Consider the following 57,671-nt stretch of genomic DNA (forward strand, 5'->3'; position numbering starts at 1 on the left):
CACTGGCACTGGCACTGGCACTGGCACTGGCACTGGCACTGGCACGCCGTCCGTCGGGGGCACGTCAAGCGCAAGCCCGGTAGGTGAGGTTACTGCCCAGCAGGTCTCTAAACCTGCTGCCACACCCCAGACAATTACGCCCTCCGCCCCCGGTGGCACTCTTGGGGCTGGTGAGATCATGGTTGCACTGATTGAAACCATTGTTGATCGGCTGGCCGATATTCTGGAAAGTGTGGGGGCACTGCTGGATACCCTTTCCCAGGATATTTTTCGCAAACAGCGGAGTGAACTGCCCCGGCACAACATTGCCGCATGGCAAAGGAACCTTTTGCAGCGTGTCGGCAGTTCGGGGGATTTATGCTCCCGTATGCGTGACACATTGCTGGGGCTGGAGCGACTGACCATCTTTCTGGGGGAAAGCAAGAAAGATGGTGCTGCACCATCATCCGGCTTTCCGCTGACCACACGCCGTTTTGAAGCTGGCGTCACAACGCTGCCGACCGAAAACGCGCCCTATGCCCTGTCTGGTGCATTAAGGGCGCGCATGACAACCGCTAATCGAGACCTTTCCTCGCTGACTGACTATGTAGCGCAGGCCGCAGCCAAAGTTGAATTTCTTCTTGATGCTACGCTGGGTTTTATCAGCATTGAGCAGAACGGCATGATGAAGGTTCTAACCGTTGTCAGCTTTATTGGCGTTGCCCCGACCCTGATTGCTGGCGTGTATGGAATGAACTTCAAGGACATTCCAGAGTTAGGGTGGCGGTATGGCTACTGGTATTCTCTGGCGTTAATGACAGCTTCTGTGGTGCTTCCATTAGTATGGTTCTGGCGCAAAGGCTGGCTGGGAGGCATTAAATGACTTTTCTACCATCACGCGGCGCAGTGTTCTCAGCCCCCACACGCAAAGCAAGATCCAGACGGGCTGTGGTAAACGTGCTGGCAGCTACGGTGCTGGCTATTGCGCCCGGTATCAGTCTGGCCGCCTCCGCCCATGTTGCTGGGCCGGACCCCCAAGCAGTTTACAACCGTATGGCGGCCGAACCGCTGCGCTACGCGGGCCTGTCCTCACACCAAAATAATCGTATTCTTCTTGGCCTGCATCAGACTGCCAATGGCGGCCTTGAAGGGGAAATGATGCGGCTTGATTCCGCCATGCGCCCCTTGGTGACTGGCCATGTTACCGGGCACATCAGCACACCAGACATGATACAGACGTCACGCTGCACGCTGTCTGTGGCCCTGCCTCACCGCACGTTAACGCTTGATGGGCCGTGCTCTGCCACGCAGATTTCAGGCGCTTTGACCAACCGCCCGCACCCGACGCAACTATGGTCTCAGGTTTCGCGCTTTATCTCGCCCGATACATCTGTTTCGCAATATTGGTTGACCAACGCCGCTTGGCAGGCCGCAACCACCCCGCCCCCAACACCCTAAAAACGATCCTTACACGCGTGTTGTAACATCTTCAGGTTGACGAACCGGCCTGATACCGGTATCGTCCCGGCCCAGACACTGGCTGACTTCACCTGCCCAGTGGCCCTCCTTCATAAGTCAGGACTCATCCTGCGTCGGCGTCACCGACGTAACGTATTTCCGTTACGCTAAGGCGCATGCCAGATGTGGGGTATTTTCCCGGTCCAGACATTTTCCCATCTGAACTACTGCCAGTCAGGGCATTCCTAAATGCATCTTGCGGAACTCAAGGCCAAATCACCGGCCGATCTTTTGGCCTGCGCCGAAGACCTGAATATCGAAAACGCATCCTCCCTGCGCAAGCAGGACATGATGTTCGCCATCCTGAAAACTCTGGCCGATAATGACCAGGCAATCTACGGCGATGGCACGCTCGAGATCCTGCATGACGGGTTCGGTTATCTCCGTTCCCCTGAATCAAATTACCTTCCCGGCCCGGATGATATTTACATCTCCCCCACACAGGTACGTCGCTTCGGCCTGCGTACGGGGGACACGGTTGAAGGGCAGATTCGCGCCCCACGAGATGGCGAACGCTATTTCTCACTTCTGAAAATTAACAGCATCAATTTTGAACCGCCGGAGGCCGTGCGCCACCGCATCAATTTTGACAACCTGACACCACTTTATCCTGAACGTCGCCTTCAGATGGAAGTGGAAAGTCAGGCACCTGCGGTCAGTGAAACCAAAGGCAAAAAGGGCACCAAAAGCACGCAGGATTTCACACCGCGTGTTATTGATCTGGTGTCGCCCATTGGTATGGGCCAGCGCGCCCTGATTGTGGCACCGCCCCGTACCGGTAAGACTGTCATGCTGCAAAGCATTGCGTCTTCCATCAGTGCCAATCACCCGGAATGCTTTCTGATCGTTCTGCTGATTGACGAACGCCCTGAAGAAGTGACCGACATGGCCCGCTCCGTGCGCGGTGAAGTCATTTCCTCGACGTTCGATGAACCCGCCCACCGCCACGTTCAGGTGACGGAAATGGTGCTGGAAAAAGCAAAACGTCTTGTTGAACACAAACGCGACGTAGTCATTCTGCTGGATTCCATCACCCGTCTGGCCCGTGCTTACAACACCGTTGTGCCGTCATCAGGCAAAGTGTTGACGGGTGGTGTGGATGCAAACGCCCTTCAGCGCCCCAAGCGCTTCTTCGGTGCGGCCCGTAATATTGAAGAAGGTGGGTCTCTGACCATCATTGCAACGGCGCTGATTGATACCGGCAGCCGTATGGATGAAGTGATCTTTGAAGAATTCAAAGGCACGGGTAACTCTGAACTCATCCTTGATCGCAAGCTGGCTGACAAGCGTACCTTCCCCGCGATTGATATTACCAAGAGCGGCACGCGTAAGGAAGAAATGCTGGTTGACCGTGCCACCCTGTCTAAAATGTGGGTGCTGCGTCGTATTCTGGCCCCGATGGGCAGCATGGATGCCATGGACTTCCTGCTGGATAAGCTTAAATACAGCAAATCCAACCATGACTTCTTTGAAGCCATGAACAATTAAAGAAGGAGCGGACCTCGGTTCTCTCCTTCCACGCTTCCCTTGATGGGGGCGTAACTTCAGGCGGTCTTCGGGCCGCCTTTTTTCTGTATGGTCAGAACGATACTGCCATCAGCCCCTTCCTGCTCCGACACAATCAGATGGCCAAGCCCTGTGACAGACCGGCTGACATTTTTACGGGGTTCCTCCCCCTTTAACCGAACAGCCAGCAAACTACCTGGGGCCAACCCATCAAGCGCCAATCTGGTTCGCACAAATGTCATGGGGCATTTTTCATGCGTGATATCCAGCATCACCACACTGGGGCCGCCCCCTATTGATGCCGGAAAAACATCACTTTCCATCACTTTCATACTCCCTACGTTCCTGCACGCTGGCAGGATATAGTGTTTCCAAAAAGTATAAAAACCGTCACTGCCGCGTAAAATTGGACAAACCCCTTCATTTTCGGCTACCTGATACACAACGAATGCAGGTGGTAAATAAGCAGGATTTGCGCCCTTGAAGTCTCAGTCGGCAGAAGAATCGCGGATCGCGCAGCTCTGTGTAGAACATGGCCTGAAAATGACCGGACAGCGTCGCGTTATCGCACGGGTTCTGTCAGACGCAGATGATCATCCGGATGTTGAAGAACTCTATCGTCGGGCTTCGGCGCTGGATTCCCGTATTTCCGTAGCAACCGTTTATCGTACGGTTCGGCTGCTGGAAGAAAAAGGGATTCTGGAACGCCGGGATTTTGGCGGTGGGCGCGCACGGTATGAAGCCACAGAAGGCGGCCGTCACCATTATCATCTGATTGATGTTGATAACGGTAAAGTGATTGAGTTTGAAGACCCCGAGCATGAAGAACTCATGCGGCGTGTGGCCGAACGGCTGGGGTTTGACTTTGTCTCCATGCGGCTTGAACTGTTTGGCAAAAAACGCCCGCAGTCACAAAAAGCCGCCAAGCCCGCGACGCGTAGCAGCAAGAAGGGATCTGCTGAATGAGTGCTGCCAAGCAGGCCCCTAACGGCTCTCTCTCAACGCTTGATCTTGAGCGCACAGGCTTTCCGGAACTGCGCGGCGGCAATCTAAGCGTTCGCATTGCGACCACAGATGATGAACGCGATGCCGCACAAGCGCTCCGCTACCGCGTTTTTTATGAAGAAATGGACGCGCACCCCACACCTGACATGCTGCGTCTGAAGCGTGACTTTGACGAATTTGATGCCGTGGCAGACCATCTTCTGGTTATTGATAACGCCATTGCCTCAGACGCACGTGGAATTGTCGGGACCTATCGGCTGGTTCAAAGCGACGCGGCAGAGAAAATCGGGCGTTTCTATTCCTCCAGTGAATATGATATCTCGCCCCTGACCGAATTCCCGGGACGTCTGCTGGAAGTCGGGCGCGCCTGTGTGGATAAGGATTACCGTGGGCGCACCGCAATGCAGCTTCTGTGGCGCGGCATTGCATCCTATATTTTCCTTCATCGGATTGACGTACTGTTTGGCTGCGCAAGTCTGCCCGGCACCAACCCCGATAATCTGGCCGATGAACTAACCTATCTTTACCATAACCATCTTGCTCCACCGGCCCTGCGCGTCAAAGCTCTGCCGGAACGACGGATTGAAATGCTGCGTGTTGACCCGCACGCCCTTGATTACCGCAAGTGCCTTGCAGGGCTCCCTCCCCTTATCAAAGGCTACCTGCGTCTTGGTGGATATGTCGGGGACGGCGCAGTTATTGATCCGCAGTTTAATACGACGGACGTGGCGGTTCTGGTCAAAAGCGAACTGATGGCTGATAAATATTATCGCCATTACGAACGCCGTCTGCGTGATGCGCTGGACTGACGGTTACTGTCAGTCCAACAGTCCCTGATCCTTATTTCTTATATAGCATCGGCCTGACCCGGTTGTGAAACGTCCCGCTTTCCCCCGTATTCTGGCAGGCCGCTGGCGCAAACCGAGCCGACAAAGCATACGTCATACGCTTGTTATGCTCGGTATTGGTGCCATTACGGCTCTTGCGTTGCCTCCCGTGCATTTTCTGCCCGTTCTATTGCTGACATTTCCCCTGCTGGGCCGGGTTCTGAACCGGACGTCATCTTGGAAAGAGGCTGCGTGGGCTGGCGGATTATTTGGGTTTGGGCTGTATGCCGCTAGCCTATATTGGCTGGTAAATGCCGTCATGATCCGGGCTGAAGAGTTCTGGTGGTTTGTCCCCTTCCCTTCCCTCGGTTGCGCCCTGATTCTGGCCCCTATGACGGCGGCTCCAGCGGCCTTAAGCCTGCTGGCTCGGCGGGGTGTCGCCCGTCTTGTCTTTTTTGCCGGGGCATGGACGCTGTTTGATATGGGGCGCGTGTTCCTGTTTAGCGGCTTCCCGTGGAATCCTCTTGGAAGTGCCCTTGCCATCCCTGGACAGGCTGGAGACGTGCTGCTTCAACCCGCAGCCTGGATTGGTGTAGATGGCCTCACCCTGTTTCTGGTTCTGGGCAGCCTTCTCTGCGGCGCAGCAATGCAGGATATCTGGCGCGCCAGAACAGGGAAAACATCGCTGGTTTTTACCTCGCCTCGCATGAGGTGGTCGGTAATCGGGGGAACGGGCCTTCTGGGCGCCAGCCTATTGATAGCCAGTCTGTCACGCCTCCATACGGTTCACCCTGTTGGTGAAAATGGGCCGATTGCCGTTATGGTTCAGGGCAATGTGCCTGAAACAGAAAAGGTTGGTCACCAGAACCCGCGTGATATTTTCCTACGCTATCTGCGCCTGACCTCAGATGGTGTCAGACAAGCGCAACGGATCCGACAGTCTGACCCACTCTATGCAAATAGCCCCATTGTTTTCCTGTGGCCTGAAACCTCTTTTCCCGGGTACGACCTGTTGCAAGATAGCCCCCGTGCCCGCCAGCTTATTATGGCGTGGACTGACGGGGCGGAAGCCGGTCTGATTGGTGCCTTACGGCAGGATGACTCTAATCGCTATCGTAATTCCGTTTTGGCATTGGCACCTGGCGGCGGCATAGAAGCTATCTATGATAAGGCACGTCTTGTGCCATTTGGTGAATATCAACCCTCCTACATCCCGCTGCAGATTGTACCACAGGGCGGCATGGCCGCAGGCCCCGGCCCGCAGACATGGCATTTGCCCAATGTACCCGATGTAGGACCACTGATCTGTTATGAAGTGATTTTTTCAGGCGACGTTGTCGATGAAAAAGACAGACCCCGTTGGCTGGCGAACGTCACAAATGATGGTTGGTTTGGTGACAGCGCCGGGCCAAGGCAGCATCTTTCGTCTGTAAGACTTCGTGCTATTGAAGAAGGGCTTCCCGTCGCACGTGCCGCCAATACCGGGATTTCCATTGCCTATGATGGTTTTGGTCACGAATTGAAACGTCTGGGCTGGGGAAAGGCAGGGGTCATTGTAACGCCACTACCCGCCCCGCTTCCTCAACCTTTTTTTGCCAGATTTGGCAGAATTCTGCCATTTTCCCTTTGTATCGTTTCGATGCTATCAGGTTTGATGCTACAAAGACGCAAGTCTGAAAATCCATCAAATTCTTAATGAAGTCTTTATAAAAACTTAATGATGGCTTTATACGTTTGTCTGTTCATATGTGAGAAGCAGCGTGACAGAGCCTCAAAACAAACAGGAACCAACCATTTCCTCTTCCTCTCATGCCTCCCTAAAGGATGTCCTTATCGGACAGCGCATCCGCCTAAGACGTACGTCTGTCGGGCTCTCCCAAGAAAAATTGGGTGAGGCAGTAGGCATTACATTTCAGCAGATACAAAAATACGAACGGGGCACCAACCGTGTTGGAGCCTCGCGACTACATGATATTGCAACTGCTCTGGCTGTGCCGATTACCTTCTTTTTTTATGATGGCGACACCCTACCTTTTTCAGCTTCGCAAGACCACAAGGACGCAGACAGGTTTCAGCTTTCCGAAAAACGAAAAACGTTTGCAGGCCCGCAGTCACCTGCTCCGCAGCCAAAGCTGACGCAGGAAGAGGCTGATTTCCTGAAACGGGAAGAAACATTGGAACTTTTGCGGGCGTATTACGCCATTTCAGACGCCAGCGCCCGCAAAAATATGCTGGATTTTTTGAAATCCATGACTGCGGAAAACACGCAGAAAGGCCAGTAAGGCCAAAAATCTAAAAGAGCGTATGATCACATACGCTCTCATTTTTACTCTTTAAAAATTATCATCGCCCCAGTCACCGCCAAAATCGCCGCCGGTGTCCTGGCTGCCCCAATCGTTTCCGCCAGCGTCAAAATTTGGGTCAGCCGTTGTGCCCTGACCAGCAAACGGGTCTGCTGCATCACCATAGTTATTAATAATGGTTTCGTTCTGTGGTGCGCCTGCGCCCCAACCCCCATCACCAGCACCTGCCGCTCCGTGATGATCACTAAACAGGCTGGTCAGAGCATTTGCTGCCAACATACCGCCAGCAACGCCTGTCGCAGTTGTCAGCGCAGAGCCCAGAAAGCCAGTGCCACCGCGCTGAAACATACCGGGCTGCATACCGTACGGCATAGGTTGCGGCTGATATTGTGGCGGCATGGACGCGGTGCCGGGGTTTCCACCCCAACCGGGTGGGGTTTGCTGCGTCTGCTGCGGGCGCTGACCACCGCCAAACAGCCCCCCAAAAAAACCGCCTGAAGCAGGTTTCTGCTGTTGGGCCTGTTGCAGTTGCTGCTGCGCCTGCTGAAGCTGGAACTGAAGCTGCTGAATACGGTTTTGCGCTTCAACCAGTGCGGCTTCCTGCACAACCGCCATTTGCGTAATGCGGTAGCGGGCTTCCGGATAGTGCTGAAACTGCTGCGCGATGAAATTGTCTGCTTCAGGATCAATCGCTGGCAGATTCGGACGCGTGCTGGGCACACTGCCAAACCCGCCCTGCGCGGCACCCCCAACACGTGCGACAAATTTGGAAATAAGGTCGCGTTCTTCGTTGTTCATCACATACCTTCCTGCCTGACTGAGGCCATTACCAGACTAATGTAACAGTACACAGGGTGCCACGTCACTCTGTCCAAGATGTGGCGCGCCAACGCATCACTTACAAGGGGCCACATGGCGGGAGTTTGTCTCGTTCTCTTCCTGTATGGCACGCACATCTGTATGGTGTGCGCCAACAGGTGCCCGGTAGCGTTTGCCGCTGGGTGCAAAAATTGTCAGACCCATTTCTGTTCCCTTTACGGAGTTTCATCCTGACCATGGACCCGGCGTCTTCCCGCCCTACCGAGCGGCCTCTTTCCTTTCAGGATCTGATCCTGACCCTCCATCAGTTCTGGTCCCGTCAGGGATGCGCCATTCTTCAGCCCTATGATCAGGAAATTGGAGCAGGCACCCTTTCTCCCCACACCACCTTGAGGGCCTTGGGCAGCACACCGTGGAAAGCCGCCTACGTGCAGCCGTGCCGTCGCCCGTCAGATGGTCGGTATGGTGAAAACCCCAACCGTCTTCAACATTATTACCAATATCAGGTTCTGCTAAAACCCACACCGGAAGAAAGCCAGAAACTTCTATTGGATAGCTACCGCGCGATTGGCATCGACCCGGACAAACACGACATCCGCTTTGTAGAAGATGACTGGGAAAACCCGACAATCGGGGCCTGGGGTCTGGGGTGGGAAGTCTGGTGTGACGGCATGGAAGTCACGCAGTTTACGTACTTTCAGCAGGTCGGCGGCATACCGGTTGTTCTGCCGTCTACAGAACTGACCTATGGGCTTGAACGTCTGGCCATGTATGTGCAGGGCGTCGAAAATGTGTACGACCTTGATTATAATGGTGCAGGCCTGACCTACGGCGATGTGTTTCTGCGCGCCGAGCAGGATTATTCGCGCCATAATTTTGAACTGGCCGATACTGACCTGCTGTTCAAACATTTTGCTGATGCAGAAAAAGAAAGCGTGGCACTGGCAGAAGCCGGTGTCGCCCAGCCTGCATATGACCAGTGCCTGAAAGCCAGCCACCTGTTTAACCTGCTTGATGCCCGCGGCGTCATCAGCGTAAGCGAACGTGCGTCCTACATTGGCCGCGTGCGAACGTTAGCAAAACTATGCTGTGAAACCTGGCTGGCTGGTGAGGACAAATAAGATCATGCCCGAACTGCTGATAGAACTGTTTTCTGAAGAAATCCCTGCCCGCATGCAGCAACAGGCCGGTGATACACTGGTACGGCTGTTAAGCGATGTTCTGGCCCCGCTGAACCCGCAAACCATGGTGGCTTATACTGGCCCGCGGCGTATTGCTGCATCCTGCACCATTGACGCCACCGTACCAGGCCGCACGGTGTCCGAACGTGGCCCGCGTGAGGGCGCCCCGGACAAAGCGCTTGAAGGATTCACGCGCAAGCATGGCATCACACGGGACGAGCTGACTCTGCAAAATGGCTTCTGGGTTCTTGAACGTGACGAACCCGCTATTAATGCGGAAACGCATCTGGCCGCCACTCTGCCCGATCTGTTGCGCAAGTTTCCATGGCCAAAATCCATGCGCTGGGGTCAGGGCAGCAGCTTTACATGGGTGCGTCCTCTGCGCCGTATTCTGTGTCTGCTCGATGGTAAGGCTGTGCCTTTTTCTCTGGCACAGGATGCTGACAACGGGCACAATCTGGAATCAGGCACGCTGACCGAAGGCCATCGTTTTCTGGCCCCCGGCCCAGTTGCCGTCAGCAGCGTGACAAACTGGCAGGAAACGCTGCGTAACCGCTTTGTCATGGTTGATGCGGCTGAACGTCGGGATGTGCTGACCAAAGGTCTGGCACAACTGGCAACCAGCGAAGGTCTGTCTGTTGTGCCAGACACAGGACTGGTTGAAGAAGTCGCTGGGCTGGTTGAATGGCCCGTACCGTTTCTTGGCCGCATTGATGAACATTTCATGGATTTGCCTGCTGAAGTCATGCAGGTTTCCATGCGCGTCAATCAGCGCTATTTCGCGCTGCGGAATAGCGACGGCACAGCAGCACCACGTTTTGCATTCGTAGCCAATATTGTCCCCACTGACGGTGGTGCGCTTGTTGTCGCCGGGAATGAACGCGTCTTGCGCGCCCGTTTTGCAGATGCTCGTCATTTCTGGGACCTAGACCGCAAGCACAGCCTGCACTCACGCCTTGGGGCACTGGATAACATTACCTTCCATGCCAAACTGGGCACACAAGGCGAGCGGACACAGCGCATGGTGCGTCTGGCCGGGTTAATTGCCGATATGGTGGGAGCCCCCAAAGCCGAGTGTGAACGGGCAGCCCTGTTAAGCAAAACTGACCTGACCACCGGCATGGTTGGCGAATTCCCGGAACTGCAAGGCATCATGGGAGGCTATTATGCCCGTCATGACGGAGAAGCAGTATCTGTCGCTACGGCCATTAGCGACCATTATACGCCGCGTGGACCGGGCGACAATGTGCCAACCCAACCAGTTTCTGTGGTGCTGGGTCTGGCCGACCGGTTTGACATGCTAGCGGCCTTTTTTGCCGCAGGGGAAAAACCATCTGGGTCTGGCGATCCTTTTGGTCTGCGCCGCGCCGCACTGGGGATTATCCGTCTGATCCGCGAAAACGGTTTGCGGCTTGATCTGGTAAAGCTCTTTACGTTGGCAGCAGATGCCTTACCAACAGCACTGAAGAACGCTCCAGATCTTGGCCTTCTGCCGCAATTTATTGCGGAACGTCTGCGCGTGCAGCTTCGTGCCGAAGGGGCGCGGTATGACTGTCTGGCGGCGATTTCTGTCGGCAATACAGATACCGACATTGTGCGCCTGTTGGCACGCGCACAGGCGCTGCAAGAAATGCTGGAAACGGAAGACGGGAAAAATCTACTTGCCGCCACACGCCGAGCCGCCAACATTCTGCGCATTGAAGACAAGAAAGATGGCCCGCATGACGGCACACCTGACGCCAGTCTGTTTAGCCAACAGGAAGAACGGGATCTGGCAACAGCATTAGACCGTGTTGAACCTGCTGTCGAAAAAGCCTTCGCAGATGAGCAGTTTACCGATGCCATGCGGGAAGCTGCTAGCCTGCGTGCACCGTTGGACAAATTTTTTGAAGCCGTTACCGTCAATGCACCAGACGCCAATCTGCGTGCCAACCGCCTACAGTTGCTGGCGCGCCTTGGTCGTATGATGCGCCTGATTGCCGACTTCAGCCAGATAGAAGGCTGACACAGCCTCCCCTGCTATAAGGCAGAACATAGCAGGGGTTTTATTCTGAAGTGCATCAGAAACATTCTTCTGATGCACTTCCATTTTCTCATAATCTTTCTGTTTCCTTGTATGAAGGCGCGCCCTCATGTCTTCTTCCAAAACATTACTCGCTGGTTTGGCCAATGGCGTCATGGCTGGTGCGTTATGGGGCATTGTCTTTCTTGTGCCTCAGCTTTTGGGAGATTTCAGTCCTCTGCAAATGGCGGTGGGGCGTTATACTTTATATGGGCTTCTATCATTTTTTATGCTTGCTCCACGCTGGCGCATCGCCAGCAACAGTATTGGCAAAGCAGAGTGGACTGCCCTGTTTTGGCTTAGTCTATTAGGCAATATTATCTATTATGTGCTTCTGGCCGCGGCGGTGCCCTATATTGGTGGGCCAGCAACCTCTCTGATTATAGGTTTTCTGCCCATTACTGTTTTGCTGGTTGCTTCCCGCGACCATGATGCCGTGCCGTTGTTAAAATTGATGCCCCCAGTCCTGTTAAGTGTGCTGGGCATCGTTCTTGTTGTCAGCAGTGCATGGTTCAAAGCAGACCCATCTGGCACGACACAAGGTCTACACTCGGTTTTTGACTATTGTCTGGGTATTGCCTGCGCAACGGGTGCCCTGCTTTCTTGGACGGCCTATTCTGTTATGAATAGTCGGTGGTTAATGAAACGCCCCGGCATTACCGGCCATGACTGGTCTTTATTGACAGGCGTTGTCACTGGCGCACAAGCACTGGTATTGGGTGTTCCTGCATTCATCATACCCGGATCAACAGGGTACCCTGCCCATTCCGGGGCGGACTGGTTTCGCTTCTGGGGCATATGTGCAGGCGTTGCCGTTTTCTCGTCCATCATCGGTAATGGGTTTTGGAACAAGGCCGCACGCCTTCTGCCCCTTTCCCTAAGTGGCCAGATGATCGTCTTTGAAACTTTATTCGCGCTATTCTACAGTTTTCTTTGGGAACGCCGGTGGCCTACGGGCACCGAAACTTGTGCCATGGTTTTTCTGGTAACAGGCGTCCTCTGGTGCATGTCTGCGCATAAACGCCATGCCTATTCGTAACAAAAGAAGCCGAAATTCCTCTCCCCTGCGCTGAATGTTTAAAAGCGCGGGAAAAGTGTTTTTATTTGAAGCCGCCTACGCCTTCTTTATTACGGTCTCTTGGAAAGAGTATAAACAGTCTCCTCATGAAATTGACTTCTCGGAAAGAGAATGACTTGAAATGAACTAATTCCTGTGGGCTTGAACCCATATTATGCCTTTTGCAGGGTTGCTCCCTGTCATTTTTGAACTCAAGCAGAAAGTTACCCGTCAACTCAAGCGTGTACCGTTTGGAACAGGACGTTCAAGCGCGGAAAGAACAACCCCAGCTTCTGTTTCAAACCCAGAGAGCAGAAACTGCGACCGGAAAGGACCAATCTGTTTTTCGGGAAAGTTGATCACGCCAATAATTTGTCGGCCAATCAAATCTTCAACCGTATACAGACGGGTAATCTGCGCGCTCGTTTTCCGCTCACCATATGGCCCAAAATCGACCCACACTTTGTAAGCTGGCTTACGTGCTTCGGGGAAGGGCTCAACACGCTTTATGGTTCCGGCAACAAGCATGATTTTTTCAAAGTCTGACCAAGAAATTTCCTGCATGGGGCACCTTTGAAGTATGTGTCCTATCATCAGACCATAAAAAAAGTGCAGACCCAAACTGAGTCTGCACTTTCAAAATTCTGATCAGATTATTTGTGGGGCTTCAGGGGGCTCGGCCACCGAAGAAGAAGCTGATAACCAGCAGAACCACAAAGACAAATACCAGAATTTTAGCAATGCCGGCAAAGCTGGATGCTGCCCCACCAAACCCGAACACAGACGCGATCAGCGCCAGAATCAGAAAAACCAGTACCCACCGTAAAATAGCCATTACGTCTCTCCTCACGCTGCCATCGCGCCTGTCTGGGGCGCGGCTGGCTATGTCATGGGGTTACAACGCGATAAACATCTGAAAGTTCGTCTTAAAAAGTAACGGCATCCCAACTAAATAATACGACGCTTAGTGGTCATCTGACCCTGGGATAATGTCATACCCAGCACTGCCCGGAGCCGGCCCCGGTGGCGGCCCGTTGCCAACCGCAATACCCGTCAGCTGGTTGGAAGATGGTCCAATTTCGCGGGCATCAATTGCCACACCCAATTCCCCGCTGCTGCCTGTGCCGACGGCATAAAGCGGTTGTCCGGGTTTCAGCATCGTCGCGACGCGGGCTGCCTCACGCGGGGAGAGATAGACCACGGAATGATCTTTCAGAACCGCACCAGTCAGTTGTCCGTCCAGATTATAAAGGGACAGCCAGACCTCACCATGCAGAACGATATCCGGACCCGAAATCATTTCAGTTGATTGCTGGGGCATGGAAATGAAGTTGTCCTGCATACCACGGCCACGCGGGCTGGTGATGCCAAATGCCCGGATAATCGGCAGCGTGCGCCCTTTTATACCGCGAATGGAAACCGTATCGCCCGCTTTGACCAGCCCCGCCAAGGTGTGCCCCTGCTCTGGTGAAACCAGAACCTGCGTGCCGTCAACCAGTACAAGCCCGGTAACGCTTCCATGGGGGGATGGCAAAAATTGTGCGACCTTGCCGCTGAACTGCGGCAGGCCCGATAGGTCATACACGCCGGTAGCCTGTTGCTCCGTCACCGTTTGATGAGCAGCATACTGCGTGGAGGAAGATTGCTTGGCTGCGGGAGCTGCCACAGCAACAGAAGAAGCCAGCAGCAGAGCTGGAACAGAAAGCACAAGGCGCATGGGTCAACCAATGGGTGGCACCCCGGCCCGGTATCCCAGAGATACCGGACAGAGATGCGGGAAACTTTACGCCATTGTTCGACAGGAAATGCTTTCCGGCAAGAGCCGGTTAAGCGTGTCAGTGACGGAAATGACGCATACCAGTGAAGACCATGGCAATACCGGCTGCATCAGCCGCCGCAATGACTTCATCATCGCGGATAGACCCACCGGGCTGAATAACAGCAGTTGCCCCTGCTGCAACAATGGTTTCAAGCCCGTCTGCAAACGGGAAGAACGCATCAGAAGCAGCAACAGACCCGTGCGTCAGCGGGGCATCAAGCCCGGCAGCCTTGGCGGCTTCGCCGCTTTTGCTGGCAGCAATGCGCGCCGAGTCAACGCGGCTCATCTGCCCGGCACCAATGCCGACTGTGGCGTTGTTTTTGGTGTAAACGATCGCGTTTGACTTCACATGCTTCGCCACACGGAAAGCAAACATCAGGTCTTCCATTTCCTGTGCTGACGGCGCGCGCTTGGTCACAACCCGCAGTGACTCTGGGACAATACGGCCATTGTCACGGGTCTGGGCCAGAAAGCCCCCGGCAACAGACCGCACAACCACACCCGCCGCCGCAGGGTCAGGCAGAGCACCCGTCAGCAGCAGACGCAGATTTTTCTTGCGCGCCAGAATGTCTTTGGCGGCGTCTTCTGCATCGGGGGCGACAATTACTTCCGTGAAAATGGTGGCAATCTGTTCTGCCGTAGCGGCATCAAGCGTGCGGTTCAGCGCCACAATGCCACCAAAGGCAGACACTGGATCACACCGCAGGGCTGCGTGCCATGCTTCTGTCAGGCTTGACCCAATGGCCACACCACACGGGTTGGCATGTTTGACGATAACAACTGCCGGTTTATCGAATTCAGCAACAGCTTCAAACGCTGCGTCCGTATCGTTAATGTTGTTGTAAGACAGTGCTTTACCCTGCACCTGCACAGCAGTTGCAACGCCGGGACGCGTGCTTCCATCGCGATAGAACGCCGCCTGCTGATGGGGGTTTTCACCATAGCGCAGTACTTCCGCGCGCTGACCAGCCAGCGTGAAGCGTTCGGGCAGAACATCCTGTGCCTGCTGGGCAAACCATGCAGCAATAGCGGAATCATACGCTGCCGTACGGGCATAAGCTGCGCCAGCATACGCACGACGTTGGACTAGTGTGCTGCCGCCCGCACCCAGAGCCTCAATCAGGCCAGCATATTGAGCAGTATCAGTCAGCACCACAACATGATCATGATTTTTGGCGGCTGCGCGGATAAGGGCAGGACCACCAATATCAATATTTTCGATACAGTCTTCTGCACCGGCGCCTGAGGCAACGGTTTTTTCAAACGGGTAAAGATTGACCGCAACCAGATCAATCGGGGCAATCGCGTGTTCCTGCATCTGCGCAACATGCGCTGGCAGATCACGTCGCCCCAGAATCCCGCCATGAATCTGCGGCACAAGCGTTTTAACGCGGCCGTCCAGAATTTCAGGAAACCCCGTATGGTCTGACACTTCAGTAACAGGCAACCCCGCGTCACGCAGCGCTTTGGCTGACCCGCCTGTGGAGAGGATTTCTGCCCCGTGCGCCACCAGAGCACGCCCAAGGTCAAGCAGACCGGTTTTATCGGAAACAGAAATCAGGGCGCGGCGCACAGGCAGCGGAGACTGGCTCATAAGAAGGAGACCTTTCGCACGGCTAAAGCTGTAAAGCGGCTGCTTACCCAACCTGCCATGCCAGAGCAACCAATGCTGAGGCAGGTCAGGCACTCAGCGGCGGGTAAATGTCCAGTAAAGCGGTTGTCTGCCTGCGGCGATGGCTTTGGCCTCATACCGGGTCGGGAACCAGCCTTCAGGCCGTTCCGTAGCAGGCGGCGGTGCATCGAAGAACGGTTGCGCCGCCATGACGTCCTCTACCCATGCCTGATAGGTTGGGTCGTCACTGGCCACACGCCATACGGCACCCGGTTTCAGCACGCGGGCCACAAGCGCGACATTTTGCGGGTGGACAAAGCGCCGCTTGGCATGGCGGCCTTTTGGCCACGGATCCGGGAACATCAGAAACAGGCGGTCAATTGATGCATGCGGCAGGGCCTTCAGCAGGACGCGCGCATCGTCATCCCACAGACGCAGCATGTCAGGGATGGGGGCGGTGAATTCCTGCCCGACCGGCACAAGCCGGGTCAGCAAAGAACACAGGCCGTTATGAAAAACTTCTGAAGCGATGTAGCCGACATCGGGGTGTGCATTATGCTGCGCGAAGGAGTGTTCTCCCCCACCGAACCCGACCTCAAACCAGATCTGGCTTGGCGTTTCACCAAATCCGGCTGCTGGTGTTGCGGCTTTATCAAGTGGAAAACGCAGACGAGGCAGAGCCTCGTCCAGCAATCTTTCCTGACGGGGACGTAGCGGGTGGCCCCGCTGGCGCCCATACAGTCGCTCGGCCGCCGGCTTTACATCGGGGCCGCGTACGTCATCCGTCATAGTGTGTAAACTCTCTTAGCGGTTGAGAGCACTACGCAGAGCGTCAACCAGATCGGTACGCTCCCAGGTGAAGTTGTCGCGTGCATCATCTGGTGTGCGGCCAAAGTGACCATAAGCAGATGTTTCAGCATAGATCGGGCGGTTCAGGCGCAGATGCTTGCGGATGCCGCGCGGAGACAGATCCATGACTTCACGCAGGATGTTGCCCAGACGGGCTTCATCAACGTCTTTGCCTGTTTCATCCAGATCCACATACACGGACAGCGGATGCGACACGCCAATGGCGTAAGAAAGCTGGATGGTGCAACGGTCAGCCAGACCAGCAGCAACCACATTCTTTGCCAGATAGCGGCATGCATAGGCAGCAGAACGGTCAACCTTCGTGGGGTCTTTACCAGAGAACGCACCACCACCATGCGGGGCAGCACCACCATAGGTATCCACAATAATCTTACGGCCTGTCAGACCGCAGTCACCGTCTGGCCCGCCAATAACGAAAACGCCGGTCGGGTTAACGTAAAATTCTTTATCTTCCGGCATCCAGCCTTCAGGAAGAATACCACGCACCACACCGCCCAGACGGTCACGCAGGTCTTTCTGGTCAACGCCAGCGTCGTGCTGGGTTGAAATCACCACAGACGTGGCTTTAACCGGACGACCGTTGGAATAATGCAGTGTCACCTGGCTTTTGGCATCTGGCTGGAGGCCAGCAACGCGGGAATCCCCAGCGCGACGCAGGTCACGAATTTCGTGCAGGATGCGGTGCGCATAATAAATGGGAGCCGGCATCAGGGTGTCAGTTTCGTTCGATGCATAACCGAACATAATGCCCTGATCGCCTGCGCCTTCATCTTTATCGCCTGCGCTATCAACGCCAACAGCAATGTCAGCGGACTGTGCATGCAGGTAATTGGCAGCATCAGCCGTACGCCAGGAGAAACCTTCCTGATCGTAACCAATATCTTTCACGGCATCGCGTGCTGCCTGAATCAGGCCTTCCGACGTGACGGAAGCCGGGCCACGAACTTCACCCGCCAGAATGATGCGGTTGGTCGTTACCAGAGTTTCACAGGCCACGCGAGCTTCAGGGTCTGCTGAAAGATAGGCATCGAGAACAGTATCGCTGATCCGGTCCGCAACCTTATCGGGATGACCTTCAGAAACAGATTCTGAAGTGAACAGGAAATCGCCGTCTTTACGCATGATGGTGCCGTCTGCCCCACGCACTGTGAATTAGGAATTGTGATTTAGCCACCTTTGTAAAAAAGGCGACGGGACCGTGTGGCGGAATAGTGGCGCGTGGTCAAGTGTATTGCCGCCATGCGTGGGTTGGGAAAGCCGTCAACATGCCAGCACGCGGCAACCTTACACCTTGATTCTGTAAGGTTTTATCGTTGCCATCCGTTTGATAAGAGGCAACATAAAAACCGCGACTATTTTTTATTTACATATGCTGTTCGTAAATAATGCAGACAGTTCTGCCTGCGTCAGACACGCTTGAAATATGCTACCCCATTCAAACGGATGGCAGGCCCAGAACATTTTCCATGCCATACAGCCCGGCTGGTTGCGCATTGGCCCATAAGGCCGCACGCACGGCCCCGGTCGCAAAAACACGACGGTCAAAAGCCCGGTGTGTCAGGGTAATCTGCTCATCTGCCGAGGTGAACAGGACTTCATGCTCCCCGACAATCTGCCCCCCACGAAGAGCAGCAAATCCGATTGCACCTGTTTTCCGGGGGCCTGTATGCCCATCACGCCCACTGTCCCGAACATCGGACAGCGTGACGCCGCGCCCTTCTGCAACGGCCTCACCAATAGCCAAGGCTGTGCCTGAAGGCGCATCCACTTTCTGCCGATGATGCATTTCCACAATTTCAGCATCATAGGAATCGGCAGGCAAGGTGCGCCCCATAATCTGCGCCAACCGCCGCACAAGCGTGACGCCTGCTGAAAAGTTAGCGGCCTGCACCACAGCACTTTTCTGTGCCGCATGATGTACTGCTGCTGTCTGGTCAGTCGACAGACCGGTTGTGCCCAGCACCCAAGCCGTGCCATGCGCAGCCAGCGCCTGTGCGTGATCCACCACGGTATCAGCATGGGTAAAATCTATCACCACATTACTGACTGCGGCGAGAGAGGCCATGTCAGAAAAGACAGGGGTAGAATCCGGTAGGCCCGCAACAGCATCCGGGTTGCGCGCCGTCCCGCCAGCCAGAATAGCACCAGCCGCTTGCACTTCTTCAACAAGCAGACGGCCCACGCGCCCTGAAATACCGGCTATCCCGATACGCAGTGACTGGCTTGGCATGATATGCTTTCCCTTGATAATCAGACCGTAAAAAGACGCTTTGTGACGCCCTGAAACACGGCACAGCCGGTCGTCAGAGCGTCAGCAGAAAACCCAATAGAACTATCAGGATTTGTTTTCGAAAAAGTCACGCACACGGGCGAAGAAGCCAGAATGTTCCGGGCTGCCCTTCACGTTTTCACCGGCTTCTTTTTCAAATTCTTCCAGCAGTTCACGCTGGCGTTTGTTCAGATGTTGCGGCGTTTCAACCGTCACCTGAATATACATATCTCCCCGTGCGCTGGAGCGCAGAACGGAGAAACCTTTTCCCCGGAGGCGGAAATGTTCGCCTGTCTGTGTGCCTGCCGGAATTTTTACCTTGGCGCGGTTTCCATCAATAACCGGCACTTCAATTTCTGTGCCCAACGCAGCCTGCCCCATACGCAACGGCACACGGCAGTACACATTCGCACCATCACGCTGGAAAATAGAGTGTTCGGACACAGAAATCTGCACATACAGATCACCCGCAGGGACACCCTGCCCGGCTTCGCCCTCACCGCTTAAACGGATGCGCGTGCCATCTTCAATGCCGGCAGGAATCTGCACACCAACCGTACGCTCTTTCTCGACCGTGCCAGCGCCATGGCAGGACTTGCACGGGTCTTTTACCGTCTTGCCAGACCCGTGACAGGTTGGGCATGGCCGTTCAACAACAAAGAAGCCCTGTTGTGCCCGAACCTTACCCGCGCCATGACAGCTGGGGCAGACGTCAACACCGGCCGCCCCGTCATTGGACCCTGTGCCGTGGCAGGACTCGCAGGCGACACGGGTAATGACTTTCACGTCTTTTTTTACGCCGCTGAAAGCCTCTTCCAGCGTAATTGTAACGTGGGTCTGGATATCGTTGCCAGTGCGGGCTCTGCCACCACGGCGGCCACCCATCATGTCTCCGAACATCTGTTCAAAGATATCGCCCAGACCACCGCCACCAAAACCATTGAAGTCAAAGCCACCGGGGCCACCACCGCCACCTTCAAAAGCGGCATGGCCGAAACGGTCATAAGCAGCGCGTTTCTGTTCATCTTTCAGAACATCATACGCTTGGTTGATTTCCTTGAATTTTGCTTCAGCCTGTTCATCACCCGGATTGCGGTCAGGATGATATTTCATGGCCAGCTTGCGATAGGATTTCTTGAGTTCGTCAGCCGAAACGGTGCGGGTTACTTCAAGAATTTCGTAATAATCAAGCTGGGTTGCCATGGGGGTCCTCTTGTAGAGCTCTGCCTCTTACATGAGCGCAGCACTGTGTCAGATATGACAAAGGCGTCCGCCTTCCTGGAAGCGCGGACGCCGAAGAAAAATGTCGGAACAGCAGGGCGTTAAACCCTGCTGCCCTTAACAGCGTCCGATCAGGACTTTTTGTCGTTTACGTCCTCAAAGTCCGCATCGACAATTTTTTCGTCATTCGGTTTCGCACCGGCGGCACCAGCACCACCTGCTGCGGCACCTTCTTCAGCCTGACCAGCCTTATACACAGCTTCACCAATTTTCATGGCTGCCTGCGTCAGGGCTTCAGTCGCGCTCTTGATCGCTTCTGCATCTGTGCCTTCCAGAGCAGATTTTACCGTGGCGATAGCGTTTTCAGCAGCGGTCTTGTCTTCAGCCGGAACCTTGTCACCTGCTTCTGACAGAGACTTTTCAACCTGATGCACAAGGCTTTCAGCGTTGTTACGCACTTCAACCTGTTCGCGCTTGGCTTTATCAGCTTCGGCGTTGGCTTCAGCGTCTTTCACCATCTGCTCAATATCGCTGTCAGACAGACCACCAGAAGCCTGGATCTTGATCTGCTGTTCCTTGCCTGTTGCCTTATCCTTGGCAGACACGGACACGATACCGTTGGCGTCGATGTCAAACGTCACTTCAATCTGCGGCACACCACGCGGCGCAGGCGCAATACCCGTCAGGTCAAAGTTGCCAAGCAGCTTGTTGTCAGCCGCCATTTCACGTTCGCCCTGATAGACCTTAATGGTCACGGCGTTCTGGTTGTCTTCCGCGGTTGAGAACGTCTGGCTCTTTTTGGTCGGAATGGTTGTATTCCGGTCAATCAGACGGGTGAACACGCCACCAAGGGTTTCAATACCCAGAGAAAGCGGGGTCACGTCCAGCAGCAGAACGTCTTTCACGTCACCTTTCAGCACCGCACCCTGAATAGCCGCACCAATTGCCACCACTTCATCGGGGTTCACATTGCGGGCCGGGTCTTTACCGAAGAACTGTTTCACAGCTTCGATAACCTTCGGCATACGGGTCATACCACCAACGAGGATGACTTCATCCACTTCAGAGGCAGAAACGCCAGCGTCTTTCAAAGCAGCCTTACAGGGTTCAAGCGTGCGCTGGATCAGGTCATCAACAAGGCTTTCCAGCTTGGCGCGGGTCAGCTTCAGCACCAGATGCTTCGGACCAGAAGCGTCAGCGGTGATGAACGGCAGGTTGATTTCCGTTTCCTTGGACGAAGACAGTTCGATCTTCGCTTTTTCAGCAGCTTCTTTCAGACGCTGCAGGGCCAGCTTGTCAGCGCGCAGGTCAATGCCCTGCTCCCGTTTGAACTCGTCAGCCAGATACCCGATAATGCGGTTATCGAAGTCTTCACCACCCAGGAACGTATCACCGTTTGTGGATTTCACTTCGATCACGCCGTCAGAAATTTCCAGAACGGAAACGTCGAACGTGCCACCACCAAGGTCATAAACAGCAACGGTGCCGCCGCTTTTCTTTTCCATGCCATAGGCAAGGGCAGCAGCGGTTGGTTCGTTAATGATACGCAGCACTTCAAGGCCAGCAATACGACCGGCATCCTTGGTTGCCTGACGCTGGGCATCGTTAAAGTAAGCCGGAACGGTAATGACGGCCTGCGTCACTTTTTCACCAAGGTAAGCCTCGGCCGTTTCCTTCATCTTACCCAGAACGAAAGCGGAAATCTGGGAAGGGGCATATTTCGTGCCGCGTGCTTCCACCCATGCATCGCCATTGTCACCCTTAACAATGGAATACGGGACCATTTCCTTATCTTTCTGCACCGTCTGGTCATCATAACGGCGGCCGATAAGACGCTTTACTGCATAAAATGTATTTGTCGGGTTTGTAACAGCCTGACGTTTCGCAGCCTGCCCAACCAGCATTTCACCACCTTCGGTAAATGCAACCATGGACGGGGTTGTGCGTGCGCCTTCGCTATTTTCAATAACGCGGTTTTCGTTTCCTTCACGTACAGCAACGCAGGAGTTGGTTGTACCAAGGTCAATACCGATAACTTTGCTCATTCATACTCTCCTTCAGCGACCTGGTCTGGCCCGAAGCACCGGACCCGGTCCTAATCTGCACCGCCTGCCTCCCCTGTGGAGAACAGGCCGTGAGTGTTATGACTGATGTATGGTGCAGTCCGTATCCTTTCAAGTGGAACCGGACCTGCTGCGGAAAAATTATTCACCGCCCATACGCAACAGCACAGCGCCCTGCCTACCGGGGCTTATTCTGCGGCTTTGGCAACCACAACCATGGCAGGTTTCAGCAAACGGCCATGCAGTGTCCATGTGGGTGTCCATGCCTGCATCACTGTGCCGGGCGCGTGCTCGGCACTCGGCTGTTCTGCCATGGCCTGATGCAGGTTGGCGTCAAATACCTTCCCTTGCGGGTCATCACATTTGATGCCGTGACGTTCCAGAATGGAGACAAAAGACCGTTCGGTGCTTTCTATCCCTTCACGCATTTTGGTCAGAACGCTGTCCTCACCTTCCTGCGCGGCAGGCAGGCTGGCAATGGCACGACGCAGGTTTTCTGCGGCTTCAACCACGTCACGCGCAAATTTCTGCACCGCATACTGGCGGGCGTCATCGACGTCGCGTTTGGCACGGGCGCGCAGATTCTGGTTGTCAGCTTCCGCACGCAGCCATTTTTCCTTGAACTCGGCAGCTTCCTGCTCAAGCTCCTGCACGCGGCCTTCGGCCCCTGCTGGCTGGTCTGCACTCGGTTCACCCTCAGAAGCAGCGGCATCCTGAGGCTGAAAAATCTGGTCGGTTTCAGCCGGCTCCGCCGGCGTGCCGACCCGGTTGGGATCTGTATCGTGGGTCATGCCCTATGAAGTAAGCAACCCACCCGAAACCGACAAGACCCACACCACACAGCCCTGATGATTTTACAACGCGCTCAACCCGTGCTCAAAACCCATACAGGATGAGAAAACCAAGCCCCATGGTGCAAAAGCGGTGATCCGCGTATGATCATGGGCTTGCGCTGATGGCGATGAAGGAAACCGCACACCATGGTAGAGCGTACCAAGCAGACGATTGCGCTGGTTGATGACGACCGCAACATCCTGACCTCGGTACAAATGACACTGGAAGCAGAAGGCTTTCAGGTCCGCACCTATACGGATGGCGAATCGGCCCTGCAGGGCCTGACGGCTTACCCGGTTGATCTGGCCGTGCTGGATATCAAGATGCCCCGTATGGACGGCATGGAACTGTTGCAGCGCCTGCGTGCGCGCTCTCATCTGCCGGTCATTTTCCTGTCTTCAAAAGACGAGGAAGTTGACCAGTTGATGGGCCTGCGTCTGGGCGCGGATGATTACATTACCAAGCCGTTTTCCCAACGCCTGCTGCTGGAGCGGATTCGCGCCATTCTGCGCCGTAACGAAGCCAGCCGGGCCGAAGCCAGCGGCACCCCGATGGGCGGTGCGCTGGTACGCGGGGCACTGGCGCTGGATGAACTGCGCCACAAATGTACATGGAACGGGGAAGACGTTCCCCTGACTGTAACCGAGTTTCTGCTGGTCAAAACTCTGGCCATGCGCCCCGGTCTGGTAAAATCCCGCGATCAGTTGATTGACGCCGCCTATGGCGACACCGTGTATGTGGATGACCGCACAATCGACAGTCATATTAAACGGGTGCGGAAGAAATTCCGTCAGGTTGATGACAATTTCAACCAGATTGAAACGCTTTACGGCATTGGCTACCGGTACCGGGAAGACTGAGCCCGGCCCATGACGCGCCGGACCCGCATGTCTGTTTCTTCATCGCTCACACGGCTGAAAAGCCTTCGGCTACCCGGACAAGGGAGCAAGCAGGGGGGCGTTGAGGCCACGGCAGCCTATGAAGCATCGCGCACGCGGCTTGTTTCCCCGCTTATGCGCCGCATCATGCTGGTCAACATCCTGCCTCTCGCGCTTCTGGGTGTAACCATGCTGTTTCTGAACCAGTTCAGAAACAGTCTTCTGGCATCAGAAGTGACCAGTCTGCGCGAACAGGCCCGTATCTACGCCGGGGCGCTGGGCGAAAGCGCGATCAGAACCCCGCGCCAACGCAGCACGGACCCGGATGGCGCCTTTACCCTTGAAGCTACACGGTCACGCCGCCTGCTGCTGCGCCTGACAGAGCCAAGCCCCAACGCCCATGCCCGCCTGTTTGGCCCCGATGGCCAACTGGTGGCTGATAACGAAGCTGAACCCGCGAGTGCGGCAGACCACGCCTTTCCGCTACGTCATGGGGAACATCATCTCCATGCGCCAATGGGTGCGTTTAACGGCCCTGTCACGTTGGAGCCCAGCTTTCTGGAGCGCCTGCTGACATGGGTCTGGACCAGCAACAAAGCAGACATTGTCACGCTGGACACTAACGAAGCCGATATCCCGGCTGATCCGGCGCGCCCACAAGACGTTTCTGGCCCGGATTTTCATCCGCCACCAGAAGCGCCCCCTTACATCCGGCGCACGGCCAACGGCCGACTGATTATCACTGTCGCGGAACCTGTTATCCGCGATGGACACACCGTCGGTATTATTCAGCTTACCCGCGCAGCATCACAAGTCGATCGATCTGTTTTTGCCATCCGCTCCTCCATCCTGTCGCTGTTCTTGATGGTGCTGATTATTACCGTCCTGCTGTCATGGTATCTGTCGCTGACGATCGCCCGGCCTTTGCTGCGATTGGCAGCGTCAGCGCAGGTCATGCGTGAATCGTCTGGGCGGACAGGAACAGTGCCTGCCCGCCTGCTGGCCCGGCGTGATGAAATCGGGGACGTTGCCCGCGCCCTTCAGGCCAGTGCGCAAGCATTATGGAAGCGCATGGATGCCATTGAACGCTTTGCAGCCGATGTCAGCCACGAAATCAAAAATCCGCTTTCTTCAATCCGCTCAGCTATCGAAACCCTGCTGCGCATTGAAGATTTGAACCAGCAGCGGCGGTTGCTGACCATTATTAATCAGGATGTTCTTCGCCTTGACCGGCTGATTACCGACATTTCAGATGCCAGCCGACTGGACGCTGAAATGTCCCGTGCACGCGTTGAACCCGTGTCAGTCATGCCATTGCTATCGGTTCTGACCGAAATTCATCAGGCAACCCGTAAGGATGGCCAGCCGGTTATGGTCACCAAAGTGGAAGGGGATTCGCCTGAAAACCCGCTTCGTGTGCTGGCGGTGGAAGATCGACTTGTTCAGGTTCTGCGGAACCTGATTGGCAATGCCATTTCCTTTTCGCCCCCGAACGGCCAGATTGTGCTGGAAGCGGCACCTTCCGGAAGCATGGTTGCCCTTTCCGTTTCAGATGAAGGGCCGGGTATTCCTCAGGCCAAACTGGATTCCATTTTTGACCGGTTTTATTCCGAACGGCCGAAAAATGAGAATTTTGGTCAGCACTCCGGCCTTGGGCTTTCTATCAGCCGCCATATTGTTGAAGCCTTGCACGGCACGATTTCTGTAGAAAATCGTCATGATTCACAAGGCCATGTGGTAGGCGCACGTTTTACGGTGCGGTTGCCGCGTCCTTCCGGTTCTCGGGTCAGCCTCTAACAGCCTGCCTTACCCGGCTGTGTTGCACGGCTAGGCGGAAGAATATCCGGCTCACCGTGTTGGTTCCGCACATCCTTACCGTTTTCAGGCGAGATCGGCTTCTACATAGAGCTCAAGTTCTATTTTCACACTTTCTGGCGACAGGCTCTTGACCCACATGAGGGTCAGAGACGGTGAGTGATGTGAAAAAATATGCCGCAATGTGGGAAAACAGGTGGGAAATTCCGCCGCATCGGCAATCGTTGCGACAACACGCGTGACATCCGCCATGCTGTAACCGCGCACATCAAGCAGAGCAGCGCCTTGTTCCAAAGCTGACTGGCATTGTTCGGCAATCGCCTGCGTCGCAGCATCAGCGGAACGTAAGCCCACTATTCTGATACCGCCCGGAATGCGCTCAATCCGAGCCATGACGCCAGAGGAAGGGGAAGAAGAGTGCTGTACCGCATTAACCATCGGGGCCGACCATACTGCCAAGCTTGAAGAAATCGCAAATTGCTCTTTCGTAACAAAGCATAACCTACAACCATGGCGTATGTCATGCACGGTGTGCAGGCAGGCCCTGCCCTACGAAGTCAGCACAGACATATTGCGCAACACCGGGTGAACTGAGCATAATGCGCCCGCCACTTCAGGATTATGCTTTCGTCAGGCAGTGCCCGCCCCCGTGTGACGAGAGGAACTTTCCCTTTTTACGTTCTCTGTCGGGCAGCATGGTTTTTTGCCCGGCATCAGATAAGGAACTGATCTCATGTGCGCGGATGATACGCTGGTTCCACGCCGTATCCTGCTGGTTTCCGGGCTTTCTGGGGCTGGAAAGTCCTCTATCCTGCGCATTCTGGAAGATCTGGACCACGAAGTTATTGATAACCCTCCCTTAGGAATGCTGGACGATATTGTGGCCCGTGCGGAACGTCCGGTAGCGATTGGGGTCGATTCCCGCACTCGGGGGTTTGATGCCTCGGCCGTGCTTGAAGCCCTTGCCCGTCTGCGGGTTAACCCCAATCTGCGGGTTGAACTGATTTACGCCACAGCAGAGGAAAGCGTACTGCTGCGCCGTTATACGGCCACCCGCCGCCGCCATCCGTTGGCGCTGCACGGCAGCATCAAGGAAGGGATTGAAGAAGAAACAGCCCTGACAGCGCCATTACGAGCAGCGGCTGATCTGGTGATTGATACGTCAGACATGCCACCACCAGAACTTCGGCAGTTTGTCGAAAGCCGCTTTAGCCCATGGCAGGGTGGCTCAGCCGAAGGGCTGACAGTCGCGTTGATGTCGTTTGCTTTCCCCGCTGGTTTACCGCGCGAGGCTGATATTGTTTTTGACGCGCGTTTTCTTAAAAACCCGCATTACGTGCCAGAACTAGCCCCCAAGACAGGGCTTGATGCCGATGTAGCTGACTACGTCGCCAAAGATGCTGACTATCTTCCGTTCCTGAACCAGATTCACGCCATGCTTCAACTGGTTTTGCCCCGCTTTGTGCAGGAAGGGAAAAAATACGCCACCATTGCTATTGGATGTTCAGGCGGCAGGCATCGCTCCGTCACGCTGGTTGAAGCCCTGGCCCAGCGTCTGGCAGCACCAGATGGCATGGGCAATTACCAAGGGTCAGGTCAATGGCCTATCATGATCATGCATCGTGAACTGGCCCGTCAGGGGCTGGGGGCATGGCGGTGGGCCCGTAAACCGGCGGATGCTTTGGCCACTGATAGCCCAACCCCGGTCAGTTAAGCCGGGTTTCTTTCTTCGCGCCAATCCGTTACAATTCTGCTTCTTCCCGCTGAAGACTGCCGCGCCCTCGCCTGCAGGGCTGCTTTGCATCGAACCATTTCGGTGCGTCTGCGTCTTCATTCCATCTCTTGGCCTAAAACAGGCTGCCATCGCGCGGGCATGTTTTGCTCATGCATGCCATTCAACCCTTTTTCATGAGGTGTTTACGCTTCTCGTATGTCCATTTCAGCGGCCACCCTCACGCATGATCCTATGGCGCGGACCATTCAGCATGAACTGACTCCCGTTGTCTCATCTTTCAGAAGCTGGTTGAGCTGGCTTCCTTCTTCAGTTGTGTCTCTTCTGGTTCTGGGGCTGATCGGGCTGGTGGCAGCACTTATCAGTCGTCTTGCAACAGATCGTATTCTGATGCGGATTCCGGGTGCCAAGCGCGGGGCCTTTGTCCGGTCTTTTACGCGCACTCTGCGTGGCCCAGTTCGGCTTACCGTTGTCATTCTGGCCATGAGTCTAGCGCTTCCCGCCTGCGGGCTGCATGGAGATTTGCTGGATACAGTCGCCCACCTGCTGTTAATGAGTTTTGTGGGTGTTATGGGCTATGGCAGCTTTCTGACTGTCCGGGTTATTTCCGATGCTTACCTGACGCGTTTTTCAGAAACCGATCAGGATGATGATATTCTTGCCCGCAAACATGCCACACAGGTGCGCCTGCTGCGGCGTGTGGCAGAAATCATGATCTGTGTTCTGACTGCTGGTGCCGAACTGATGACGTTTGAACCCGTGCGAGAATACGGGCTTAGCCTGTTTGCATCGGCTGGTGCGGCGTCGCTTATTGTCGGGTTGGCGGCACGGCCTATTCTGGTCAATCTGTTTGCTGGTGTGCAGATTGCCATGACCCAGCCAATCCGCATGGGCGACCTGATTGCCTTTCAAGGTGATTGGACATGGGTTGAGGAAATTACCTCCACCTACGTTGTTTTGCGGTCATGGGACTGGCGGCGGCGCATTGTGCCTATCGCCTATTTTCTGGATACGCCGTTTGAAAACTGGACCTATAATTCGGCCGAATTGATTGGTGCCGTCTATCTGTACGTTGATTACAGGGCACCAATGGAGAAATTACGCAGCAAGCTGGAAGAAATTGTGCGGTCCTGCCCACAATGGACAGGAAAAGACTTCAGCGCCCAGGTGGCAGACTGCACTGACCACATCATGATTATTCGCGTAACCGCCAGCGCCCGCACAGCCATACGGAGTTGGGACTTACGGTGCGAAATTCGGGAAAAAATCATCCGGTGGATGTGTGAGGAATGCCCCGAAGCCCTTCCCCGCACCCGTTTTGCCATGACACCGACAGAACAAAGTGCCGCACAACCACCGCTGGGTATGACAGACCCACCGTTCAAACCCGGTCAACCTGCCCCAGAGCACCCCCTGACTGATCCATTCAGCCCGCAAGCGGCACCTGCAATGCCGCAACCAGCTACGGCCATGCCACATCAAAAGGCCTTTCGACCTTTGTAAGCTGGTTTTTCCACAGGCCTGAAAAACCGATGCAGCCTCTCTGCTGGCCGCATCGGTCTTTCGCGTTAACCTTGGGAAATCTGGTCAAATACGCCGTTATCACCAAAGTGCTTTTTCTGCACCACGCTCCAGCCACCCAGACTTGCCACATCAAATGTTTCAACTTTGGGGAAGCGGCTGGCGCTTTCTGCGGCAACCGTGGGGTCAACCGGTCGGAAGTAATGCTCTGCGCCAATACGCTGCGCTTCGGGCGTAAACAGAAACTCCACATACGCCTGCGCCGCAGCCTGTGTCCCATGCTGGGCTACGTTTTTATCCACCACGGCCACCGGCGGTTCAGCCAGAATGGTCAGTTTGGGCACAACAATATCGAACTGATCTGGCCCGATGTCCCGTGCGGCAAGCAATGCCTCATCTTCCCATGCCAGCAGCACATCGCCCAAACCCCGTTGCACAAAGCTGTTTGTCGCGCCACGGGCCCCGGTATCTAGCACCGGCACATGCTTAAATAGCGCTTTCAGATACTCCCGCGCTGAAGCTTCTGATCCACCCGGCTGATGAATCGCCCAGCCCCAAGCGGCAAGGTAGTTCCAACGTGCCCCGCCCGATGTTTTAGGGTTAGGCGTAATAACCTTTACATCATCACGGATCAGGTCGGCCCAATCCTGAATATGTTTGGGGTTTCCTTTTCTGACCAGAAACACAATGGTGCTGGTAAAAGGCGTAGAATTATGCGGAAGCCGCTTCTGCCAGTCCGTTGCCAGCAGGCCATGTTGCGCCAGCACGTCAATATCATACGCCAGCCCCAGCGTAACAATATCAGCAGGCGAACCTTCCAACACTGAGCGAGCCTGCGCGCCGGAACCACCATTTGACGTGCGCACAAACACGCTGCTGCCGCTATGTGATTTGGCATACGATGCCGCAAACACCTTGTTAATATCTGCGTATAGCTCCCGCGTCGGGTCGTACGAGACGTTCAGCAGACGGAGCGTTTCGGCCTGCGCATGACGGAATGACACCCCCGCTAACGCACCACCAGCCAGAACACTAGCCCCAAGAAAATTACGACGTGATATTAATCCTGACACTCGTTCTGCCCTTCCCCACTCAGTCAGGGCTAGACCCGACTGTGCATTATCCCATCACTCTGTAATCCACGTTATCATTTGTATATTATTCGTCAAGAAAAAACATATGTGATCGTGTTTTCTTGAATCCAAGGAAAATCCTTGTTTTCCCTTTTGTCACAGAAGGGTTTTCCTAGATAGGTAGCCCCTTAGCGCTTCGATTGGCCCTTATTAACGCGTCATATCTTTCTATATTTCACGATATTAAACTGTTTTTTATTATTGCGATTTTAATCGTGATATGTTTATCGTTAAAAACACGATTTGAATTGCGTGAAAATTGTTTGCACGCCTGTCTTTGCGGAACATTTCTATGGTTGGCTTTCAGTCTCTGGCTTTCTCACGCTCTCTTTTTCTGGCTTCCTCTGCGTTGTGCCTGATGTCTGTGGAAGCCAAAGCGGCTGAAAATGCCACGCAAGCAAGCGTTATACGCACCGCAACACCCCAAACTGTCCCGAATGTGCCGACAAAAGCGACCTCTGCGCCCGCCGCTCTTGCTCGGTCAGGTGAACAGATTACGGTTCATACAGCACCGCTTCCCAATATTGTGCTGTACCCACACGCGACCCCGGTTGGTCAGCCCGTGCGGACAACCGGTGCACAGGGCCGATCATCCGGGCGACAGTATGACTGGGGCGTGTTTAACCGTGGCAATGGTGAAGCCGCAGGGTTTGGGCCTGTAGGCCAATACGGCATTGCCCCTTGGGCGGAAGATTGGAGCCGCCTGCGCGATAAAAGCAAACGCTCGGACCCTTTTGATGTTTTGAAATATATTGCTCTGAACAAAAGTGGCTCCATCTGGCTCAGCTTTTCAGGTGAGACCCGGCTGCGCAACTGGTTTGAAAGCCGTCCCAATCTGGGCACCCAGAAAAACAATGACTCCGGACGTTTTGGGGTGAGAAACCTGTATGGGGCAGACCTGCATCTGGGGTCACACGTCAGGCTGTTCGGGCAGCTTATCAACGCGGATGCCGGGGGGTGGAACGGCTACGGATATGGCAGCACCTACAGAAAGCGTCTGGATGTACAACAGGCTTTTATTGAAACCCGCTGGAACATGCTGGGTGCAAAAAGTGGTTTCATGTTCGGCCGTCAGCAGTTTTTAGATGCACCATCCTACATGCTGTATAATCGTGAAACGCCCAACGTCCCGCTGTCATGGAACGGGTTTCGCGGTTACATGGTCTGGCCGCGTATCCGTATTGATGGGTGGGATTTTGTGCAGACAAATGACAGCTACACAAAAATGTTTCATGATACGGAAAATTACAATACCCGACTATATGGTTTCAATATGACATGGTCCCCACCCGATGGGCACTTCATGAATGACAGAACCTATTCGTTTCTTGACGTCTTCTATGTTGGGTACAAGCTGTCTGGATCATCCGGGGCCATTGCGACAGCCAAAGGCAGCCAGAACGGGTCAAACACACGCAATAATTTTGGTGTGCGGTGGCATGGTCTTGCCGGACCGTTTGAATTTTCGCTTGGAGGGATCTGGCAGGGTGGGGTTTTTCGTTACGCCAAAACCAATCAGTCACGCGATGTCAGCAGCTATGCCATCAACACACTGGTGGGGTATCGTATTCCAAAAAACCGCTTTCATACTTTCCTTGGTTTACAGACCGACGTGTATTCCGGCGGCAATAAAAATAAGAAAGATGGTACGATTGGCACCTACATTTCCCCCTTTAACCCACAGACCAACTACCTGGACACCACAACCTATATGACGGGGTCAAACCTGATCAGCTTTGCCCCGTTAGTCCGAGCCACTTTTTTGAAATCCTTAAGCTTGCAGGTCAAATATCCGCTTTTCTGGCGTTACAGCACGCAAGATCCGGTTTATCGCTCTTCCGGGTATTATACGTTTGCGCATAATTTTGACGGCAAGTTCATCGGCATGGCCCCGCAGGCGTCTCTGGCATGGCAGATCACGCCGCATTTTTCATGGACGCAATATGTCTCCCGTTTCATGACATCTCACGCCCTGAACCGCGCCGGTGGGTCAAGCGGCACGTATTATCAGTCAAACTTCGTCTTTCGCTTCTAACGTACTCTTTAATCCGGGTGCGCCAGATCAGGCGTGCCCGGTCTGCCCTGTTAGTCTGACGGGGTCCAGATCAATGCTGGCAAGCGCCTGCCGCCACTTGGCGGCATAATCTGCCCCGAACACAATCTCGCGCGATGCCGGGGCCAGCAGCCACGCATCATGCCGAAAAATTTCTTCTTCCAATTGACCAGCGCCCCAACTGGCATGCCCCATGGCCAACAGGGCATCCCGCGGGCCGCGACCCGCCATGCTTTCTTTCAAAACATCCAGACTGGCAGACAGCGCAATATCATCGCAAACCACCAGACTTCCTTCCGTCTTCCAGTCTGTCGAATGCAGGACGAAGCCACGTGTTTCCTCTACCGGGCCACCGGCGCAGATCCCTACGCGGCTGTGGGGGGGAAGCTGACCTATTTCTAATTGGTCCAGCACTTCGTCCAAGGCGACCTTGGGCAGTCTGTGGTTGACCACAAATCCCATTGCGCCGCCATCATGCGCATGGGCACATAGATAAATGACACTTCGGGCAAAAGGAGTGTCTGCCAATGCGGGAGAAGCCACCAGCAGAAGGCCCGTTAAGGACTGTCCCGGCTGCGTTGACTGCCTGAGAAGAGAGATATGCTTCAAAGCCATGACTCTGGATATGAGATCGGGTTCATGTTTTGGCAACCTTTCCACCGCCAAATCTCACACCTAAGACCTTTTCCATTGTCTGTTTGGGGGCGCGGAAAACAGGGGGCAGCACGAGCAGACCGTTCTGCCTACACCAGCTATACAGGATCAGATTTTTACAAATTGTCTTTTCAGACCTAGCATCCCTTCAGACAAAAAAGAGGATAGCATGGACAAGCTCACCAAGTTTCTGCACGCGCTGGACAGCTACCACATTACAGACGGTGATAAATTTGAGCTGAAACAGCATGACCCCGATGATGACGGTGATCTGGGGCTGACCAAGGTGGACGGAGCGCGTCTCCTGAAACAGGTAAAAACACTTCTGCAGGATTTGCAGGAACTGCTTTATGCCAACCAGACCCATTCGCTTCTGATTATTTTTCAGGGCATGGATGCCGCAGGCAAAGACGGTACCATCAAGCATGTCATGTCTGGGGTTAACCCGCAGGGGGTTGCCGTTAGTTCTTTCAAACAGCCGGGGCCGACCGAACTTCTGCATGGGTTTTTATGGCGTATCCATGCTGCCGCCCCGCAGGCAGGGCGTATCGTTATTTTCAACCGTAGCCAGTATGAAGATGTGCTGGTAACGCGCGTTCACCCCGACCTGCTCGAACGGGAGCACCTGCCCGGCGATGTGCCGTCACCCGAGTTCTGGAAAGGCCGTTACAGTGATATCCGGCATCTGGAACATTATCTGTCCCGGCAGGGTACGGTGGTGCTCAAGTTTTTCCTGAATATTTCCCGCGAAGAACAGCGGGAACGTCTGCTATCCCGCCTTGAAGTGCCCGATAAACGCTGGAAATTCTCCCCCGCTGATCTGCGGGAGCGTGAATATTGGGATAGTTACCAGACTGCCTATCAAGATGCGATTTCTGAAACCGCGCGCCCTTACGCACCGTGGATTATCGTTCCCGCCAACCATAAATGGTATGCGCGGCTGGTCGTGATCGGGGCTATTATCCGCGCACTGAAAGCCCTGAACCAGAAAGCGCCTCAACCTGAACCTGAAGTCGCCAAATTTCTAGATGATTACCGCACCCGCCTGCAAAGCGAACATGACTGACCGGTCCAATTAATCGGGGCAAGCCTGAAATTGTTGACAGACACGGTAGCGGTCGCCATTGCGAAACCGCACCGCGTCTTATTCAAAAAGGTTCTCGCCCATGACAGCATCCGCTTTTTTCAGGTCTCTTCTGGCTGCTGGCATCCTCTCGGCCGGGGCAACCACGGTGGCACCCTCGGCCCGTGCTGCCGAGACAGACCTGACTGCCACCGTGCCAGCAAGCTGCAATAATCAGGATTTTCTGGCCAAACAGTGGGCGTTCGAAAACGGAAAGCCCAAAGCGGATGTGCCTGTGCATATTTGCGGAACGGTGATTGCCCTTTCCCCAAAAGCCCGACGCACACGCAGCGGCTGGCATGGTTATTTTTACGTGGCCGTCACGCCGCGTATTTCCATCCGTATTGTCTCCGGGCTGGATGAAATGAATGCGCCTGCATGGCCGTGGGTCAACAAGGGTGATCAGGTTGAAGTTGTGGGCCGCTATTACTTCGATTCCATTCGCAGGCAGGGAATCGACTGGACGCATCATGGCACAGGGTGGTCATGGCGTGTGCCGGGCTATGTTGTCGTAAACGGCAAACGGTACGAGTAAGAAGCAGCAGGAGGAACAAGGCCGTAACGCCTAGTCCTCTGTCTTTCATAAATGCAAAACGGCCAGTCAGATCCTCTCTGACTGGCCGTTTTTCGTAATAAGCCTTTAACGATAAGAATGTGCTGGATTATCCAGCCGCTTCTTCCTCACGCTCACCTTGTTCGTCTTCATCAGATGCGGGGTTAGCCAATGCTTTGCTTTCCACAACATCAAATGTCAGGGCACCATTTTTCAGGCCGATCTTCACCGCGCCACCTTTGGTCAATTTGCCAAACAGCAATTCTTCCGCCAGCGGCTTCTTCAGCGATTCCTGAATCACACGCCCCAGCGGACGTGCGCCATACAGCCTGTCGTACCCGCGCTCTGCCAGCCATTCCTTCGCAGCTGAAGACAGCTCAAGCGTGACATTGCGGTCTGCAAGCTGGGCTTCAAGCTGAAGCACAAACTTCTCAACCACACGCCCAACCGTTTCCGGTGTCAGGTTGGCAAACGGAATAATGGCATCCAGACGGTTACGGAATTCCGGGGTAAACAGGCGTTTGATTGCCTCCTCATCCTCGCCGTCACGCGCTATACGGCCAAACCCGATTGCTTCCTTGCTCAGGTCGGCTGCCCCGGCATTGGTGGTCATGATCAGAATGACATTTCTGAAATCAACCGTCTTGCCGTTGTGGTCGGTCAGACGCCCATGATCCATAACCTGCAACAGCACGTTATAGAGGTCTGGGTGAGCCTTCTCGATTTCATCCAGCAGCAGGACAGCATGCGGGTGCTGATCAATGGCATCAGTCAACAGTCCGCCCTGATCAAACCCGACATAACCGGGAGGTGCGCCCAACAGCCGGGAAATGGAGTGACGCTCCATATATTCCGACATATCGAACCGGATCAGCTCAATCCCCAATGTGGATGCCAACTGACGGGCCACTTCGGTTTTCCCAACCCCGGTAGGGCCGGAGAACAGATAGTTGCCAATCGGCTTTTCAGGGTCACGCAAACCGGCGCGAGACAGCTTGATGGCGGCAGACAGGGTTTCGATTGCCTTATCCTGCCCAAACACCATGCCTTTCAGGTCACGTTCCAGCGCCCGCAGCACTTCTTTATCATCGGCAGAAATGCTTTTGGGTGGGATACGCGCAATCCGGGCAATGATATCTTCCACATCCTTCAGGTTGACGGTTTTACGCCGTTTCCCTTCAGGCAGCAGCATGCGCGATGCACCCACTTCATCAATCACGTCAATCGCCTTGTCTGGCAGTTTACGGTCATGAATATATTTGGCCGAAAGTTCCACAGCCCCACGAATGGCTTCTTCCGTGTAGCGAACCTTGTGGTGCTTTTCGTAGCTACTTTTCAGGCCACGCAGAATCTTCACTGCGTCGTCCACGGTTGGTTCCGGCACATCAATCTTCTGGAACCGGCGCACAAGAGCACGGTCCTTTTCAAAATGCTGGCGGAATTCCTTGTAGGTTGTGGACCCGATGCAGCGCAACGTGCCCGCCGCCAGCGCAGGCTTCAACAGGTTAGAGGCATCCATCGCCCCGCCTGAAGTGGCACCTGCGCCAATAACAGTGTGGATTTCATCAATAAACAGGATGCCGTGCGGGTCCTGATCAAGCTCCGTCACCACAGCTTTCAGGCGTTCTTCAAAGTCACCCCGATAGCGGGTACCCGCCAGAAGCGCGCCCATATCCAGTGAATAGATGGTCGCCTTCAGCAGAACTTCCGGCACATTGCCTTCTACAATGCGGCGGGCTAGCCCTTCGGCAATGGCTGTTTTCCCAACGCCGGGATCACCCACGTAAAGCGGGTTGTTCTTGGTGCGACGGCACAGAATCTGGATCGTGCGTTCAACTTCAACGTCACGGCCAATCAGCGGGTCAATTTTGCCCGCTTCAGCCTTGGTGTTCAGATTGACGCAATAGGTTGACAAGGCGTCCTGATTTTTCTGGGGACGGGCTTCGCCGCGCTCTCCATCTTCATTCTTATCCGACCCAGAGCCTGAATTGTTAGACCCCGTGCCTGTAACAGGACGGCGCGTTGAGCGGTCGGGTGCCTTGGCAATGCCGTGTGACAGGAAGTTGACGGCATCAAGACGCGTCATGTCCTGCAATTGCAGAAAATACACGGCATGGCTTTCGCGTTCGGCAAACAGGGCCACCAGAACGTTCGCCCCGTTTACTTCTTCCCGCCCTGTTGACTGAACATGGATAGCCGCACGCTGAATCACGCGCTGAAACGCGGCGGTCGGTTTGGGTTCTGTTGGCCGGTCAGACGCCAGACCAGCCAGATCTTTATCAAGAAAACCTGTCAGATCGGTCCGCAGGCGGTCAAGATCAACACCGCATGCCCGGAACACCGTAACGGCGTCCGCATCATCGACCAGGGCAAGCAGCAGATGCTCAAGCGTTGCATATTCATGATGCCGCTCACCGGCCAGAATAAGAGCCTTATGCAGCGTCTGCTCAAGATTGCGTGACAACATGACGAGACGCTCCTTTCCCCAGTTTTCCAGAACGCGACGCGTTCGCCATCACGTCTGGTGCACTTGAGTCATATTTGGCTGCTTTGAGAGGAATTGCGAGTCACAACCGCATAAAAATTACGATACGGAGAAATTTTTACGTTTTCTCCGCTTAATCCTTTTCAATGGTGCATTGTAAGGGGTGCTGGTTCTGGCGTGCCAGATCCATGACCTGCGTCACTTTTGTTTCAGCGACTTCATAAGTAAAGACGCCACAAACGCCCACTCCACGCTTGTGCACGTTCAGCATGATGGACGTTGCTTCATCCCGATTCTTGCTGAAAAACCGCTCAAGCACATGCACCACAAATTCCATGGGCGTGTAGTCGTCATTCAGCATCAGCACTTTATACATGGCGGGTTTACGGGTCTTGGGCTTGGCCCGCACCACAACGCCGGTATCAACTCCGTCGTCACCCGAATCCGTACCGCCATCACGCCGAGACGGCCCGTTGCCCGTATGCAGAATGGAAAAATCACGGGATGCCATCAGGCCAGAACTCCGCTTACGCATTTCAAGAGGGAAAGACATGCCCCATCATATTGGATTTCAGGCACGGTATGGAAGGGGGATGCACTTTTGAAATACGCTGATTTCAACACGCTACCGGAAAGATTGCCACATTTATGCCATATAACAGGCTAACACCTGACTTAAAGAATACCGCGCCAAGGTCAGGATTCTCCAGTTTTTTTATCGACGCGGTCTTGCAATCTGAATTACCAGACTGAATTATCCTGTAAATAAAGCAGGTGGGGGCGCGCAGTGGCAAAAAAGCACGGAACGGAACACGGTTCAGACAGTCTGGCACAGGTTGTAAGCCCTGCCCGGCGCAAACGGGGCACTGCCATGCGTAAATGGGTAGGCCTGCTGGCTGGCGTGGCGCTGACCAGTTTTGCAACCCAGCGTTCTGCCCATGCCCAGTATGCCGGACAGATCAGTTCCATTGTTATGGACGCCAAAACCGGTGCCGTTCTGTCCCAGACTGACCCAGACCTGCGCCGCTACCCTGCCAGCCTGACAAAACTGATGACGCTTTATATGGCGTTTTCAGCCCTGCGTGCCGGCACCATTTCGCTTGATCAGGCTGTTCCCGTTTCTATCCATGCTGCCACTATGGAACCCTCCAAACTTGGATTAGTTCCCGGCACGCATCTGACTGTTGAGCAGGCCATGCTTGCTCTGGTCACCAAATCAGCCAATGACGCAGCCTGTGCGCTGGGTGAATTTCTGGGTGGCGGCAGTGAACCACAGTTTGCTGCCATGATGACGCAGCAGGCCCGTGCGCTGGGCATGAACAACACCACGTTCCGTAACGCATCTGGCCTGCCTGACCCTGATCAGTTGACCACGGCACGCGATCTGGCCCTGCTTGCCCGGCACATTGTAACGGACTTCCCTGAAGATTATCACTACTTCTCGGTGGCGGCCTTCCGCTTTCATGGCCGCATGATCCCTAACCATAATCCTATGCTGAAAGCCTATGTGGGCGCAGATGGTATGAAAACGGGCTACACGCAGGAAGCAGGCCGTAACCTTGTTACCTCTGCCATCCGCAATGACGTGCGGCTTGTGGGTGTTGTGATGGGTGCGTCCTCCAACCCGCAGCGTACTCTGGTTATGGCAGATCAGCTTGACCGGGGGTTTGATGCTGAAGGCGTTGCTCCGGTTGCGCGTCCGCTGGTGCTGGCCCGCAACACGGTGGCCCCACACCACCACACGGGTGGCCGCGTGATCATGCTTGCCGCCGCGTCGGCCCATCATGGTCGGGCTCCGCTTGAAGTGGCAGAAGCCCCTGCGCCCCGTCACGGTCATCATGGTCGGGCCACGCCTGTTGTTGGTGGGCATCATGTACGGCTGATTGGTGCAAAAGTGCGGCCCGCTACGGCAACCACCACCATCAAACACGGTCACAAAGCCCATACGTCACGTAATCATACCTGATTTCGGGTCTGTTTTTCTGGTCTGCGCCCGTTTGAGGGCCGGAAGCGGGTTGCCTTTACAGCGCCCGCGCTCCATTTTGCATATCTCATAGTTAAGACCTGCAAAAATTACGGAGCATAAGTATGGCTGGCAGAAGCGGTATCGTTCTGCACACTGAACAGGATTTTGAAGGCCTTCGTGCTGCGGGCCGTCTGGCTGCCGCCACGCTCGACATGATTACTCCCTTCGTCAAACCGGGAGTTGCCACGGAAGAGCTAGACCGTATCATCCATGAATACACGCTTGACCATGGGGCTATTCCCGCACCGTTGAATTATCGCGGCTACCCCAAGGCAAGCTGTATCTCTATCAACCATGTCGTGTGCCACGGTATTCCCAGTGAAAAACGCCTTCAGGAAGGGGATATCGTCAATATTGACGTGACCTCGATTGTGGATGGCTGGTACGGCGACAACAGCCGTATGTACACCGTGGGCCGCGTACCCGTTAAAGCGGCCAAGCTGATCAAAACCACCTATGACTGCCTGATGCGCGGCATAGAGGTTGTGCGTCCCGGCGCAACACTGGGCGACATCGGCCACGCCATTCAGACACTGGCAGAAAAAAATCGCTATTCCATCGTGCAGGATTTCTGCGGCCACGGTATTGGCCGCACCTTCCACGCCGAACCGAACGTGCTGCATTATGGCCGCCCCGGTGAAGGCATGAAGCTGAAAGCCGGTATGGTCTTTACCATTGAACCCATGCTGAACATTGGCAAGCCAGATGTAAAAATTCTGGATGATGGCTGGACCGCGGTAACCCGTGACCGGTCGCTTTCTGCCCAGTTCGAGCACATGCTGGGTGTGACCGAAACCGGTTTTGAAATTTTCACCCTGTCCCCTGCTGGTTACACCTGCCCGCCCTACCCTGTTGAAGGCTGACCGCATGATGCACCTGCCCCGTCGTCACTCATCCAGTTTTCATAATGGCCTGCGCATTGCTGGCGTCATGCTTCTGGCGTGCGCTACGCTGCCGGGTGCTGCGTATGCACAATCGGCCCCCGGCCCGCAGTCAGCACCAGATCCCCTGGCCTACGGTAAAGACCAGCCCAACGGGCTTCCGCCCCTTGCCCCCACATCCGGCAAGCACGGAATGGCGGTCTCTGCCCAGAAACTGGCGTCAGATGTCGGGGCACAGATTTTAGCCAAAGGCGGCAATGCAGCAGATGCGGCCGTGGCCATGGGCTATGCCTTGGCCGTTGTTTACCCGGCGGCAGGAAACATTGGCGGCGGCGGCTTCATGCTTCTGCGGCAACCGGGCAAGCCTGCGGTTTTCCTTGATTTCCGTGAAAAAGCCCCCTTAGCCGCAACAGCCGATATGTATCTGGACGCCAAAGGCAACGTTATACCAGACCAGTCAATTACTGGCTGGAAAGCTGTGGCTGTGCCCGGCACCGTGGCCGGCTTGGAAGATGTGCGCCGTAAATGGGGGCGTTTGTCCCGCAAAGCGGTCATGGAACCAGCCATCAAGCTGGCCCGAGACGGTTTTGTGCTGGCTGAAGGGGATGTCGCCCTCCTCAACACATCGACCAAGGATTTTCAGGTCAGCCCTGAAGCACGTGCCATTTTCCTGCGGCCCGATGGCTCCCCGCTGCAAGTAGGGGACAAGCTGGTCCAGACGGATCTGGCCCATTCGCTTGAACTGGTGGCCCAGCAGGGACCGGACGCCTTTTATAAAGGCCCCATTGCCAAAACGATTGTTGCAGCATCCCAGAAAAATGGTGGTCTGCTGCAACTGGCCGACTTTGAACGTTACACACCACGCCAGCTCACACCCCTAAGCTGCCAGTATCGGGGCTACACGGTTGAGACGTCCCCTCCGCCAAGCGGGGGCGGCATCGCATTGTGTGAAATTCTCGATATTCTCTCCGGTTACGACATGCATGCGCTGGGCCTGCATACCGCCCCGGCCCTTCAACGGGAAATCGAGGCGATGCGCCACGCCTATTCAGACCGGCGCGGACTGGGGGACCCTGCCTTTGTGCAGAACCCGGTGCAACATCTGCTCGACCCGACCTATGCGGCTGATGTGCGCTCCCACATTCCGACCGATATCGCCGTGCCTTCCAGCACGTTGAAAGAAGGGGAAGCCACACCAGAAAAGCATGAAACCACGCATTTCTCGGTTATTGATAAAGATGGTTTTGCTATTTCTACCACCTACACCCTGAACGGCTGGTTTGGGGCCAAAGTGATTGCGGGCAATACCGGCTTCTTCCTGAATGACGAGATGGATGATTTCTCGGCCAAACCGGGCGCGCCCAATATGTTCGGCATTGTGGGCAGCAAGGCCAATGCCATTGCACCGGGTAAAACGCCTCTGTCTTCCATGTCACCCACCATTGTTTCGCGCGATGGCAAGCCGGTGCTGGTCATTGGCAGCCCCGGTGGCTCCCGTATCCCCACCATCGTTCTATCTGTCATTCTGGGCGTGGTTGATTACGGGTTGGATATTCAGCAGGCCATTGACCTGCCCCGTCTGCACCAACAATGGCTGCCAGAAGCGGTAGAAGTTGAAGCCGGTGCTGTCAGCCCGCAGGTGCAGGGTACTCTGGAACACGAAGGCTATCGGTTCTCGCCTCATGCACCGTGGGGAATGCCTGAAGGCATTCTGGTCGGTGGTCCCAAGCTGGGTGAAAAAGGAACTGCCAGTTATTATGGCGGCTACGACCGCAGACACCCCGGTGGCGGAGCAACCGGCGAATAAGAGGCTGAAGAACCAGACCCTTTCAGATTACGGCTTCTTCTCCGATTGGGCTTTTTACCGCCAAGGCGCACCTTCTGCACGGGTGCGCCTTTGTTTTTTCACCTACGAACACTGTAGGCTTTATTCGTAATCCTGACAGCGCCTTACGCCTCTTTCCCCCACAACAAGACACACTGTTTTCATGGCCTCCCTTCCTCCAAAAATACTCGTCAGCGCCTGCCTGCTGGGGCGGCCTGTGCGCTACGATGGGTCAGCCAAGACACTGACCAGCGCCTTGCTAGACCACTGGCAAAACGAAGGACGTATTATTCCCGCCTGTCCTGAACAGATGGCAGGCTTTTCCACCCCTCGGCCCGCTGCGGAAATTGCTGATCATTTTTCAGGGGATGACGTACTGGCAGGCCGTGCCCGTGTGCATGATGTAACGGGGGAAGATGTGACGGCCGATTTTATAACCGGGGCACAGCAGGCTCTTGCCTTAGCGCAATCTCATGACTGTCGGTTCGCATTACTGATTGATGGCAGCCCGTCCTGCGGCAGCCTGATGGTCTATGATGGCAGCTTTACGGGCCATAAACATACCGGCATGGGTGTTACGACGGCTCTGTTCCGCCAGAACGGAATCGCGGTCTTTGCTCCAGCAGAAATTCACGATCTTCACGAACGGCTTTGCCGTTTCCCACTACGGTAAAGATTGCTTCGACAGCCAGCGTTAGAAAGCAGGCGGAAAATCCCACTCTCTGAAGCAGCCTGTTTCCTGTCAGGGCGTGAAAAACCCCGCTTACAAACGGGCGAGCGTATGGGGATTGCCCTCAGGGTCACGCACATTCAGCGGCCCATCAACATAATCTGGCCCTAGTGGCACTTTGCCGTGCCCTCCGGGAATATCCAGCACATACGTTGGCCACGCCAGCCCTGTTACGCGCCCCCGCAGCCCTGCCAGTAATTTCTGCCCCTCGGCTACAGGCACATGGAAACGGGCGGTGCCGGGGGCCGGGTCAAGCTGATGCAGGTAATAGGGACGCATCCGCACCTCCACCATACTGCGAAACAGGGCTTCCAGCGCCGCTTCACTATCGTTGACGCCTCGCAACAGCACCGACTGCCCCAACAAAGGGATCCCCCGCCGCACAATCCGTTTCAGGCATGCGCGGGCCTGTTCGCTCATCTCACGCGCATGATTGATATGGACGGCCATCCACACGGCTTTGTCTGACTCAAGCACATCCAGCAGGGCATCCGTTACACGCTCTGGGGCTGCAACAGGTACACGACTGTGCAGCCGAATGGTGGTGACATGCGGCATGGCAGAAAGCGCCACCATAATCTGCCCCAGACGACGCGGGGAAAGCATTAACGGGTCCCCACCCGTCAGAATGACTTCCTGTATCTGCGGGTGTGTGCGCAACCAGTCCAATGCGATCTCAAGCGCTGCATCATCCAGCACACCGCCATCCGGGCCGACATGCTCCCGCCGGAAGCAAAACCGGCAATAGAGCGGGCACACCAACAGGGGTTTCAGCAACGCACGGTCTGCATACCGATGCACAATGCCCGGCACCGGGGAAAGAGCGTCATCGCCAATGGGGTCTGACCGTTCCGCAGCCGTGACGCGCAATTCATCCGGTGTGGGAACAACCTGCACGCCAATCGGGTCATCCGGATGCTCGATCAGATCAAGAAAAGCCGGGGGCACAGCCGTGGCATACTGTTCAGCCACAGCTTCAAGGGCTGCTTTTTGCTCAGGCGGGACCAGACCTGCCGCAATCAGGTCATCAGGCGTGCGCAAAAGCTTGCGGGATGAAGGATGGGGCTTGACCGGATGAGACATGTCACGGCTCTACTCTCACCATGTCCGATCCTGCAACCACACAACGCGCTTTTACCGCCCAATCGGCCCGCTTTTCTGCCGGGGCGGACCCTGACCGTATCCGCGACAGGCTGCCGTTCCTGCATCGGCGTGGCATGATGCAACGCGGGATTCGGGCGTTTCTGGAAGGGCAAGGGCATGTGGAGGTTGAAACCCCCTATGCCGTCAGAACACCGGGCGAGGAAGTGCATCTGCACCCCTTCCATACCGTGCGGGAAACCCCGCAGGGCGAACAGGAACCGCTGTTTCTGCACACCAGCCCGGAATTTGCCATGAAGCGCATTATTGCGGCCACTGGCCTGCCTGTTTTTCAGTTTGCGCGCGTCTGGCGCAATGGGGAGCGCAGCGGACTGCACGCGCCCGAATTTACAATGCTGGAATGGTACCATCCCGGCATCGGGCTTGATGGCTTAATGGATGAAACAGAATCGCTGATCAAGGCGGTTCTGCCCCCGCGGCTGGAGCGACACGGCCCTGACGGAAGCACCCAAAGTCTGGATTTTACCCAGCCTTTTGAACGCCTGACGATGGTGGACGCCTTTCAGCGTCATGCCGGAATTGACCTGCTGCCAACCGAGGGCAACGCGCACGCTCTGGCCTCGGCCGCCGGATGCACTCTTCGGGCGGATGAAAGCTGGGAGGATCTGTTCTTCCGTCTGCTGATGGAACGCATTGAACCTGCCATAGGCCGCACGCGCCCCACTTTTCTAACCCACTGGCCTGCCAGTCAGGCGGCATTGGCGTGTCGTGACCCACGCAACCCGCAGGTCGCTTTGCGGTTTGAACTGTATGCGGCCGGAATGGAACTGGCGAACGCGTTTGAAGAACTGACCGATGCCACCGAACAACGCGCCCGCTTTGAAGCAGACCGGACGGCACGCCGCATATTTTATCCGCACCGGCCAGACTGGCCAATGGACGAAGCACTTCTTCATGCGTTACCACACATGCCCCCCTGCTCTGGCATAGCACTGGGGTTTGACAGACTTGTCATGCTAGCCTGCGGAACGCCCCGCATACAGGATGTCTTGTGGATAAGCGCTTAGTCTGTAACAGTTATACCGGTTTGTTTTCCTCATGAGTCCGGTAGGGTACCGGGCTGGCATGTTTCACCTTGTCGGGATTTTGTCATGACATACAGAAAACGCCTTCTCTTGGTGAGCATGCTCTCTCTGGCCGCATGTCAGGTGCCAACGGCCAAGGAACGCCGCATGCTCGATTCCATGATCGGGAAGCAGGCTGTCGATGTGGTGCGCACCTTTGGCGTGCCCACACGGCAATTTAAATCTGGCGACCATACCTTTCTGGCCTACGTCAACCAGCAGACCGATTACTCCACGCCCATGGGCGGCTGGGGTTACGGTGGCTGGGGTGGCGGCTGGGGCTACGGCGGTTGGGGCGGTGGCTGGGGCGGTGGCTGGGGCGGCCCCGGTTGGGGTGGCTGGGGTTATGGTGGCGGTTTCCCCACAACAGCTTATACTTACACCTGCCAGACGACGTTTGAGCTTGTAAATGGCGTTGTTTCTGCCTGGACCATGCGAGGAGACGGATGCTGATCATGCCCGGCACAGTCTGCCATACACCGCATAATTTTCTTTTTGTGGCATGACTTATCGGGAGACGACCATGCGGCACCCCCGCACACAGGGAACAGCATTTTTGAAAACGGCTTGCACATCCCCCCTATCCTTCAAGCCGTTTCTGCTGGGCTCTGCCCTGCTGGGGCTGACAGTGCTGGGTGGCTGTCAAAGCCGCGCACGGCAGGATGTCTTTCAGACCCCGACATCCACCTGTGCCTATATGATGCCAACGGTATCAGGCACACGCACCTACGCCCCCCGCAAGGTCGATGCTGAAAACAGCAAAAATGCGCCTGATAGCGCCATTGCCTATGCCGACCCGGAAACACCGGCGTTCTGTGACCGTCCGCTATCAGACACCTTGCCAACCTCCATCGAACTGGCGAATTATACTCACAGCCTGACAACAACGGGCCTGATGCCTTTGTTGCAAAGAAGCGGTCCATTTACTGTTTTCGCCGTGCCCAATTCTGCGCTTGAGCAATATCAGACCCAGACCAACGGCAGGCTTACCGCTCCGGAAAACACCGCCCTGCTGAAAGAAATTCTGGCCTATTCCATTGTTAAGGGAAAATGGTCGGTTGAGCAGTTGAAAGCCGCAGCCGCAAAATCCCCAACCCATTCTGTTGGTTTGCCGACACTCAATGGCCGGATGCTATCAGCGTGGATTGATCAGCCAACGGGCCAGATTATTCTTGGGAATGGCGAAGGGATGACATCCCGTCTGTGGGTCACGGGTATCCCGCAATCGAATGGCATGCTGTATTTCACACAGTCCCTGATTCTGCCGCCCGTGCAGACGCCTGCCCCAGCAGCCAAACAGGCTTCGGCCCCCGTAAGGCACGTTAAATCAGTCCGTAAAACGGCTCCGGTTTCTGCCACACCACTTGCACCGCAACCCGTTGCCACCACCCCGACAGCACAGCCGCTCCCCGGCCATCGCTCAGCATCTGGTGGGTTGGATAGCCTCGCGACACCGCCAGTCCTGCAGGGACAGACCACGGCCACCCAGTAAAGGTGCTGACATGCAAGCTTCTATGGGGGTGAGACCATAAAACAAAAAACCTGCCAGATTAGTCTGGCAGGTTTTTTTAAGCTTCAATCACTCTGGTAAGCTGCTCTGCCGCCCTTAAAAAAGACGGCAGTCTCTGCTTAGAGGAGAGACTGAGCCTTGCTCAGAACCATGTTACACAGTTTGGTCTTCATCTGGCCTTTCAGGTTATCCAGAGAAAACGTCTGGTTGCCACCCGTCTGAAGCAGACCCTGCTGGCCAGCGCTGTAGCCGCTTGACGATGTAACGCCCTGCTGCTGCGTCAGGTTACCCAGCACGGACGTTGCTGCAGTAGATTGTGCGCCTGACAGAACATTTTTCTGCACACAATACCCCAGAACACCCGTCAGGTTACTGGTGCTGGCAGAAGACAGGCTGGGGAGCATGTTGCTCATCATGCCCATGCCGGCGCTTTTTGCACTGCTGGTGGCGCTGCTTGTTGCACTGTTCAGGGCATCCTTGCCCATGCTGCCCCAGCTCTGGGCCTGAGCGGAGGCTGTGCCAGCCAGACCGGCGGCAAGAACCAGCGCGGCAAAAGTTTTTTTGGTCATCATAACTCTATTCCTTATCCGTGGACTGCACACAGTGTATCCGAAGAAACCGGCAGTCTTTCAGGCAGAAGAACCGCCATCAGGCATGACAGGAACAGATGGCTGAACTATGGCCCAAGTCAGGCCGTGATGTGCCACGCCTGCGGAGCAGCCCAGAAACTTTCAGCGGGCATAATAAAATCAGCACCTGCCTGAACAAACTCTGGCAGGTGCGCCGGGTCTGGCACATCAGCCACAGCGGGCAGTTCCATCATCATGCACCACCACTGCACCAGTGCGGTCAGGCTCTCCGGCTCTTCATCTTCCAAAGGATCAGCCGCCGGGCCGTTGGCACCAAAGCAGACGTAATCTGCGCCTTCTTCCCCTGCGCGCATTGCGGCATCGCGACTTGACCCCACAGCAACGCCCAGTTGCAGCGCATCCCCATACTGCTTACGCACATCACGCGCGCTGCCTGTAAAATTTGGGGACAGATGCACACCGTCACACCCCGTTTTAAGGGCCAGTGCCGGTCGGTCTTCCAGTATCAGGGCAATATCCTGCCCCTGCACCAATGGCTGTATTTTTTGAATCTGTGCCGTCAATGCTGCCTCTGGCGCATCGGCCAGACGCAGCAGCACGGCTGACGGGGGCTGTGCAGACAACCCCCGTGCAAAAACAGGCAAAAATGCCTCAACGTCCCGCAGAACGGGGGTTGCGAGATACACATCACATGCCGTCATAACGGCCTCCCTCGCGGCCCCTTGTCCTGTCATCACGTTTTTGTGTTTCAGCCTTTGAAAATGGTAATAATCTGGTCCAGCAGGGCCAGAGCTTCCGCTTTCGGACGCTGGAACACGTTACGGCCGATGATGGAGCCGAAGCCACCGCCGTCCTGAATCCCCTGAATGGTGCTCAGCAGGTTGTCGGTGCCGGTCTTGTCACCGCCAGAGAAGATCACGATACGGCGGCCAGCAAAGGAAGACTGCACCACATGACGGATACGGGCCGGCAGGGTGGAGATATCAATGTTGTTCTGCTCATAAGCCGGTTTGTTGGCAGGCAGGGCCACCAGATCGGTCGGAGGCTTCACTTTAATGATGTGCGCACCACACAGCGCAGCCATATGGGCAGCATAGGCACAGACATCGACCGCAGTTTCAGCCGGTTTGTCCAGCAGCGGGCCACGCGGGTAGCTCCACAGAATAACAGCCAGACCCGCAGCCTTGGCTTCAGCAGCCAGTTCGCGGAATTCTTCCATCTGGTCGAAGCAGTATTCAGAACCCGGATAGATGGTAAAGCCGATACCAGCGCAACCCAGACGCAGCGCATCAGCCACGGTGCCGGTCACAGCCTGATCTTTTTCAGTGGCAAGGCTGTTTGAGCTGTTGCACTTCAGGATCAACGGGATTTCGCCAGCATATTTTGCTGCGCCACATTCAAGCATGCCCAGCGGTGCTGCATAGCCGCTCAGGCCAGCTTCAATAGCCAGTTCAAAATGGTAGTGCGGATCATAAGCAGCCGGGTTGGCAGCAAAAGACCGGGCCGGACCATGTTCAAAGCCCTGATCAACCGGAAGAATAACCAGCTTACCCGTACCTGCCAGCTTACCAGCATTCAGAAACCGGGCGAGATTGGTCTTTGTTCCGGGGGTATCGCTCTCATACTGATCAAGAATGGCTTTAACCTGGGGGGTAAGCGTCATTGGGGAAATCCTTCCTCTGGCTTGTCTTCCGGGCTGTTATGATCCGGAACAGTTCTTTCGCAATAACTGCGTGTGAAAAACGCGGCAAGATGCGTTGTGACAGATAGTGACGGTATGAGGTCAAATGATGGCGGGCGGGTTATGAAAAGATGACGTCCCAAATCCGCATAAAGCTGCCTGACAGCCTTGGCTGCCGCAGAGTCGCCACCCAGAACACCCAGCCTCTGCCCGCCCCGGACAGCCATCATGGCGTAGCCGCAATTTTCCCCAAAATCGAGGATATGCGGGATGGATTGCCCCACTGATTCCTCCATCTGTGTGATCAACGCCTGCCACCAGCCCTCCCCCATGAAACCCGCAGCGCCGGGGGCAGACACGAACCCGATTGTGGGGTGTCCGTTTTCTGATATCGGCACCCCTGCTTGTCCGGCGGCCCGGAACACCGCCATACCAGAGGCATAATCATGCAGTGTAAACAGGAAGCGGGGCAGAACCGGGTCTGACAAAAGTGCAATGTTTTCCATGACCATGCTTGACGTATCAGCGTTTGCGGGCGATTCCTAAACAACTGAAGGATAAAAAAGAATGCAGAACCAGGCCGTGGGGCACTCTTTCTCAGATACGACCGAACCGACCAGCACACAGGCAGAACCGCCCGCCGTGCAGGAGGACCCCATAGCGCGTCTGGACCGTGCGTTGCACCGAATCTCCTATGCTTTGGAAAAAGGCAAGCAGACCCAGCAGCGGCAGATTATGGACGCACAGGAACTGGCTGCCAATGTGGATGCATTGATCAGCCGGGTGCGTGATGCCCTTACCCAGACCGATCGCCCGGAAGATAAATAAACCATGGCAACCGTTTCAATCCGCATTAATGGGCATGCCTATTCCGTTGGCTGCGAAAATGGTCAGGAACGGCACGTACAGGCCATGGCCCAGCAGGTGGAACGCCGCACCGCCCGCGTGCGTGCCCTTGGCTTCACGGGTGAAAGCCACGTTCTGGTTCTGGCCGCACTGCTGATGGCAGATGAAATTCAGGACCTGTCTGACCAGCTTCTGCCTGAAAGCACTAATCAGGCCGTGCAGGACGTTGAACGGATCAAAGCGGAACAGGCTTTGACCGCAACACGGCTGGCTGATCTGGCTGAACGTGCAGAAGCTATTGCAGCCACCCTTGAGCACGCCTACATAGAGGGTGCGGGGCTGCCCGGCGCGTCAGGCGAGTCATCCCCTGGGCCGATAAGCACTTCCTAGGGAGCTGGCTCTGTTGTGGCCCTGGTCACATTACCCGGCGCCCACCTGCACTAGCAGGTCCTGGAGGTTGAAAGACCAACGGCCATGGTGGCTCCGCACTCTCCCCCTTTCCAGTCTGACCCTCCGGCAATTGCCGCCGCCAAAAAGCAGATCCGGGCTGATTGCCTTGCCCGGCTGAAAGCCCGCGACACGGCTGTTGACGCTGTGCTGTGTCAGCGCCTGACAGACGCCTTGCTGCTGACACCTGCCACCGTCATTGCCTGCGTGTGGCCCTTCCCGCATGAGGTTGATGTTCGGCCTGTCTGCCATGCTCTGGCCGCTGCTGGCCGCACGGTGGTGTTGCCGGAAACCCCACCCAAAGGTCAGCCTCTTCTTTTCCGTCAGTGGCACCCAAGTTGCATCATGCAGCCCGGGCGGTTTGGGACCGAAGTGCCCGACGGCCCTGCCCTGACACCTGATGCTGTTCTGGTACCGCTGGTCGGGTTTGACCGCGCCGGGAATCGGCTGGGTTACGGAGGGGGATACTACGACAGAACCCTTGCCACGCTGCCGCACGCCCTGACGCTGGGCTATGCTCTGGCAGTGCAAGAGGTGGACCATATCCCCACGGGGCCGTATGACCATCCTCTCTCCCGTATTCTGACGGAGAAAGAGAGTCTGCATTTTGACTGAACGCACACACGGAAAGACAGGCGCGTGAGAATTCTGTTTCTAGGAGATATTGTTGGCCGCTGTGGCCGGGAAGCTGTTCTTTCCCGTCTGCCGGGCCTGCGTGGCAGCCTGTCGCTTGATCTGGTGATTGTGAATGCAGAAAACGCCAGCCACGGTTTTGGTCTGTCACCCGCCATTGCTACGTCTCTGTTTGAAAACGGGGTCGATGTCATTACGCTGGGCAACCATAGCTGGGACCGACGCGACCTGATTGGTCATATTTCCTCCGCGCCGCGTATTATCCGGCCCATCAATTTCCCCCCCGGCACACCGGGCAACGGCAGTGTTCAGGTTGAACTGGCAGATGGTCGCAAGGCGCTGGTGGTCAATGCCATGGGCCGCCTGTTCATGGACCCGCTGGATGATCCCTTCCGGTGTGTAAATGAACTTCTGGCCCGCCATCGGCTGGGCGTTACCACACAGGCTATTGTGGTTGATATTCATGCCGAAGCCACCAGTGAAAAATGGGCGCTGGGCAACGTGCTTGATGGCAGGGTGTCTCTGGTGGTGGGGACGCACACCCACACACCAACTGCCGACCACCGGATTCTGCCAGCTGGGACAGCCTTTCAGACTGATGCCGGCATGTGCGGCGACTATGACAGCGTAATTGGCATGTGCAAGGAGCCCGCCATGACACGCTTCTTGCGCAAAATGCCCGGAGAGCGTCTGCAACCGGCAGAGGGGGAAGCCACGATGTGTGGCATTATGGTCGAGACGGATGACGCAACAGGTCTGGCCCGCCGTCTCGCCCCCCTTCGTCAGGGTGGACTGCTAGCCCAAACCCTGCCGGATTTCTGAACCCGCGACCCCGTAGTCGAAACGTGGTCTTACCAGACCAGACGGGGTAACGTCGCAACGGGGCGCAGACCTGCCCCTTCAGCTTCTTCTGCGGCCAGTTCTGCGTTGGCCCCTATCATTTCCTGATGGATGCCACCTAGAATCCAGGCACCATCAATACCCGCAACCGCTGCACCACGCATGTCTGTTGCAAGTGCGTCCCCAATGCCCAGAATACGGTTCTGCGCAACACCCAACATGGCGAAAACGGGGCCATATACTTCGGCGTAGGGTTTACCAACCCAGCGGACATTCCCGCCTTCCTGTTCATAAAACGCGGCCAGCACACCTGCGCAGATCATCCGGCGGCCACCTTTGACCACAACCATATCCGGGTTGGCGCACAGCATGGGCAGGCCACGCTCTAAAGCGGCCCGTAGTTCTGGCAGATAAGGATCAACCGAATCGGCCCCGCGATCCTGATCTGGCCCAGTATTGAGAATGAACTGGGCCTCCGACGGGTCAGCAACACGCTCAAGATCAAGTCCGTCATACAGACCCAGATCATGTGTACCGCCAACATGCAGCACCTTGCGACCCAAACGCGCAAACCATGGGTCAGTCCGTTCCCGCAACAGGGTGCGTACTTGCTCGCCACTGGTCATGACGCCGTCATGCAGATCCCGCCCGATGCCAAACCCTTCAAGCTGTTTGGAAACAACGTCTGCCGGGCGGGGCGCGTTAGAAAGCATGACCACCCGCTTGCCCGCCGCCCGTAACGCCTGAAGACAGTCGACCGCACCGGGGTAAGGCTGGAGTCCGTCATGCACGGTGCCCCACAAATCCACCACGTAGCCGTCATACTGGTCTGCCAGCGCAGAAAGGCCGGACAGCGTCTGCATTTCGTGTGCGTTATCAGCCATTACAGGGCGCTCCCGCGAATATCGTCGAGCATTTCAATGCCTTCATGGCGCATAATCTCAAGCATTTCGCGCTTGATGCGCGCAACCAGCGCCGGGCCTTCATACGCGAAAGCCGAGTAAAGCTGCACAAGGTTGGCCCCAAGCCGAATACGCTCCAGCACATCGGCCCCGGTTTCAATCCCCCCGCAGGAGACCAGAGCCATACGCCCCGCCGCAGCCTGCGCCACCAGCTTCAGCATTTCTGTTGCGCGTGGCTTTAGCGGACGCCCAGAGAGACCGCCGCTTTCGCCTTTATAGGGACTTTGCAATGTTGTAGGGCGCGCCAGCGTGGTGTTGGTTACAATCAGACCCTGCGCCCCACCAGCAATCGCCGCTTCGACAATCGGGCCGATGGCATCATTTTCAAGATCCGGGGCCAACTTGACCAAAAGCGGGGGCCGTTCAGCATGACGCTCGGCAATCGCATCCAGAATCCCTTTCAGCCGTGCCGCATCCTGCAAGCCGCGCAGACCGGGCGTGTTGGGGGAGGAAACATTCAGAACAATATAATTTACGTAAGGCTTCACACGGCCAATTAGCGCCGGGTAATCCCGCTCGGGGTCAGCCCCTGTTTTATTGATGCCAAGATTCGCACCAATCGGCGCGCCAGCACCCCCACCCCGCCCCGAGGGAAGCGTACGATGCAGGCGGGCCAGCCGTACGGCAAAACGATCAATCCCCTGATTGTTGAACCCCATGCGGTTAATCACCGCACGGTCTTCCGTCAGACGAAACAGGCGCGGCTTGGGATTCCCGGCCTGCGGCCTGGGCGTAACTGTGCCGGCTTCAACAAACCCGAAGCCAATCTGCGCAAGCGGGCGCATGACGCGGGCATTTTTATCAAAGCCAGCCGCAATGCCTATGGGGTTTGAAAAGCGCATGCCCAGCGTGCGCGTGGCCAGCGCAGGGTCATCTACCGGGCGCTTGATAGGCACAGACACACCCAGCATCAGCGCATCAAGCGCCAGCTCGTGTGCGGTTTCCGGGTCCAGCTTACGGAGGAACGGGAGGGAGAGCGAAGCAAGAGATGACATGCCGTTGTACTGCCCCAAGCCGCAGCACAAGAAAAGAGGGAAAACCCACCCATGCAGAAGGCGGGCATCACAATTCTTATTTTTATCTTGCAAATGAGAATTGTTCTCATTTAATACGGACTGACCACAGCAAAGAGGATGAGGGCATTTCACCCCCTCAGGATGCGCCATGACACGTTCACCTGTTTATCTGACAGATCTTGCCTGCAGCGAACGGCTGACAATCTGGACCATTCGCCGCCTTGCCGGTGAAGCGTCATCTGCACCGCAATCAGCCTGCGGACGGCAGATCGGCATGTTTCTACCCTGCTTCCGGGAGGAATTTATGGCCGTGGCCGAAGCCTTCCATGACGCCGTGACGCGTATGGCAGCCCTTGAAATACCGTCGCTTGATATCCGCTCGGGCAGTGCGTTGGCCATTACCGCCACTGAATATAATCTGCTGCTGGCCACAGAAGCCGCACAGAATGAGCGTGATGCCGAAGTACAGTCGCTGCTTAAACCTTTGTTACCGTTTCCCGCTCTGCTGGCAGGGTTGACCTCTGCCATTACCACGCTTGGCGCCTGTCTGGCTGGTGCCGGATACTGGCTTTCACACCATGCATCCAAAGCACTGGCCCGGCGTCCATCCTATGAAATGGTTCCTGTCTATGTGCGCCCACGGGCCACAACGGCAGCAGCCCTTTCTGTCGCCCGGTGGCGTGATTTCAATATGGACACCACCCATGTCAGCTGGCCAATAGGGTCCACTCATCACGACACCACATCTTCCCTCTCACCCTCTCCGCTGACGCACTAAAAACAAGAACAACACCTCGTTCTGACAAAGACTCACAGCCTCAACTCTTCTATTCCTTCTAATTCTCCCGTTATCCCGTGGTGGAACCGGGTGCCTTTCTTCTAACCGGAGAAGCAAGGGCACCCGGTTCTGCTGCATCTGGCACAGCCAATCAGGCTTGCTGTGCCATGTTCCTGTTGTGTTCCTAAAAACAGCAGCCTGTGATAACCTGTGCGGTATGAGCCAGCCTGTGCGCCGTATTATTCACATTGATATGGATGCGTTCTATGCCTCCGTCGAACAGAGGGACAACCCGGCGTTAAAAGGGCACCCGGTTGCTGTCGGCCGCAGTCAGGAGCGGGGAGTCGTTGCTGCTGCCAGTTATGAAGCCCGGACTTTCGGCGTTCGGTCTGCCATGCCATCGGTCGTGGCCCGCAGAAAATGCCCGCATCTGATTTTCGTGCCGCCCCGCTTTGACGTTTACCGAGCCGTTTCCGCACAGATACACGCCATTTTTGCCCGCTATACGCCCCTTATCCAGCCGCTTTCACTTGATGAAGCGTATCTGGATGTCACAAATCCCCTGCTTCCTCGCCCGTCAGCTACCGCCATCGCGCAGGAAATTCGGGCCGCCATCAAGGAAGAGACTGGCCTGACCGCATCTGCGGGCATTTCTTACAACAAATTTCTGGCTAAATTAGCGTCTGACTACCGCAAACCAGACGGCCAGTTTGTCATCCCTCCCGGTGCTGGCGAGGCTTTTGTGGCAGAATTGCCCGTGGGCACATTTCATGGAATTGGGCCTGCGACCGCCGCCCGCATGAATGCACTGGGCATCCATACCGGCGCAGACTTACGCCGACAGCCACTTCCCCTATTAATCCGCCACTTTGGCAAAGCTGCGCCGTTCTACCACGGTATTGCGCGGGGTGAAGATTTGCGCCCTGTGGAGGTCAACCGTCCACGTAAATCCATTGGGAAAGAAACCACCTTCCAGAACGATCTGCATCACACACCCGAACTGCATAACGCGCTGGGCCTGCTGGCTGACAGCGTCTGGATGGCGTGTACCAAACGGCATCTTTCTGGCCGAACGGTCACTTTGAAACTTCGCTATTCTGACTTTACACAATTAACGCGCAGTAAATCTTTTACAGACCCCGTGCAAAACCGGGGCCAGTTGGAAGAAACGGCGGTGCTTATGCTCTCCCCGCTGCTCCCACTGGTGCGCGGGGTGCGGCTGCTTGGCATTACGGTTTCATCTCTCGATGCACCCAATGCCGCAGCGCAGGAGACCCAATTATCCCTGTTAGCGGGGCTTTGAAACGCTTTCGCCCACGCAGGCTCACAGGCTGTTCCCTTGTCTGATCTTTCCGTTTGGGATTAAAACGCCTGTTTTTCGGGGGAAATAATCACAAAAGGGTATTTTCTTATCAGACACACCATTCAGGATGTTACGGTTCAATTTCATTTCTTAATGAAAACAATAAAGCCTGATACATTCTCCTTCTGACACCAGCCAGTCTCCACGCGTTGGGCCTTCCTTCTTGGCCGCCAGCCCCTCCTTTCACAGCAAGGACGCATAATGCCCGCATCTGCTCACCCGTCTTCCACCCCACAGACCACCCCCTCCCTGACGGCTGAGGGGTATCATAGGGGGCTGGGAAAACGGCAGATGCAGATGATCTCCATTGGAGGAGCCATCGGCACGGGGTTGTTCCTCGGGGCCGGGTCCCGCCTTCAGCAGGTGGGGCCTTCTCTGGCGCTGGTCTATCTTGTGTGCGGCATTTTTGCGTTTCTGATGCTGCGGGCCATGGGCGAACTGGTAATGTACCGCCCAAGCAGCGGTAGTTTTGTCTCCTACGCGCAGGAATTTCTCGGCCCCAAAGCGTCCTACACCGTCGGTGCGCTGGCGTTTCTGAACTGGGCGATGACCGGTATTGGCGATATTACGGCTGTCGCGCTGTATATGCAGTTCTGGGGAACATTTGCTGCTGTTCCACAATGGGTCTTTGCCTTGATGGCGCTTATCCTGATCACGACCATGAACATGATTGGGGTCCGCTGGTTTGGCGAAATGGAATTCTGGTTCGCACTTGTCAAAGTCGGTGCGCTTGTCAGTTTTCTGGTGATTGGCTCGATTGTTCTGGGGCTGCGGGTACCCGTAGCCGGACATTCCACCGGCCTGCATCTGATTACAGATAATGGCGGCCTGTTCCCCCATGGCCTGTTACCCGCACTTGTTCTGGTACAAGGCGTCATTTTTGCCTATGCGGGGATTGAACTGGTCGGCACGGCCGCAGGTGAGTGTGAGGATGTCAAAACCATCCTGCCCAAGGCCATCAGTAATGTTATCTGGCGTATTGCGCTGTTCTATGTGGGCACGGTTACCCTGCTGGTTCTGCTGCTGCCATGGAACGCTTACCATGCGGGCACCAGCCCTTTTGTTACGTTTTTCTCCAGCCTGGGCGTGCCCGGCATGGACAGCATCATGAATATTGTGGTGCTGACAGCAGCGCTCTCCAGCCTTAATTCCGGTTTGTATTCTACGGGGCGCGTTTTAAGGGCTCTGGCGCTTGATGGGTCTGCCCCGCGTTATCTGACGCACATGAACTCAAAAGCCATTCCTTCGGCCGCTATTCTGACGACGGTCGCAATTTATATGGTTGGCGTTGTACTGAACTACTTTCTGCCCGCCCAGATTTTCGAGATTGTCCTGAATGTTGCGGCTATCGGCATTCTGGGGACATGGGCATTCATTGTGCTGTGCCAGATCAAACTGCGTCAGGCCATTAAACGCGGCATCATTCCCGCCACGTCATTTCCCATGCCAGGTGCGCCTTTTACGTCATGGCTGACGCTTGCCTTCTTTGCTGGGGTTGGGGTTCTGATGGCGTTTGATTACCCCAACGGCACATGGAGCATCTGCTCCATTCCTGTCATAACACTCTTGCTTATCATCGGATGGAAAACATTCCGGCATACACCAGACCACCCAGCCGTTCCGGTGCCACAAACAGTCGCATCTATCGCGCTGACGGAAGACCTTATTGAGAAAATAAAGAAAAAATAGAAAACACTTTTTCTAAAAAAATACCCATGAAATGATTTCATGGGTATTTTGCCATTTTTATTTTTTCAAATCGATATTTGAGGTGACTGTATTTTTATACTGCACAGTCACCCTTATCAGGCAAAATTAACGGAGTGGACGCTTTTCATGAAAGCCGAAGCAAACGTAATGCATGAAAGCCCCGAACGGGAAGGCTGCAATATCAGGATTTGCCTGAACATAAGCCTGCGCATCAAAGAACGCGTTAGGGTTACGACCTTCCTGCAAACCATGCGTCAGGAAATGCTCCAGCGGTTCGATGCCCGCATCGCGCACATCCGGGTAGGTTGCCAGATACCATAGACCATCGAAGAAAACCGCAGCTTCAGCCGCCTTAGCAGAATGAGCCGGGGGAGAAGCGACTGCTTCGTCAGCAAAAAGATCGGCATCATCAAGCAGACCGGTAAAAGAAACATCCAGTTCCTCTACCTCTTCAGGCTCAACTTCAGCCTTACGCACCTTCTTTACCACTCCGGCGCGGCGGGTTGGCTTAGGGGCTTCCACTTTCTGTTTGGGGCCACGACGTGCGACCGTTTTATCTTTACTAACGCGTGCAATCATTATTCCACTCACCGTGTTTCTAAATGCCTCTAGAACGCTTAATAAATTAAGGCCGTTGTTGTCCAGAGTATCTAAGCCGTATTCGTGCATTTTCTTTGTAAAAAATTGCGCGGCTCAAACATGATAACTAAGAAAAA

General features: G+C 55.5%; 55 protein-coding genes, 1 other RNA gene and 1 pseudogene. 32 read left to right on the forward strand and 25 right to left on the reverse strand.

Features of this window, described 5'->3' with window-relative positions; all coding sequences use genetic code 11:
- From Abin_RS00035 to rho, 3 genes are all read left to right on the forward strand, one after another.
- The coding region (locus tag Abin_RS00035; RefSeq protein ID WP_148315668.1) for a CorA family divalent cation transporter at positions 1-862 on the forward strand (862 nt) is incomplete at its 5' end.
- On the forward strand, positions 859-1,437 hold the full coding sequence (locus Abin_RS00040) for a hypothetical protein (protein WP_052948134.1): 579 nt from the start codon (positions 859-861) through the stop codon (positions 1,435-1,437). The genes Abin_RS00035 and Abin_RS00040, both read left to right, overlap by 4 nt.
- A gap of 249 nt (positions 1,438-1,686) precedes the next feature.
- Entirely contained in the window at positions 1,687-2,985 is a 1,299-nt protein-coding gene (rho, locus tag Abin_RS00045) for a transcription termination factor Rho (RefSeq protein ID WP_048844340.1), read from the forward strand.
- Between the two features lie 56 nt (positions 2,986-3,041).
- Here the strand turns inward: rho and Abin_RS00050 are convergent, their stop codons facing one another.
- Positions 3,042-3,326: a sulfurtransferase TusA family protein gene (locus Abin_RS00050; protein WP_048844448.1), complete on the reverse strand. Its 285-nt coding sequence runs from the start codon at positions 3,324-3,326 to the stop codon at positions 3,042-3,044.
- A gap of 220 nt (positions 3,327-3,546) precedes the next feature.
- Between Abin_RS00050 and Abin_RS00055 the strand changes: the two genes are divergently transcribed.
- From Abin_RS00055 to Abin_RS00070, 4 genes are all read left to right on the forward strand, one after another.
- Complete coding sequence (locus Abin_RS00055; RefSeq protein WP_146867659.1) at positions 3,547-3,969, forward strand: Fur family transcriptional regulator; 423 nt, start codon at positions 3,547-3,549, stop codon at positions 3,967-3,969.
- Complete coding sequence (locus Abin_RS00060; protein WP_048844342.1) at positions 3,966-4,817, forward strand: GNAT family N-acetyltransferase; 852 nt, start codon at positions 3,966-3,968, stop codon at positions 4,815-4,817. Before Abin_RS00055 ends, Abin_RS00060 begins: the two co-directional genes overlap by 4 nt.
- A 145-nt stretch (positions 4,818-4,962) precedes the next feature.
- Complete coding sequence (gene lnt, locus Abin_RS00065) at positions 4,963-6,531, forward strand: apolipoprotein N-acyltransferase (RefSeq protein ID WP_084593357.1); 1,569 nt, start codon at positions 4,963-4,965, stop codon at positions 6,529-6,531.
- Positions 6,532-6,595: 64 nt separating this feature from the next.
- On the forward strand, positions 6,596-7,117 hold the full coding sequence (locus tag Abin_RS00070; protein WP_084593358.1) for a helix-turn-helix domain-containing protein: 522 nt from the start codon (positions 6,596-6,598) through the stop codon (positions 7,115-7,117).
- A 51-nt stretch (positions 7,118-7,168) separates the two neighbouring features.
- On the opposite strand, the gene Abin_RS00075 is transcribed toward Abin_RS00070, so the two are convergent.
- Entirely contained in the window at positions 7,169-7,936 is a 768-nt protein-coding gene (locus Abin_RS00075) for a DUF2076 domain-containing protein (RefSeq protein WP_048844343.1), read from the reverse strand.
- 257 nt (positions 7,937-8,193) lie between these two features.
- Here Abin_RS00075 and Abin_RS00080 point away from each other — a divergent pair, with 257 nt between their 5' ends.
- From Abin_RS00080 to Abin_RS00090, 3 genes are all read left to right on the forward strand, one after another.
- A complete protein-coding gene (locus tag Abin_RS00080) occupies positions 8,194-9,078 on the forward strand; it encodes a glycine--tRNA ligase subunit alpha (protein ID WP_048844344.1) in 885 nt (294 codons plus the stop codon).
- A 4-nt stretch (positions 9,079-9,082) separates the two neighbouring features.
- Positions 9,083-11,143: a glycine--tRNA ligase subunit beta gene (glyS, locus tag Abin_RS00085; protein WP_048844345.1), complete on the forward strand. Its 2,061-nt coding sequence runs from the start codon at positions 9,083-9,085 to the stop codon at positions 11,141-11,143.
- A gap of 127 nt (positions 11,144-11,270) precedes the next feature.
- Positions 11,271-12,239, forward strand: coding sequence for a DMT family transporter (locus Abin_RS00090; RefSeq protein ID WP_048844346.1), 969 nt, complete (start codon positions 11,271-11,273; stop codon positions 12,237-12,239).
- 249 nt (positions 12,240-12,488) lie between these two features.
- Here Abin_RS00090 and Abin_RS00095 read toward each other — a convergent pair whose 3' ends face one another.
- From Abin_RS00095 to Abin_RS00140, 10 genes are all read right to left on the reverse strand, one after another.
- Entirely contained in the window at positions 12,489-12,821 is a 333-nt protein-coding gene (locus Abin_RS00095) for a tRNA-binding protein (RefSeq protein ID WP_048844347.1), read from the reverse strand.
- Between the two features lie 103 nt (positions 12,822-12,924).
- Positions 12,925-13,092 (reverse strand): DUF1328 domain-containing protein, encoded by a 168-nt coding sequence (locus tag Abin_RS00100; RefSeq protein ID WP_048844348.1) that lies wholly within the window; start codon positions 13,090-13,092, stop codon positions 12,925-12,927.
- Between the two features lie 129 nt (positions 13,093-13,221).
- Positions 13,222-13,974, reverse strand: coding sequence for a hypothetical protein (locus Abin_RS00105; protein ID WP_048844349.1), 753 nt, complete (start codon positions 13,972-13,974; stop codon positions 13,222-13,224).
- A 118-nt stretch (positions 13,975-14,092) separates the two neighbouring features.
- Entirely contained in the window at positions 14,093-15,670 is a 1,578-nt protein-coding gene (purH, locus tag Abin_RS00110) for a bifunctional phosphoribosylaminoimidazolecarboxamide formyltransferase/IMP cyclohydrolase (protein WP_048844451.1), read from the reverse strand.
- Between the two features lie 93 nt (positions 15,671-15,763).
- Positions 15,764-16,477 (reverse strand): tRNA (guanine(46)-N(7))-methyltransferase TrmB, encoded by a 714-nt coding sequence (gene trmB, locus Abin_RS00115; RefSeq protein ID WP_048844350.1) that lies wholly within the window; start codon positions 16,475-16,477, stop codon positions 15,764-15,766.
- A gap of 15 nt (positions 16,478-16,492) precedes the next feature.
- Entirely contained in the window at positions 16,493-17,680 is a 1,188-nt protein-coding gene (gene metK / locus Abin_RS00120; protein WP_048844452.1) for a methionine adenosyltransferase, read from the reverse strand.
- A gap of 313 nt (positions 17,681-17,993) precedes the next feature.
- Entirely contained in the window at positions 17,994-18,788 is a 795-nt protein-coding gene (gene dapB, locus Abin_RS00125; RefSeq protein WP_048844351.1) for a 4-hydroxy-tetrahydrodipicolinate reductase, read from the reverse strand.
- Positions 18,789-18,893: 105 nt separating this feature from the next.
- A complete protein-coding gene (dnaJ, locus tag Abin_RS00130; RefSeq protein WP_048844352.1) occupies positions 18,894-20,030 on the reverse strand; it encodes a molecular chaperone DnaJ in 1,137 nt (378 codons plus the stop codon).
- Positions 20,031-20,179: 149 nt separating this feature from the next.
- On the reverse strand, positions 20,180-22,093 hold the full coding sequence (dnaK, locus tag Abin_RS00135) for a molecular chaperone DnaK (RefSeq protein ID WP_048844353.1): 1,914 nt from the start codon (positions 22,091-22,093) through the stop codon (positions 20,180-20,182).
- A 206-nt stretch (positions 22,094-22,299) separates the two neighbouring features.
- Positions 22,300-22,902 (reverse strand): nucleotide exchange factor GrpE, encoded by a 603-nt coding sequence (locus Abin_RS00140; RefSeq protein ID WP_048844354.1) that lies wholly within the window; start codon positions 22,900-22,902, stop codon positions 22,300-22,302.
- A gap of 189 nt (positions 22,903-23,091) precedes the next feature.
- Here Abin_RS00140 and Abin_RS00145 point away from each other — a divergent pair, with 189 nt between their 5' ends.
- Positions 23,092-23,805 (forward strand): response regulator transcription factor, encoded by a 714-nt coding sequence (locus Abin_RS00145; RefSeq protein WP_048844355.1) that lies wholly within the window; start codon positions 23,092-23,094, stop codon positions 23,803-23,805.
- A 153-nt stretch (positions 23,806-23,958) separates the two neighbouring features.
- Positions 23,959-25,620 carry an ATP-binding protein gene (locus Abin_RS00150; protein WP_371862214.1) on the forward strand — a complete coding sequence of 554 codons (1,662 nt, stop codon included), beginning with the start codon at positions 23,959-23,961 and terminating at the stop codon, positions 25,618-25,620.
- 84 nt (positions 25,621-25,704) lie between these two features.
- On the opposite strand, the gene Abin_RS00155 is transcribed toward Abin_RS00150, so the two are convergent.
- Positions 25,705-26,076 (reverse strand): Rid family hydrolase, encoded by a 372-nt coding sequence (locus Abin_RS00155; protein WP_086659491.1) that lies wholly within the window; start codon positions 26,074-26,076, stop codon positions 25,705-25,707.
- A gap of 295 nt (positions 26,077-26,371) precedes the next feature.
- On the opposite strand from Abin_RS00155, the gene rapZ reads away from it, so the two are divergent.
- Both rapZ and Abin_RS00165 read left to right on the forward strand, forming a co-directional pair.
- The gene (gene rapZ, locus Abin_RS00160) at positions 26,372-27,352 is read left to right on the forward strand and encodes an RNase adapter RapZ (RefSeq protein WP_048844358.1); all 981 of its coding nucleotides are present in this window, start codon (positions 26,372-26,374) and stop codon (positions 27,350-27,352) included.
- Positions 27,353-27,568: 216 nt separating this feature from the next.
- The gene (locus tag Abin_RS00165; protein WP_048844359.1) at positions 27,569-28,873 is read left to right on the forward strand and encodes a mechanosensitive ion channel family protein; all 1,305 of its coding nucleotides are present in this window, start codon (positions 27,569-27,571) and stop codon (positions 28,871-28,873) included.
- A 65-nt stretch (positions 28,874-28,938) separates the two neighbouring features.
- Here Abin_RS00165 and Abin_RS00170 read toward each other — a convergent pair whose 3' ends face one another.
- A complete protein-coding gene (locus tag Abin_RS00170; RefSeq protein WP_048844360.1) occupies positions 28,939-29,964 on the reverse strand; it encodes a sulfate ABC transporter substrate-binding protein in 1,026 nt (341 codons plus the stop codon).
- A 352-nt stretch (positions 29,965-30,316) separates the two neighbouring features.
- Here Abin_RS00170 and Abin_RS00175 point away from each other — a divergent pair, with 352 nt between their 5' ends.
- Positions 30,317-32,059, forward strand: coding sequence for an alginate export family protein (locus Abin_RS00175; protein ID WP_255319323.1), 1,743 nt, complete (start codon positions 30,317-30,319; stop codon positions 32,057-32,059).
- 27 nt (positions 32,060-32,086) lie between these two features.
- Here the strand turns inward: Abin_RS00175 and Abin_RS00180 are convergent, their stop codons facing one another.
- The gene (locus Abin_RS00180; protein WP_048844361.1) at positions 32,087-32,692 is read right to left on the reverse strand and encodes a YqgE/AlgH family protein; all 606 of its coding nucleotides are present in this window, start codon (positions 32,690-32,692) and stop codon (positions 32,087-32,089) included.
- Positions 32,693-32,900: 208 nt separating this feature from the next.
- Between Abin_RS00180 and Abin_RS00185 the strand changes: the two genes are divergently transcribed.
- A complete protein-coding gene (locus Abin_RS00185; protein WP_048844362.1) occupies positions 32,901-33,797 on the forward strand; it encodes a PPK2 family polyphosphate kinase in 897 nt (298 codons plus the stop codon).
- Positions 33,798-33,897: 100 nt separating this feature from the next.
- Positions 33,898-34,389, forward strand: a complete 492-nt coding sequence (locus Abin_RS00190; RefSeq protein WP_048844363.1) for a DUF3465 domain-containing protein — start codon at positions 33,898-33,900, stop codon at positions 34,387-34,389.
- A gap of 127 nt (positions 34,390-34,516) precedes the next feature.
- On the opposite strand, the gene clpA is transcribed toward Abin_RS00190, so the two are convergent.
- Complete coding sequence (gene clpA, locus Abin_RS00195; RefSeq protein ID WP_048844364.1) at positions 34,517-36,874, reverse strand: ATP-dependent Clp protease ATP-binding subunit ClpA; 2,358 nt, start codon at positions 36,872-36,874, stop codon at positions 34,517-34,519.
- 151 nt (positions 36,875-37,025) lie between these two features.
- Entirely contained in the window at positions 37,026-37,403 is a 378-nt protein-coding gene (gene clpS / locus Abin_RS00200) for an ATP-dependent Clp protease adapter ClpS (RefSeq protein ID WP_048844365.1), read from the reverse strand.
- A 360-nt stretch (positions 37,404-37,763) separates the two neighbouring features.
- Between clpS and Abin_RS00205 the strand changes: the two genes are divergently transcribed.
- The 4 genes from Abin_RS00205 (at position 37,764) to Abin_RS00220 (ending at position 42,297) form a co-directional block, all read left to right on the forward strand.
- Complete coding sequence (locus tag Abin_RS00205) at positions 37,764-38,858, forward strand: D-alanyl-D-alanine carboxypeptidase family protein (RefSeq protein ID WP_244894951.1); 1,095 nt, start codon at positions 37,764-37,766, stop codon at positions 38,856-38,858.
- 122 nt (positions 38,859-38,980) lie between these two features.
- Positions 38,981-39,781, forward strand: coding sequence for a type I methionyl aminopeptidase (map, locus tag Abin_RS00210; protein WP_048844367.1), 801 nt, complete (start codon positions 38,981-38,983; stop codon positions 39,779-39,781).
- 4 nt (positions 39,782-39,785) lie between these two features.
- A complete protein-coding gene (gene ggt / locus Abin_RS00215) occupies positions 39,786-41,606 on the forward strand; it encodes a gamma-glutamyltransferase (RefSeq protein ID WP_084593359.1) in 1,821 nt (606 codons plus the stop codon).
- Between the two features lie 181 nt (positions 41,607-41,787).
- Entirely contained in the window at positions 41,788-42,297 is a 510-nt protein-coding gene (locus Abin_RS00220) for a DUF523 domain-containing protein (protein WP_048844368.1), read from the forward strand.
- Between the two features lie 90 nt (positions 42,298-42,387).
- On the opposite strand, the gene Abin_RS00225 is transcribed toward Abin_RS00220, so the two are convergent.
- The gene (locus Abin_RS00225; protein WP_048844369.1) at positions 42,388-43,437 is read right to left on the reverse strand and encodes a lysine-2,3-aminomutase-like protein; all 1,050 of its coding nucleotides are present in this window, start codon (positions 43,435-43,437) and stop codon (positions 42,388-42,390) included.
- 20 nt (positions 43,438-43,457) lie between these two features.
- Here Abin_RS00225 and epmA point away from each other — a divergent pair, with 20 nt between their 5' ends.
- From epmA to Abin_RS00240, 3 genes are all read left to right on the forward strand, one after another.
- Positions 43,458-44,522, forward strand: coding sequence for an EF-P lysine aminoacylase EpmA (epmA, locus tag Abin_RS00230; RefSeq protein ID WP_084593360.1), 1,065 nt, complete (start codon positions 43,458-43,460; stop codon positions 44,520-44,522).
- Between the two features lie 84 nt (positions 44,523-44,606).
- Entirely contained in the window at positions 44,607-45,032 is a 426-nt protein-coding gene (locus Abin_RS00235) for a hypothetical protein (RefSeq protein ID WP_048844370.1), read from the forward strand.
- 70 nt (positions 45,033-45,102) lie between these two features.
- Positions 45,103-46,071: a fasciclin domain-containing protein gene (locus Abin_RS00240; protein WP_255319322.1), complete on the forward strand. Its 969-nt coding sequence runs from the start codon at positions 45,103-45,105 to the stop codon at positions 46,069-46,071.
- A 137-nt stretch (positions 46,072-46,208) separates the two neighbouring features.
- On the opposite strand, the gene Abin_RS00245 is transcribed toward Abin_RS00240, so the two are convergent.
- The 4 genes from Abin_RS00245 to Abin_RS00260 all read right to left on the reverse strand — a co-directional run bounded on the left by Abin_RS00245 (position 46,209) and on the right by Abin_RS00260 (position 48,866).
- Complete coding sequence (locus Abin_RS00245; protein ID WP_048844372.1) at positions 46,209-46,661, reverse strand: DUF2501 domain-containing protein; 453 nt, start codon at positions 46,659-46,661, stop codon at positions 46,209-46,211.
- Positions 46,662-46,777: 116 nt separating this feature from the next.
- The gene (locus tag Abin_RS00250; protein ID WP_048844373.1) at positions 46,778-47,380 is read right to left on the reverse strand and encodes a thiamine phosphate synthase; all 603 of its coding nucleotides are present in this window, start codon (positions 47,378-47,380) and stop codon (positions 46,778-46,780) included.
- A gap of 47 nt (positions 47,381-47,427) precedes the next feature.
- The gene (locus Abin_RS00255) at positions 47,428-48,342 is read right to left on the reverse strand and encodes a class I fructose-bisphosphate aldolase (protein ID WP_048844374.1); all 915 of its coding nucleotides are present in this window, start codon (positions 48,340-48,342) and stop codon (positions 47,428-47,430) included.
- Positions 48,339-48,866 carry a hypothetical protein gene (locus Abin_RS00260; protein WP_048844375.1) on the reverse strand — a complete coding sequence of 176 codons (528 nt, stop codon included), beginning with the start codon at positions 48,864-48,866 and terminating at the stop codon, positions 48,339-48,341. Before Abin_RS00260 ends, Abin_RS00255 begins: the two co-directional genes overlap by 4 nt.
- 61 nt (positions 48,867-48,927) lie before the next feature.
- Here Abin_RS00260 and Abin_RS00265 point away from each other — a divergent pair, with 61 nt between their 5' ends.
- The 5 genes and pseudogenes from Abin_RS00265 to Abin_RS00285 all read left to right on the forward strand — a co-directional run bounded on the left by Abin_RS00265 (position 48,928) and on the right by Abin_RS00285 (position 51,108).
- Positions 48,928-49,188 (forward strand): hypothetical protein, encoded by a 261-nt coding sequence (locus tag Abin_RS00265; protein ID WP_048844376.1) that lies wholly within the window; start codon positions 48,928-48,930, stop codon positions 49,186-49,188.
- Positions 49,189-49,191: 3 nt separating this feature from the next.
- Positions 49,192-49,398 (forward strand): annotated as a pseudogene (locus Abin_RS00270) (cell division protein ZapA); the annotation flags it as partial.
- Between the two features lie 141 nt (positions 49,399-49,539).
- Positions 49,540-49,694, forward strand: a non-coding RNA gene (ssrS, locus tag Abin_RS00275) — 6S RNA.
- Positions 49,681-50,268: a 5-formyltetrahydrofolate cyclo-ligase gene (locus Abin_RS00280; protein ID WP_048844378.1), complete on the forward strand. Its 588-nt coding sequence runs from the start codon at positions 49,681-49,683 to the stop codon at positions 50,266-50,268. Before ssrS ends, Abin_RS00280 begins: the two co-directional genes overlap by 14 nt.
- Before the next feature lie 24 nt (positions 50,269-50,292).
- Positions 50,293-51,108 carry a TIGR00282 family metallophosphoesterase gene (locus tag Abin_RS00285; RefSeq protein ID WP_048844379.1) on the forward strand — a complete coding sequence of 272 codons (816 nt, stop codon included), beginning with the start codon at positions 50,293-50,295 and terminating at the stop codon, positions 51,106-51,108.
- 29 nt (positions 51,109-51,137) lie between these two features.
- Here Abin_RS00285 and Abin_RS00290 read toward each other — a convergent pair whose 3' ends face one another.
- Positions 51,138-51,989: a TIGR01459 family HAD-type hydrolase gene (locus Abin_RS00290; RefSeq protein WP_048844456.1), complete on the reverse strand. Its 852-nt coding sequence runs from the start codon at positions 51,987-51,989 to the stop codon at positions 51,138-51,140.
- 20 nt (positions 51,990-52,009) lie between these two features.
- Complete coding sequence (locus tag Abin_RS00295; protein ID WP_048844457.1) at positions 52,010-53,083, reverse strand: quinone-dependent dihydroorotate dehydrogenase; 1,074 nt, start codon at positions 53,081-53,083, stop codon at positions 52,010-52,012.
- A 169-nt stretch (positions 53,084-53,252) separates the two neighbouring features.
- Between Abin_RS00295 and Abin_RS00300 the strand changes: the two genes are divergently transcribed.
- The 3 genes from Abin_RS00300 (at position 53,253) to Abin_RS00310 (ending at position 56,934) form a co-directional block, all read left to right on the forward strand.
- Complete coding sequence (locus tag Abin_RS00300; protein ID WP_052948136.1) at positions 53,253-53,882, forward strand: hypothetical protein; 630 nt, start codon at positions 53,253-53,255, stop codon at positions 53,880-53,882.
- 217 nt (positions 53,883-54,099) lie between these two features.
- A complete protein-coding gene (gene dinB, locus Abin_RS00305) occupies positions 54,100-55,185 on the forward strand; it encodes a DNA polymerase IV (RefSeq protein ID WP_048844380.1) in 1,086 nt (361 codons plus the stop codon).
- A gap of 261 nt (positions 55,186-55,446) precedes the next feature.
- Positions 55,447-56,934, forward strand: a complete 1,488-nt coding sequence (locus Abin_RS00310; protein ID WP_048844381.1) for an amino acid permease — start codon at positions 55,447-55,449, stop codon at positions 56,932-56,934.
- A gap of 126 nt (positions 56,935-57,060) precedes the next feature.
- On the opposite strand, the gene Abin_RS00315 is transcribed toward Abin_RS00310, so the two are convergent.
- Entirely contained in the window at positions 57,061-57,534 is a 474-nt protein-coding gene (locus Abin_RS00315; RefSeq protein ID WP_048844382.1) for a hypothetical protein, read from the reverse strand.
- Between the last annotated feature and the right edge of the window lie 137 nt (positions 57,535-57,671).

It is taken from the genome of Acetobacter indonesiensis, from assembly GCF_000963945.1.
Taxonomy (GTDB): Bacteria; Pseudomonadota; Alphaproteobacteria; order Acetobacterales; family Acetobacteraceae; genus Acetobacter; species Acetobacter indonesiensis.

Coding starts and splice junctions, on each gene's coding strand:
- Abin_RS00040 (WP_052948134.1), top strand. CDS start 859: ATGACTTTTCTACCATCACGCGGCGCAGTGTTCTCAGCCCCCACACGC.
- rho (WP_048844340.1), top strand. CDS start 1,687: ATGCATCTTGCGGAACTCAAGGCCAAATCACCGGCCGATCTTTTGGCC.
- Abin_RS00050 (WP_048844448.1), bottom strand. CDS start 3,326: ATGGAAAGTGATGTTTTTCCGGCATCAATAGGGGGCGGCCCCAGTGTG.
- Abin_RS00055 (WP_146867659.1), top strand. CDS start 3,547: ATGACCGGACAGCGTCGCGTTATCGCACGGGTTCTGTCAGACGCAGAT.
- Abin_RS00060 (WP_048844342.1), top strand. CDS start 3,966: ATGAGTGCTGCCAAGCAGGCCCCTAACGGCTCTCTCTCAACGCTTGAT.
- lnt (WP_084593357.1), top strand. CDS start 4,963: ATGCTCGGTATTGGTGCCATTACGGCTCTTGCGTTGCCTCCCGTGCAT.
- Abin_RS00075 (WP_048844343.1), bottom strand. CDS start 7,936: ATGAACAACGAAGAACGCGACCTTATTTCCAAATTTGTCGCACGTGTT.
- Abin_RS00080 (WP_048844344.1), top strand. CDS start 8,194: ATGGACCCGGCGTCTTCCCGCCCTACCGAGCGGCCTCTTTCCTTTCAG.
- glyS (WP_048844345.1), top strand. CDS start 9,083: ATGCCCGAACTGCTGATAGAACTGTTTTCTGAAGAAATCCCTGCCCGC.
- Abin_RS00090 (WP_048844346.1), top strand. CDS start 11,271: ATGTCTTCTTCCAAAACATTACTCGCTGGTTTGGCCAATGGCGTCATG.
- Abin_RS00095 (WP_048844347.1), bottom strand. CDS start 12,821: ATGCAGGAAATTTCTTGGTCAGACTTTGAAAAAATCATGCTTGTTGCC.
- Abin_RS00100 (WP_048844348.1), bottom strand. CDS start 13,092: ATGGCTATTTTACGGTGGGTACTGGTTTTTCTGATTCTGGCGCTGATC.
- Abin_RS00105 (WP_048844349.1), bottom strand. CDS start 13,974: ATGCGCCTTGTGCTTTCTGTTCCAGCTCTGCTGCTGGCTTCTTCTGTT.
- purH (WP_048844451.1), bottom strand. CDS start 15,670: ATGAGCCAGTCTCCGCTGCCTGTGCGCCGCGCCCTGATTTCTGTTTCC.
- trmB (WP_048844350.1), bottom strand. CDS start 16,477: ATGACGGATGACGTACGCGGCCCCGATGTAAAGCCGGCGGCCGAGCGA.
- metK (WP_048844452.1), bottom strand. CDS start 17,680: ATGCGTAAAGACGGCGATTTCCTGTTCACTTCAGAATCTGTTTCTGAA.
- dapB (WP_048844351.1), bottom strand. CDS start 18,788: ATGCCAAGCCAGTCACTGCGTATCGGGATAGCCGGTATTTCAGGGCGC.
- dnaJ (WP_048844352.1), bottom strand. CDS start 20,030: ATGGCAACCCAGCTTGATTATTACGAAATTCTTGAAGTAACCCGCACC.
- dnaK (WP_048844353.1), bottom strand. CDS start 22,093: ATGAGCAAAGTTATCGGTATTGACCTTGGTACAACCAACTCCTGCGTT.
- Abin_RS00140 (WP_048844354.1), bottom strand. CDS start 22,902: ATGACCCACGATACAGATCCCAACCGGGTCGGCACGCCGGCGGAGCCG.
- Abin_RS00145 (WP_048844355.1), top strand. CDS start 23,092: ATGGTAGAGCGTACCAAGCAGACGATTGCGCTGGTTGATGACGACCGC.
- Abin_RS00150 (WP_371862214.1), top strand. CDS start 23,959: ATGCGCCGCATCATGCTGGTCAACATCCTGCCTCTCGCGCTTCTGGGT.
- Abin_RS00155 (WP_086659491.1), bottom strand. CDS start 26,076: ATGGTTAATGCGGTACAGCACTCTTCTTCCCCTTCCTCTGGCGTCATG.
- rapZ (WP_048844358.1), top strand. CDS start 26,372: ATGTGCGCGGATGATACGCTGGTTCCACGCCGTATCCTGCTGGTTTCC.
- Abin_RS00165 (WP_048844359.1), top strand. CDS start 27,569: ATGTCCATTTCAGCGGCCACCCTCACGCATGATCCTATGGCGCGGACC.
- Abin_RS00175 (WP_255319323.1), top strand. CDS start 30,317: ATGGTTGGCTTTCAGTCTCTGGCTTTCTCACGCTCTCTTTTTCTGGCT.
- Abin_RS00180 (WP_048844361.1), bottom strand. CDS start 32,692: ATGGCTTTGAAGCATATCTCTCTTCTCAGGCAGTCAACGCAGCCGGGA.
- Abin_RS00185 (WP_048844362.1), top strand. CDS start 32,901: ATGGACAAGCTCACCAAGTTTCTGCACGCGCTGGACAGCTACCACATT.
- Abin_RS00190 (WP_048844363.1), top strand. CDS start 33,898: ATGACAGCATCCGCTTTTTTCAGGTCTCTTCTGGCTGCTGGCATCCTC.
- clpA (WP_048844364.1), bottom strand. CDS start 36,874: ATGTTGTCACGCAATCTTGAGCAGACGCTGCATAAGGCTCTTATTCTG.
- clpS (WP_048844365.1), bottom strand. CDS start 37,403: ATGGCATCCCGTGATTTTTCCATTCTGCATACGGGCAACGGGCCGTCT.
- Abin_RS00205 (WP_244894951.1), top strand. CDS start 37,764: ATGCGTAAATGGGTAGGCCTGCTGGCTGGCGTGGCGCTGACCAGTTTT.
- map (WP_048844367.1), top strand. CDS start 38,981: ATGGCTGGCAGAAGCGGTATCGTTCTGCACACTGAACAGGATTTTGAA.
- ggt (WP_084593359.1), top strand. CDS start 39,786: ATGATGCACCTGCCCCGTCGTCACTCATCCAGTTTTCATAATGGCCTG.
- Abin_RS00220 (WP_048844368.1), top strand. CDS start 41,788: ATGGCCTCCCTTCCTCCAAAAATACTCGTCAGCGCCTGCCTGCTGGGG.
- Abin_RS00225 (WP_048844369.1), bottom strand. CDS start 43,437: ATGTCTCATCCGGTCAAGCCCCATCCTTCATCCCGCAAGCTTTTGCGC.
- epmA (WP_084593360.1), top strand. CDS start 43,458: ATGTCCGATCCTGCAACCACACAACGCGCTTTTACCGCCCAATCGGCC.
- Abin_RS00235 (WP_048844370.1), top strand. CDS start 44,607: ATGACATACAGAAAACGCCTTCTCTTGGTGAGCATGCTCTCTCTGGCC.
- Abin_RS00240 (WP_255319322.1), top strand. CDS start 45,103: ATGCGGCACCCCCGCACACAGGGAACAGCATTTTTGAAAACGGCTTGC.
- Abin_RS00245 (WP_048844372.1), bottom strand. CDS start 46,661: ATGATGACCAAAAAAACTTTTGCCGCGCTGGTTCTTGCCGCCGGTCTG.
- Abin_RS00250 (WP_048844373.1), bottom strand. CDS start 47,380: ATGACGGCATGTGATGTGTATCTCGCAACCCCCGTTCTGCGGGACGTT.
- Abin_RS00255 (WP_048844374.1), bottom strand. CDS start 48,342: ATGACGCTTACCCCCCAGGTTAAAGCCATTCTTGATCAGTATGAGAGC.
- Abin_RS00260 (WP_048844375.1), bottom strand. CDS start 48,866: ATGGAAAACATTGCACTTTTGTCAGACCCGGTTCTGCCCCGCTTCCTG.
- Abin_RS00265 (WP_048844376.1), top strand. CDS start 48,928: ATGCAGAACCAGGCCGTGGGGCACTCTTTCTCAGATACGACCGAACCG.
- Abin_RS00280 (WP_048844378.1), top strand. CDS start 49,681: ATGGTGGCTCCGCACTCTCCCCCTTTCCAGTCTGACCCTCCGGCAATT.
- Abin_RS00290 (WP_048844456.1), bottom strand. CDS start 51,989: ATGCAGACGCTGTCCGGCCTTTCTGCGCTGGCAGACCAGTATGACGGC.
- Abin_RS00295 (WP_048844457.1), bottom strand. CDS start 53,083: ATGTCATCTCTTGCTTCGCTCTCCCTCCCGTTCCTCCGTAAGCTGGAC.
- Abin_RS00300 (WP_052948136.1), top strand. CDS start 53,253: ATGACACGTTCACCTGTTTATCTGACAGATCTTGCCTGCAGCGAACGG.
- dinB (WP_048844380.1), top strand. CDS start 54,100: ATGAGCCAGCCTGTGCGCCGTATTATTCACATTGATATGGATGCGTTC.
- Abin_RS00310 (WP_048844381.1), top strand. CDS start 55,447: ATGCCCGCATCTGCTCACCCGTCTTCCACCCCACAGACCACCCCCTCC.
- Abin_RS00315 (WP_048844382.1), bottom strand. CDS start 57,534: ATGATTGCACGCGTTAGTAAAGATAAAACGGTCGCACGTCGTGGCCCC.